Genomic DNA, 51,883 nt, shown 5'->3' with positions numbered 1-51,883 from the left:
GACATCGCGTTCAGCCACGACCAGCGGTTGTAGGCCTGAAAAACGGCCTCGCCACCTGGCTTCAGCACTCTGCGGCATTCCTCCAACATCCGCCCGGGGTTGGGCGTGTACTGGACAACCCCGTGCCCATAAATCAAGTCAAAGGCATTGTCGGCAAACGGGAGTTGCTCCGCGTCGGCGACCTCGAAATGCCCGTGAAGGCCCTGTTGGGTGAAATTGGTGCGGGCAAGCGCGACGACGGAAGCGGCGAGGTCGACGCCGGTGACGTCGGCGCCGCGGGCGGCCCACGACAAGGAGTCTTGCCCGGCGTTGCACAGCAGGTGCAGCAGGCGCTTGCCGCGCCAAGGGCGACGATGGCGAGGATGCCAGTGCCAGCTGCGCCGATCCACAGGGCGACAGAGGCCGAGGCGAGTACCCCGCGGGCTGGATCGCTCGCCGCGGATTCGACCACGGCTCCGGCTGGCAGCACCGACCGGAGCGCCAGAGCAGAGCTCGCGGCGTTCGAACTGGAGACCCAGAGCTGGCTCGGAGTCGGCGGCACGGCGTAGGAACGCAGCTGCACCGCCTGCACGATGCTCGCGTCGATGAGCAGAGCAGTGTCAGCGGCCGAGCCGGGCACTGCCGGGGCGATGGCGGCAACGACGACCTGAACCTCGTCGACCCGCGGGTCGAGCGAGATGCGGAAGCTGTCGCCGACCTCGATGCCGGTGGCACTGGCAAGGCTGGCCGACATCACGATGGGTGCCTCGAAGACGGTTGCCGCATTCGGGTCGTCGCGGTACGCCGGCACCAGGCGCACGCTGGTCGCCTCACCCACCGACCGGAAGCCGACATCACCGGAGGAGCTGATCGGGAACGGCTGCGAGGCGAGGGCGATGGCGGTCCACTCGGCTCCGAGGTCGACAGGCGCGCCGTCTGCGGTGATCTCTGTCACGGAGAGCGACTGCACCTCGGTCGTCGGGGGCAGTTTGACGTCGAGGGCGACGAGCTGCCAGCCCTGCTCCGGCGAGTAGTCGGCCGGTGGGAGGTCGCCAGAGTAGCCCGTTGCATCGGCGACGAGGGCGAGGGAGTGCAGCCCGCCCCATGGCGACGACAGCAGGGCGGTTGCTGCGGGAGGGGCGTCCAGCCCGGTGGTGGTCACGTCGATGCGGATGTCGCTGGCACCGACCGGCAGTGTCGGCCCTGGAGCGTCGATGGCGATCGCCTCGGCGAGAGCGCCCGCATCGACTGCCGTGCTCACTGCAAGCGCCTCAAGGGCAGTGGGGCTCACCGCCACGAGCTGACCGGAGAGGGCGCTGATCGACACGGGGTAGTCGATCACGGGGGCGAAGCCAGTGACCCCGTCGGCCGCGTCGATCGAGTCGAGCACTGCCGGCGAGAGCACGCGGGGCCCGGCGGTCACGCGCAGCTCGCTGCCGGACCGCAGCTGCTGGGCCGCCGTGTAGGAGTCGCTCCAGGTCTGTGCGTAGCCAGCGGCGATGACGAGCTGCCCGAAGGCGAGAGCGCACAACACGAATGGGGTGAGCGCCGCAGAGCGACGACGCGCCAGAGTGCGCGCGGCGAGCACACGGGAGTACCCGGTGGAGACCGCGGCCCGCCGCTCTGCCACGCGCGCGAGCACCGGCAGCGCGAGAGATGCAAGCAGCACGAGCGCGACGAGGGCGAGGGACGGCGCGAGAACCGCGAGGGGATCGACCTGCGGGCGACCGGATGGCGGTGTCGAGATGGGGGAGCCGTAGCGCAGCAGCTGCCACACCGCGATCACGGCGGCGAGGCAGAGCAGGGCGACGAGCCCGAGGCCGCCGATGCGCCGCGCGCGGTCGGAGTCGGTCGGCAGCTCGTTGCGGGAGAGGCCGCGGATGCCGGTGGCGGTCGTCACACCGATCGTCACGACGACGAGGCCCACGACCGCAAGCGGCGCCGCAACGACCATGGATGAGCCCCTGCCGATGGCAAGGGCCGCCACGACTCCGAGTGCCGCGCCGACGGCGGCCACCAGGCCCGCCTCGATCACGCTGACGATGACGAGCCTGCGTGAGCGGGATCCGCGCGACCAGAGCAGCAGCGTCTCGGCCGACCGCAGCCCTGCGAGCAGGCGGGCGAGCTCGACTACGGAGATGACCGCGACCGCGGCAACTGTGAGCATGGCGATCGGCTCGACCGCTCGCAGCGCGTTCGCTCGCTTCTCGAACTGCGTGGCGGTGCGAGCGAGCCCGCCAGAGGCATCGAGCGTAGCCCCGTCGAGGGTGCCCTCGGCGCGCACGGCACGGCCGAGCTGCTGCCACGCTCCGATGACCGAAGACAGGTCGGATGCCGAGATCCTCTGCGCGTCGGGCACGATCGTCCAGTGCACCCGCACGGTTCCGCCGATCGCCGCGATGGTCGGCTCGGCGACCACGATGGGGCCAGCGCGCGTCTCGTCGAAGCCCGTCGTCACGAGGGGGTTCGCGAACCACCGCGGGTCGATCGGGTCGTCGACCCGCCAGGTGCCGGTGATCGTGAGGCTCGTGCCCTCGACGTCGATCGTGTCGCCGACGCCGAGCTCGAGGATGTCCGCCGCGTCCGCCTGCACCGTCGCGTCGCCGGGTGTCGTCGGCCAGCTGCCCTCGACGAGGCTCGCGACATCCTCCAGTCCCTCTACCGTGCTGAACTGTGCGCGCTGCACGGCGCCGGCGTGCTGGGTGAACGCGACAAGCGACTCCGTCGCAGTGGTGCGGGTGACGTCGACGGCGATGGGGGATCCGTTGCTTCGCAGCAGCGAGGAGAGCACCCGCCGCATCGCGGCGTCCTGGTCGTCGGAGTCGTCAACGAGGTCGAGCGACGCGTCGAGCGCCGCCGCCGAGCCGGTGCGTGACGCCACCTCGAGTCGAGCGCCGGCATCCTCCGCCTCGGCGACATACCCGGTGAGGCCGACGGCGAGGCCGGTGACAATGGCCGAGACTCCTGCGAGGGCCGCGAACAGCGAGCCGCGCTGCAGGAGTCGCTTGGCGGCAAGCACGTAGGTACGGTCCTCACGACTCGGGGAGAATGGCTCACTATGACAGTAGCGCCCTCGTGGTGCACAGGCGATTATCGCGAGTCGCCAATGGTGGAACACTTGCAGTGTGAACGACGACCGACCCCGCCTGCCCGACTCGACCCTTCGCGTCGTCCTCAACCTCGGCGAGAAGCACGCGGCGAGGCTCCCGCTGCCCAGCGGGCTCGAGCAGCCGGAGCTCGACGCAGAGTGGGATGAGGAGACGAGCACCACCGCGGTCTCGGTCAACTACGAACGAGCGCAGCTGCACATCGACGTGACCGACGACGGCACAGAGCATCACTACCACCGGGCGAACGGCGACGTCACCGACGTGTCTCCGTTCACCCGCCACCAGACTCCCGTTCTGCTCGAGTGGGCAACGGCCTTCGCGCGCGACGTTCATGCGCTCATGCCGGGTCTCGAGCAGGACTCGGTCGAGGCGGCGGCGTGGCACGAGGCCGGCTACAGCCTCTACGTGTGCGAGACGGAGCCGGCCCAGCTCGACCTCATCGACGTCGAGATCGAGGGCGAGATCCTCATGCTGCCGTGGCTCGGTGCCGGCTCGGTCGACCAGGAGCACGCCGATGGAGAGAACCACCCCATCGAGCTGCTGTGGACAGCGCCGGGTGCCTCGCACGACAACCCGATCGCCCGGGCGTGGCTCGACCCGCACACCGACGAGCCGGCGGCGGCCGGACTGCCCGGTGTCAACTGGGTCGAGGTCGGGCTCCCGGAGGATGAGGCGCTCGCCTGGCTCACCGACGCCTACCTCAACCATCACGTCATCGAGGACCCGGCGTCGGCCGTCTTCTACGCGGCGCTGCAGCGCATCGCCGGTCTCGATTCGCCCCGCTAGCTCCACCCCAGCCGCTGGCGAACAGCCGCGGCACCGCGAGCGGGGAAGCCGGTGCCGAAGCTCGACTCCGCAATAGCGAGCAGCTCTCGCGCGGCCGACTCCGGGTCGAGCCGGATCGCCCGCTCGATGTGCTCGGCAGCCTCCGGGTGCACGAAGTCGAAGCGCCGACGGGGATCGAGGGTGTCGAGTCGCTCTGATGCGCCTCCACGGCGCTGCGCGAGGGCGATCAGCAGGTAGGCGGTGGCCTCGTCGCGGATACTGCGTCCGGCGCTCAGTACCTCGCCGCGGCGATAGCGGCCCACGCCGATGAGAAGCTGCGTCAGCACGAGGCGGATGGCGCGGTCGGCATCCGGGTCTCCTTCCGGCAGCGGCGCAGACAGGATGACGGCGACCGCCTCGGCGACCCCGCCCTTGTCGACGATCACCTCGATGCGGTTGCCTGCCCAGTTGGTGAAGTCTGCGAGGCTTGTGATGCCGAACTCGAGCACGCGGCCGTCGTCGTAGATCACCTTGACGCCGCCGTGATGCTCGACGACAGAGAGCGCGATCGTCTCTGAGCCCGGCAACCACGAGAGGTCGTGGCGATAGCCGTTCTGGGCGCCGTCGGCGGTCACCCACGCGAAGTCGTGGTCTGACCACTCGTCGACGCGCGAGCGGTCGGCTGTGGAGCCGAACGCGGCGAGGCCGACGACGTCGTCTCTGGATTCTGCGACCGCCGCGAGGTCGGCGAGGTAGCGGTCGAATGGGGAGTCGGTGAGGTGGGGGATCGGCACTGCACCATTGTGTCTGCAAGCGCTTGCGGTGTCGAGGGGCACGGCGGGCCGGCCCTAGGCTGGCGAGGTGCTTCAGCCCATCTCCGCCGGAATCGTCGCGGCGATCACCGGATTCGCCACCTCCTTCGCCATCGTGATCGCGGGTCTGCGCGCTGTTGGCGCGACGGATGCGCAAGCGGCATCCGGGCTGTTCGCCCTCTGCATCGTGGTCGGGGTGACCTGCTCTGTGCTGAGCCTGTGGCTGCGCATCCCCATCTCGTTCGCCTGGTCGACGCCCGGCGCCGTGCTGCTCGTGACCGCGGGTGCGGCCAATGGCTCCTTGTCGTTCGGTAGCGCGGTCGGGGCATTCATCGTGTGCGCGGTTCTCATCGTGCTGTGCGGCCTCTGGCCGGCGCTCGGACGACTGATCACCCGCATCCCGCGGCCGATCGCCAGCGCCATGCTCGCCGGCATCCTGTTCCAGATCTGCGTCGTGCCCGGTCAGGCTCTGTTCTCAGAGAACTGGCTGCTCGCGCTCCCCGTCATCGTCACCTGGCTCGTGCTGTTCCGCCTCGCTCCGCGCTGGGCGGTGCCCGCCGCCATGCTCGTGGCGATCATCGTCATCGTGATCGTCGCCACCCCTGGCTGGCTCGACTCGGCGAGCCTTGCGCCTCGCCTCGAGTTCGTGCCGCCGGTGTTCGACATCCCTGTGATCCTCAGCCTCGGCCTTCCCCTGTTCATCGTGACGATGGCCGGTCAGAACGTGCCGGGCATCATCGTCATGAAGACCTTCGACTACGACGTGCCGTCGAGAGCGGCGTTGGTGGGATCGGGAGTGGCGTCCGTGGGTGCCGCCCTGTTCGGCGGGCACGTCATCAACCTCGCCGCCATCACCGCCGCCCTGATGGCGAGCCCGGAGGCGCACCCCGACAAGGAGAAGCGCTGGATCGCGTCGTTCACCGCGGGAATCGTCTACCTGCTCCTCGGGCTGGCTGCCGGCCTCGCCACGGCGCTCGTCGCCGCAGCGCCGTTCATCCTCATCGTCACGGTGGCAGGCCTCGCGGTGCTCGGCGCTCTGATCGGAGGAATCACGAGTGCTCTGGAGGCGCCGGAGCACCGGGTCGCGGCCATCCTGACCTTCCTCGTGGTGGCGTCGGGTGTCAGCGTGGTTGGGGTCGGCTCCGCCTTCTGGGGTCTCATCGTCGGCGGGATCGTCATGCTCTGGCTGTCGTGGCGGGGCTCCCGTGCGGGGGAGCCCGTTCGCTAGGCTGCGGGCATGAACGTCCACACGGCACGTCGAACGGCGATCATCGCCATCATCGTCTCGTTGAGCCTCACCGCCCTCATCGGGATTATCACGCTGCTGAGCGGCTCGTGGGGTGAGATCCAGGCCAAGGTGCTCCTCACCACACTGCTGTTCGCGGTGTTCAGCATCAGCGTGCTCTGCCACCTCGCGGTGGTCGGGCGTGCGCTGCAGATTGTCGGCTTCGTCGGGGTCGCGGTCAGCGCCGTCTCCCTGACCTGCGGCCTCCTGCTCATCTGGGTCGACTGGTCGAACTGGGAGTCGACAGAGCCACTGCTGCGGGTCTTCGGGGTGACGGGGGTGCTCGCCGTGAGCTTCGCGCACGCCAACCTCCTGCTGCTGCTCGGTCAGCGCCGCAACCGCGTGGTTCGCACCCTGCTCTCCATCACCGTTGCGATCGTCGGTGTCGTGGCCCTGCTGCTCTGCCTGCCGATCGGGACGGGAGGCGACATACCGGGCGACGACGCGGACTGGTACTGGCGCCTCCTTGGCGTCGTCGCGATCCTCGACGTGCTCGGCAGCATCGTGCTGCCGGTGACCGGCCGGTTCCTCCGTGACGAGCGCCTCATCCGACTCGATCTCGAGCTCACCCCAGAGCTCGACTCGCGCCTGGCGCAGGCCGCTGAGGCAGCGGGCACGACGAAGGCGGCGCAGGCCATAGCGGTGCTCGAGCGCGGGCTCTAGGAATCCAGCGAGCGGTCTCGAGGTTGTAGACCGCGTGACCGTTCCCCTCAGTGTTCTCGACCTCGCATCCGTTGTCGACGGGATGTCGCACCGCGACGCCCTCGCCCAGACCATCGCCGCTGCCACAGAGGCAGACCGCCTCGGCTACGAGCGGTTCTGGGTCGCGGAGCACCACGGCATGCCCGCCGTGGCGAGCTCGGCGCCGGCCGTGCTGATCGGGGCGATTGCCGATGCCACAGAGCGCATCAGGGTCGGGTCTGGCGGGGTCATGCTTCCCAATCACTCGTCGCTGGTCATCGCAGAGCAGTTCGGCACCCTCGTCGCGCTGCACGGCGACCGCATCGACCTCGGGCTCGGTCGAGCGCCCGGCACCGACCAGCTCACGTCATCGGTGCTGCGCCGCAATGTCGGCGTGGAGACGGTTGACGACTTTCCCAACCAGGTGGTCGAGCTGCTCGCCTGGTTCGGCGTCATCGAGCCGCTCGAGAACGGCATCGGCTCTGCCATCGTCGCGACGCCCGGTGCAGGGGATGCGCCGCAGGCCTGGCTGCTCGGCTCGAGCACGTTCAGTGCCCGGCTCGCGGGCATGCTGAGCCTTCCGTTCGCCTTCGCCCATCACTTCGCGGGCGGTGACGACACCCCGGCCGCGTTCGATGCCTATCGCGCGGCCTTCCAGCCGGGCGTCGTGCTCGACGAGCCGCACTCGATGGTTGCCGTCAACGCCCTCGTCTCCGATGACGCCGAGCGACTGTCGCTGCCGAACGCGCTCACCATGATCCGGCTGCGCACCGGACAGCGCCCCGACCGCATCCCGACACTGGAGCAGGCGCTCGCCCACGACTGGACGGACACGGAACGCGCCTGGGTGGCAGAGCGCAACGCGCACCAGGCAATCGGCACGCTGGAGCACGTGCGGTCGCGCATCGACGCCCTCGTCGCCGCGACCGGCGCCGACGAGGTCATCATCGTTCCGCAGGGAGCCGACCTCGAGACCCGGCTCTCGACCCTGCGCGCACTGGCCTAGTCGGCCAGCCCGCGTCGCTTCAGCAGCGGCTCGATCACCGCATCGCGGCCGCGGAACTCGCGGTAGGCCTCGAGCGGGTTCTTCGAGCCGCCGACGCCGAGCAGCAGCGAGCGGAACCGATCGCCGTTCTCGCGCGTCAGCCCGCCGTTCTCCCGGAACCAGTCGCCGGTGTCGGCGTCGAGCACCTCGCTCCAGATGTAGGAGTAGTAGCCGGCGTCGTAGCCGCCGCTGAAGACGTGGGCGAAGTAGGTGCTCGCATACCGGGTCGGCACGGCGGGGTTGTCGAGGCCGACGGCGGCGAGGGCGGCCGCCTCGAACGCCTCCACGTCTCCCTGTGGCGTCGTGATCGAGTGCCAGGCCTGGTCGAGCATGGCGGCCGCGAGGTACTCGCTCGTGGCGAAGCCCTCATTGAAGGATGCCGCGGCGAGCAGCCGTTCGACGAGCGCCGTCGGCAGTGGCTCGCCGGTCTCGTGGTGGATCGCGTAGTTCTGCAGCACCTCTGGCCACAGCATCCACATCTCGTTGACCTGGGACGGGAACTCGACGAAGTCGCGGTACACCGAGGTTCCGGCGAACCTGGGGTAGGTCACGCGCGCGAACAGCCCGTGCAGAGCGTGCCCGAACTCGTGGAACAGCGTCTCGACCTCGTCGTAGGTGAGGAGCGTCGGCGAGCCGGCCGGCGGTTTGGGCACGTTGAGGTTGTTGGTGACGATGACGGGGGTCTCGAGCAGCGTTGACTGCTCGACGAGGGAGTTCATCCATGCGCCGCCGCGCTTGGAGTCGCGAGTGTAGAGGTCGTAGACGTACAGGCCGACGGCCGTGCCATCTTCGTCGGTCACCTCGAAGACGCGTGCGTCGGGGTGGTACGCGAGGAGGTCGGTGCGCTCGGTGAAGGTGACCCCGTAGAGCCGGGTAGCCGCGAAGAACACCCCGTCCGTCAGCACGCGCTCCGCCTCGAAGTACGGGCGCATGGCCGCGGTGTCGACGTCGAAGGTCGCGGTGCGCACCTTCTCGGTATAGAAGGCCCAATCGTGGGCCTCGACCGGATGCCCCGCCAGCGATTCGAGGTCGGCCTGCTCTGCGCGGGCATTGCGGGCTGCGATCGGCGCCAGGCGGCCGAGCATGGACGCGACGGCGGCGGGCGAGCCCGCCGTCTCGTCGGCGGTGACCCACGCCGCGTGGCTTTCGAAGCCGAGAAGGGCCGCCCGCTCTGCGCGGAGCGCGGAGATCTCGAGCACGAGGGCGCGGTTGTCGTTCTCTCCGCCGCGGATGCCGCGCGCCCGCGACGCCGCCATGATGCGCTCGCGTGACGCACGGTTGGTGAGGGCAGCGAGGTAGGGGTGGCCGGTGAACAGCACGAGGGTCACCAGGAACTTGCCGTCGAGGCCGCGCTCGCGGGCGGACTCCGCGCACGCGGCGATCTCTGCCGCGTCGAGGCCGGCGAGCTCCTCCGCCGTGTCGAACACGACAGCGAGGTCGTTGCTGTCGGCGAGCAGGTTCTTCTCGAACCGCGTGGTCAGGGTCGACAGCCGCGCGTTGAGGTCGCGCAGCGCTCCCTTGTCCTCCTCGGCCAGGCCGGCGCCCGCGATGGTGAACTCCATGTAGTAGCGCTCGACGAGGTACCGGCTCTCGGGGTCGAGGCCCAGGTGGTCGAGCTGGTCGTGCAGTGTCTTGATGCGCCAGTAAAGCTGCGCGTCGAGGCGGATGGCGTCGGAGTGGGCGGAGAGCATGGGTGCGAGTTCTGCCTCGAGGTCGTCGATGAAATCCGTCGTGTCGGCGGAGCTCTTGGTGAAGAACACCGTCGCGACGCGATGGAGGATGCGCCCGCTGCGCTCGAGCGGCACCATGGTGTTGTCAAATGTCGGCATGTCGCGGCGACGGGTGATATTCGAAACCTCGCGCAGTTGCTCCTCGAAACCGGCGAGGAAGGCCGGCTTGTAGTGCTCGTCGCGGATCTCGGCAAACGGCGGCAGCTGGAACGGCAGGGTGGACTCGACGAGGAAGGGATTGGTCACGCGCCAAGCCTAGGCTGGCAGATCCCTATGCTTGGCGGATGACAGAGGAGCGCTACACCCACGGCCACCACGAGAGCGTGCTGCGCTCGCACACCTGGCGCACGGTCGAGAACTCCGCCGCCTACGCGGCTCAGTATCTGGTGCCCGGCGCCAGCGTGCTCGACGTCGGCTGCGGGCCCGGCACGATCACCGTCGACATCGCCGCGCGCGTGGCCCCCGGCCGCGTGATCGGGTTGGATGCCGCCGCCGACGTGATCGCGAAGGCGGCCGCGCTGGGAGAGGGCCTCGACACCGTCGATTTCGTGGTCGGCGATGCCTACGCGCTCGACTACCCCGACGACTCCTTCGACGTCGTGCACGCCCACCAGACGCTGCAGCACCTGGCTCGACCGGTCGACGCACTGCGGGAGTTGCGGCGGGTGGTGAAGCCGGGGGGAGTCGTTGCGGTTCGCGACGTCGACTACGCGGGCACCATCATCCATCCGCGCACGGAGGGCATCGCGCTGTGGGAGTCGCTCTACCAGGGCGTTCACCGCTCCAACGGGGGTGAGCCCGACGCGGGTCGCCGACTGAAGCAGTGGGCGCTGGAGGCGGGCTTCGCGGAGGTGGCAGCCACGGCATCCATCTGGACTTTCAGCTCCGATGAAGACCGCGCGTGGTGGGGCGGAATGTGGGCCGACCGCGTGCTGCAGTCGGCCTTCGCCGGCGACGCGCTGGCAAAGGGCCTCGCCGACCAGGCCGACCTCGAGCGGATCAGCCGCGCCTGGAGTGCGTGGGCAGCCGACGGCTCCGGCTTCATGGCGATGCCCCACGGCGAGGTCATCGCGCGCGGCTGACGACCCCTCTCCAATGTCGGTGGCTCGGCCTAGATTCGACACGGAGAAGGGAAGAAACAATGACTGTCGTCACCACTGCAGTGCCGTGCCCACGCCCTTCGGCACAGGCCAGAATTCGCCCGGCGGGCGTCAACCGCCTCGCCCTCGTGGTGGGGCTCGCGCTTGTGTCGTGGGGCCGTCGCTCGTCGAATCGACCGACGCTCACGCACGACGAGCTGCGCATCCGGCGCATCGCCGAGCGCGAGGGCGAGCTGCTGCGCGCCGACCTCGGCGCGGCCCGTCACCCCTATGGCTCGATCCGCTAGCTGCCGCTAGCCGCTAGCGGCGAGCCGCCGCTACTCCTGCGTGACAACGGCCTCGTTGGCCGCGGGGTTGAACCGGATGGTCGTGCCATCGTCGAGCTGCACGATCGGCTTGTTCTCGAGGTAGGTGAGCGTCCAGCGCCAGGTTGCTGCCGACTCGTGGCCGGTGAGCTCTGCCTCGACGCTCAGGATCGCGCCGAGCACAGCCTCCGGCAGTGTCGCCGGCGGGGTGTCGCCGAGCGACCAGCGGGTTCCGAGCTGCATCATGCCCTCACTTCGTAGGTCACCCAGGTCGTGCGGGTTGCGACCCGGTCGTAGACGCGCTGGGCGCGCTCATTCGATTCTGCCGTGATCCAGCGCAGGCTGCCCGGACCCGTCTCGCTCGCGAACTGCGTCAGCCGCTCGATGAGCGCGGTTGCCGCTCCGCTGCCGCGGGCATCCGGGTCGACGTACAGGTCGTCGAGAAACCAGTCACGACCGAGGGTGAAGGTGTCGGGATGCGAGCGGTAGTGCGCGAATCCGATCACCTTTCCGTCGACCTCGGCCACGAGCGCGTCGACGCCCTCGGCGGGGTCGAGCAGTCGACGCCAGGTGTTCTCGATGACCTCAGGGCTGAAGGTGGTCTCGTAGAACTCGCCATATGCAGCGAAGAGCGGCACCCACGCGTCGTGGTCGGCGGCGCTGATCGCGCGGATGACGGCCGCGCTCATGCCTCTGGCACCTCTGCGAGCACGATGTCGCTGACAGCGACGGCGTCGCCCTCGACGAACGTCACGCTCTCGATGCGGCCGACCGCCTTGAGGTCGTCGACGCCCTGCTCCAGCTGGGCAGGACCGGTGATCGTCGCCGAGGTCACCGGCGTCTTCTGCGAGGCCTTGGCATCGGTCTTGGCCCGACGGATGCCGATGAGGGCCTCGCTCACGAGTGGGAGCAGACCGCCGGGGGTCGAGCCGCCCGTCGAGACTGGCCACTGTGCGGTGTGCACCGAGCCATCGTGCGTCCAGCTCCACACCTCCTCCGTCGCGAAGGGGATGAACGGGGCGAACAGGCGGAGCAGCGCGTCGAGTGCGCTGCGGAGGGCGAGCACGGCACTCGCCTGGCCCTCAGCGCCAGAGGCACCGTAGGCGCGCTCCTTGACGAGCTCGAGGTAGTCGTCGCAGAACACCCAGAAGAAGTGCTCTGCCTGCTCGAGGGCGCGCGCGTGGTCGTAGTCGTCGAAGGCTTTGGTCGTCACGTCGACGACCTGGTCGAGCGTCGCGAGCATGTCGAGGTCGAGGGCGTTCGTGACCGCGAACTCTCCCGCGGGAACCTCGAAGGAGTACACGAACTTCGCGGCGTTGAGCACCTTGATCGCGAGCCGTCGGCCGATCTTGATCTGCTTGGGGTTCTGCGGGTCGAAGGCCGCGTCGGTGCCGAGGCGCGACGATGCCGCCCAGTAGCGCACCGCATCCGAGCCGTGCTCCTCGAGCATGCCGGCCGGCGTCACCACGTTGCCCTTCGACTTCGACATCTTCTTGCGGTCGGGGTCGACGATGAAGCCGCTGATGCCGGCGTTCTTCCACGGCACCTTGCCGTGCTCCAGCTCTGCCCGCAGCACGGTGGAGAACAGCCAGGTGCGGATGATGTCCTGGCCCTGGCTGCGCAGCGAGTACGGGAAGACGAGGTCGAAGAGCTCGGGGTCGGAGCCCCAGCCGCCCGCGATCTGGGGGGTCAGGGATGACGTGGCCCAGGTGTCCATGATGTCGACCTCACCGACGAAGCGCGTTCCGCGATCCGCCTCGGTGTAGCCGGGGGGAATGTCGGAGGAGGGGTCGATCGGCAGGCTCTCGGCAGCCGGCACGATCACGGCGCCCTTGTCGCCGTTGGCGTCGAGCTCGTACCAGACCGGAATAGGCACCCCGAAGAAGCGCTGGCGCGAGATGAGCCAGTCACCCGTGAGGCCGCCGACCCAGTTCTCGTAGCGCACCCGCATGTGGTCAGGCACGAAGGCGATGTCCTTGCCGGCCTGCACGAGACGGGCCCGCAGCGCGTTGTCACGGGCTCCGTTGCTGATGTACCACTGGCGGGTCGAGATGATCTCGAGCGGCTTGTCGCCCTTCTCGAAGAACTTCACCTGGTGAACGATCGGCTTGGCGTCGCCGATCATCTCGCCGCTCTCCTTGAGCAGCTCGACGATGCGCGCCTTCGCGCTGAAGACGGTCTTTCCGGCGAGCTCTGCATAGATCGTCTTCGCGTTGTCAGAGAGCACCTCGGGAGCATCCGCCACGAGCCTGCCGTCTGCCCCGATGATCGTGCGGTTCGGCAGGTCGAGCTCTCGCCACCAGATGACGTCGGTCACGTCGCCGAAGGTGCAGATCATGGCGATGCCCGATCCCTTGTCCTTCTGGGCGAGGTGGTGGGCGACAATCGGAACCTCGACGCCGAAGAGCGGTGTCGTCACGGTCGTGCCGAAGAGGTCCTGGTAGCGCTCGTCGTCGGGGTGGGCCACGAGGGCGACGCACGCCGCGAGCAGCTCTGGGCGGGTGGTCTCGATATGGATGTCGGTGCCATCGGCCGCGTGGAACGCGAGGCGGTGGTAGGCGGCCGGCTGCTCCTTGTCCTCTAGCTCTGCCTGGGCGACAGCCGTGCGGAAGGTCACATCCCACAGGGTCGGAGCATCGGCCTGGTACGCCTCGCCGCGGGCGAGGTTGTTGAGGAACATCTGCTGCGCAACGCGCTGCGACTCGTCGCCGATGGTGCGGTAGGTGAGCGACCAGTCAACCGAGAGGCCGAGGTCGCGCCAGAGCGCCTCGAACTGCTTCTCGTCTTCGATGGTCAGGCGCTCGCACAGCTCGATGAAGTTGCGGCGGCTCACGGGCACCTGGTCGGCCGCCTTGCCCGACGACCCCTCTCCGCCGTCGAGCGGCGGAACGTAGCCCTCGACGTAGGGCAGCGACGGGTCGCACCGCACGCCGTAGTAGTTCTGCACCCGACGCTCGGTCGGCAGGCCGTTGTCGTCCCAGCCCATCGGGTAGAAGATGCTGCGGCCGCGCATGCGCTGGTAGCGCGCGGCGAGGTCCATGTGGGTGTAGCTGAAGACGTGGCCGATGTGCAGGCTGCCGGAGGCGGTCGGCGGGGGAGTGTCGATCGAGTAGACGTTCTCACGCGTCGCTGTGCTGCGATCGAAGGCGTGGGTCTTGTTCGACTCCCAGAATGGCGACCACTTGGCCTCAAGCCCTTCGAGGGCGGGCTTCTCTGGCATTTCGTTGGGCATGGTCGCTCCGTTTTCGATATATGCGGCACCGTGTCGGTTGGTGAGGTGCCTGAATGGGTCTGCTCCGCAATGGTAGCCGAGGGCGCTCGCCCTAGGCTGGCGGCATGAGCACGCCAACCCGCCGCCTCTCGCTCGACCTGCGGCCATGGCCGCTGCGGGTGACCTTCGGGGTGCGGCCGACGGTGGTCGTCGATGGCCGCACGGAGCCAGCACAGTGGGGCGTCGGCACGTGGCTGATTGCAGCGGACCGCCCCGTGGAGGTGACGGTGTTCCTGTTCGTCGCGGGCATCCGGTTCGGTGTGGGGTCGTACGCGGTGGCCCCGACGGACGAGCGCATCGAGTACCGGGCGCCCTGGCTGCCTTTTCTGCGGGGACGGCTGCGCGGAGCGGCCTGAGCCGCCCCGCGCAGGTCAGCTAGTCGAGCTCGTCGACCGGCTTGGTCCAGCGGGAGGCGACGATGGATGCCGCGAGCGTGATCACCGAGAGGATCGCGAGCACGACACCCGGGTGCCACCACGCCGAATCCGTCGCGATGGCGAGGGACTGCGTCGCCACCGGCACGATTCCCGACAGGGCGGCCGCGACCGCGTAGGCGATCGAGAGCGCGCTGTAGCGCACCGAGCCGCCGAAGATGTTCGCCATGAGGCCGCCGAGGCCCGCCCATGCCATGGTCGGCAGGATTCCACCGACGATCATGGTGGCCACGAGGATCTCGAAGGTCGCGAACTGCAGGAGGAAGTACATCGGGAAGGCGATGAGCAGCGTTCCCGCCGCGCCGATCGCCACGACCTTCGCCGGCCCGATGCGGTTGGCGAGAGCCCCGAAGAGCGGGATCGTCACGAGCTGCAGGAGGCTGCCGATGAGGGTGGCAAGGGCGAGGTCGGGGTAGGAGAACCCGAGAACCCCGACGCCGTAGCCGATCGTGTAGGTGTTCATCAGCGAGTACGAGCCGATGCCGAGCAGCGCTGCACCGATGGCGACGATGATGGCGACCGGGTACTTGCGGAAGGCGGAGAGCACGGGAATGCGCTCGCGGCGGTCCGTCGCGACGAGTGCCTTGAACACCGGCGTCTCGTCGATTGCGAGGCGGAGGTAGATCGACACCGCGAGCAGCGGCAGGGCGATGAGGAACGGGATGCGCCAGCCCCACGCCAGCATGTCCTCTGGCGAGATCGTCGCGCTGAGCACGAGCAGCAGCGTCGCCGTCAGCGTCGTGCCGATGGGCGACCCGAGCTGGGGCAGCGCGGAGTAGAGCCCGCGACGGCCGGGCTCGGCGTGCTCGACGGCCACGAGGATGCCGCCGCCCCACTCCCCGCCGAGTGAGAGCCCCTGGATGACGCGCAGCAGCAGGAGCAACAGCGGCGCCGCGACACCGATGGTCGCGAAGTCCGGCAGGAGTCCGATCGCGCCGGTCGCGAGTCCCATGATCGCGATCGTGACCAGCAGCGTGCGCTTGCGGCCGATGCGGTCGCCGAGGTTGCCGAAGATGATCGCGCCAAGGGGACGCACGATGAAGGCGACGGCGATGAAGGCGAACGATCCGAGCAGCGCGGCTGCTGGCTCTGCCTCTGGGAAGAACAGCGCGGGGGCGAAGATGGCGCTGAAATAGGCGAAGACGTAGAAGTCGAATGACTCGAGGGAGGAGCCGACGAGTGCTGCCCAGACGGCCTTGCGGGCCGCAGTCTGGTCGGAGGGCGGAGGTGCGGATGCAGTGGTTGGCGCTTTGCCACTTGTTGTAGTCACGAGAGACGAAAGTACCGGGTGGCCCGCACTATTCCCGATGAGCCGATTCGGGTTAACCAAGACAGGGCCGCCCGAAGCCCCTCGGACGGCCCTGCGATCAGGGAGACGGTGCGCTATTTCGCGATAGTGACCGTCTTGTGGGCGAGGTTGCCAGCGGCATCCTCGAGGGTGACCGTGTAGACCTGGCTTGCCTGGCCGCACTGGTAGTCGAGTGTGTAGGTGTCGACGGGGGGAAGGCCGCTCTCGTACGGCTCCGACTTGGCGTTGGTTGTCGCGACGCCGATATAGGCCGTCGTTGCGGAGCTGCTGCTCCAGCTGAAGGTGATCGGCTTGGCCGTGTCGCCCTCGGCGCAGCCCGCGGTCGGCTGGGCGGTGAAGCTGTCGAACGTCGGCCCGACTACGACCGGGGGCTCTGGCTCTGGCGTTGGCTCCTCTGAGGGAGTCGCACTCGGCGACGCCGAGGGGCTGGCACTCGCGCTCGGCGAGGCCGATGGGCTGCCGCTGGGAGCTGCGACGGGCTCCCCGTCGCCACGGTTGAGCAGCAGGACCGCCACCACGATGACCGCGATGAGCAAGGCGGCACCAACCCCGATGAGCGTGTAGAGCATGGCGCGCGACTGCTTCTGCTGCGACCCGACAGACGACGTCGACCCGACCGACGACGGCACACCGGGCGGCGGAGGCGCAGCAGCGGAGGCAGTGGGGGAGAACAGCACCTCGGTCGGTGCGGGCGCATCCGCCGGTACTCCGAATGGCTCGGTGGCACCCGCGGCAGAGGGGAGCGGCTCTGTGCCGGCGGGCTCCGGCGTGGGAAACCGCTCGGTGGGAGTGTCGTCAGACATTCGGGCCTCTGCTGTAGACGGACGTGACCTGTATGGGGGTCAGTATATGACCTGTCCTCGAATGCTGCCACACCACCTGACCGCGTTTCTGGGAGCTTTGTGAGAGAGCTCTCATAGTGCTCGCACCGCTGCGCTGCTGCTGCTCTACTGAAACCATGCAAACCCGCGAAGCAGGTGCGCGTCTGCCCGTCTTCTCGGTTCGCTCCCGCATCGTCGCGTCCATCCTCGTGACCGCGGCGGTGGGCATGACGGTAGCAGGGCTTACCGCGTTCCTTGTGCAGCGCGACCGCATCCTCGAGAGCGTGGACGACCGCCTTGTCTCCCGTATCGAGTCGGCCCGCGCCATCGCCACGGCGGTTCCCGCGGCCGATGCGCCCACCGACAGCGTGACCGCGGCGACCGGGGCTGGCACGTTCACGACGACGCGCGACGCCCTCGAGGGGGTGCTCGCCCAGCTGGTGCCAGACCGCAACGAGACTGCCCTCGGCATTCTCGACGGCACAGCGGCCTTCGTTCCCGGCGTCGAGGTCGACGTCCGACTCGACGACGACCCGGTGTTCGTCGAGCGCGTCGTCGCGGAATCGGCGAGCGGCGAGGTGAAGCTCGGCACAGCCGTCACGAGCGTGGGCACCCTTCGATACATCGCATCCCCGATCACGGTCGATGGCGACCCGCAGATCGGCATCTACGTCACGGCGGTGGATGTCGACGCGGCGCTCAAAGAGCTCACCGACTCCTTCACCACCTATGCGATCGCCGCAGCCATAGCCTGCGCGGCCATCGGGCTCGTCGGCTGGTTCGTCGCGAGCAGGCTGCTGCGGCCGATCACGGCGCTGCGGGCGGCCGCCTCGCGCATCACCGCCGCCGACCGCGGCGAGCGGCTCACGGTTGTCGGCAACAACGACGTATCGGCGGCCGGGCAGACCGTCAACGGCATGCTCGACCGACTCGACCTTGCCCTCACGAGCCAGCGGCAGCTCCTCGACGATGTGCGGCACGAGCTCAAGACGCCCATCACGATCGTTCGCGGCCACCTCGAGCTGCTCGACGCGCGCAGCCCCGGCGATGTCGAGTCGACGCGGTCGCTCGCCCTCGACGAGCTCGACCGCATGTCGGGGCTTGTGGATGACATCGAGGCGCTCGCCGATGCGCAGGTCGTCGTTCCCGATTCGGTGCCGGCCGACGCCGCAGAGCTCACGCGACGCGTCTTCGAGAAGGCATCGGGAATCCCGAACCACCGCTGGCTGCTCGCAGAGACGGCCGACGCCGTCGTCGACCTCGACCCGCGCCTCGTGACCCAGGCCTGGCTGCAGCTCATCGACAACGCGTCGAAGTACTCTCCGCCCTGGTCGACGGTGACGATCGGCAGCTCGGTTCGCGACGACGAGCAGCACGGCCGGTCGGTGGAGTTCTGGGTCGTCGACGAGGGGCTCGGCATTCCGGAGGGATCGGAGCAGCGCATCTTCGAGCGCTTCGGGCGGGTGGATGGCGGCCGCGGCATCCGCGGTTCTGGGCTCGGCCTTCCCATCGTCATGGCGATCGCGAACGCTCACCACGGAACGGTGAGCCTCACGACGTCGCCGCAGGGGTCGCGTTTCGGCATCGTCGTTCCGCTCGATCCGGCGCCGGTCGGGGTGTCCTCGTGACGACGATCCTCATCGCGGAGGATGAGCCGCGCATCTCGAGCTTCCTTGCCAAGGGACTTGGGGCCAACGGGTACGCCCCGATGATCGCCAGCACAGGATCGCAGGCGCTCGAGTTCGCGCAGCGCTATCCGTTCGACCTTCTTCTGCTCGATATCGGCCTGCCTGAGGTCGACGGCTTCGAGGTGCTGCGTCGGGTGCGGGAGCGTGACACGCTCACGCCGATCATCATGCTCACCGCCCGCACTGGCGTCGAGGACATCGTCGCCGGCCTCGACGGAGGAGCCAACGACTACCTGCCCAAGCCCTTCCGGGTCGATGAGCTGCTCGCTCGCATCCGGTCGAGCCTGCGCGACGCCTCCACCGTGCTGTCGCACGGCGACCTGTCACTCGACCTCCGCGCTCGCACAGCGACCGTCGGCGACACCGTCGTCGAGCTGTCGGCGCGGGAGTTCTCGCTGGCAGAGGAGTTCCTCCGCCATCCGTCTGAGCCCCTCTCGCGAGAGCACCTGCTCAGCAGGGTGTGGGGTTTCGACTTCGACCCGGGGTCGAACGTCGTCGACGTCTACGTGCGCTACCTTCGCGAGAAGCTGGGTGCACAGCGGATCGAGAGCGTGCGCGGAGTCGGATACCGGATGCCGTAGCGCCTAGCGACGCCCCTCGCCACGGCCGTCGCCCTGGCCGCTCCCGGTGTCACTGTCGCCCTTGTCGTTCTTGTCTCCGCGATCATTGCGGTCGTCCGGTGCTCCATCAGGGGAGTCGTCAGTCGGCCCATCATGCGGGCTGTCCGGGGGAGTCGCCGTCGGCTCTGGGTGCGAAGCGGTCGGGAGCGACACGTCCCTCGGCGCGGGTGGTTTCACCGCAACGACGCCGTCGGTTGCCGGGGCAGCCGGGGGAGCCGGACTCGCTGCGGCGCTCGGGGTGACCAGAAGTGGTGCGATCTGCTGCGCCTGCCCGGGGGCATCGTCGATCGAGACGGCACCGGCGACGGTGCCGACGAGGATGCTGGCGGAGGCCGCTGTGATCGTCACGATCATCGACAGCGTTCGATTCATCCACCCAGCCTGTGCCACCCGCCCCGTCCCCGACAGGTTTATGAGGCTTTTCTCATGAGGTGGCGACCGCGTTGGCCGCGATGACCGACTGGTAGAAGTCGAAGCTCGCCTTGGGGGAGCGCTCCTGCGTCTCGAAGTCGACCGCGATGATGCCCCAGCGCTGCTCGTACCCTTCCGCCCACTCGAAGTTGTCGAGCAGCGACCACACGTAGTGCGCCTCGAGCGGCACCCCCTCGGCAATGGCCCTGCTCGCCTGCACGAAGTGGTCGCGAAGGTAGGTCACGCGGTACGGGTCGTCGGTGGTGAGCTCAGGGCTCTCGTCGGGAATGCCGTTCTCTGTGATCACGATCGGGATGGCCGGGTAGTCGGCGACGAGACGGGTGAGCAGGTCGTAGAGCCCCTCGGCATGGATCTGCTGCCACGGGGCGTTCGACGTCGGGTAGATCGAGACAGACGTGCCGTCGGCGCCGGCACCGGTGACCCCGTAGTACTGGATGGCGAGCAGGTCGCACGGCGCAGAGATCGTCTCGAGGTCGCCGGGCAGCGCGAGCGCGTCGAACTCCCGCCGCCCGGTCGGAAGCATGCCGGCACCGCTTCCGACGCCGTCCTCCGGATAGCGGCCGAGCAGCACGGGGTCGAGGAACAGCCGGTTCTCTGTGCCGTCGATGGTGCGGGCAGAGGCCTCGAACTCCGGGGCAACCGGGTAGACCGGTAGCAGGTTGAGGGCGATGCCGATGCGACCGGGGGGCGCGCTGTCTCGAAACTGCTCGACGGCGAGCCCGTGGCCGAGCAGCTGGTGGTGCACAGCCGCGGCAGCCGCCGTCGGATCGGAGATGCCCGGCGCGTGCGCTCCATACCAGTGGCCGACGAAGGCGTGCGTCTTCGGCTCGTTGATGGTGAACCAGTCGGCGCCGCTGTCGCCGAGGGCGTCGAACATGATGCGCGCGTAGTCGGCGAATCGGTAGGCGGTGTCGCGCGCCGGCCATCCTCCGTCGTCCTGCAGCGCCTGCGGAAGGTCCCAGTGGAACAGCGTGATGCCCGGCTTGATGCCGCGCTCGAGCAGCCCGTCGACGAGGCGGCGGTAGAAATCGAGGCCCTTCTGGTTGGCGGTGCCACGGCCAGTCGGCTGGATGCGCGGCCAGGCGACGGAGAACCGGTACGCCCCGAGACCGAGGGTCGCCATCAGGTCGAGGTCCTCCTCGTAGCGGCGGTAGTGGTCAGCGCCGGGATCCCCGGTGGCTCCGCCGCGCACGCGGCCTCCCTCGTTGCAGAAGGTGTCCCAGATCGAGGCGCCTCGCCCGTCGGCCGTCGTCGAGCCCTCGACCTGGAAGGCAGAGGTGGCGGCGCCCCACGTGTAGCCGACGGGGAATGGCATCGGGTCGGTTGGCGGCACCCATGGCGCGGTCGTGGGGCCGGGGAGAGGCGCGGGTGGCCCTGCGCAGGCCGCGAGGGCGGCGGTGGTGCCAGCCGCAGCCGTCATTGCGAGCAGCTGGCGGCGAGTGAGAGGGTCCATCGTGACTCGTCCTCGAGGTGTGGTGGAAGGCTTGGGAGCGCTCCCATGGCTAGGCACAAGCCTAGCGGCCCCGGCGTCCACCGGCCATCCCCGGCAGGGTAGAATTGCCGAACTGGCAGTGATCCGTTATCAGCGGGGAGTCGTCGGAAGAACAGCAGCGGGTCTCATGGACCGCGGCTCACTAGACCCGAACCAGCAGTCTGAGTGGTCGGCGCAAGCCGGCAAGCGGGGTGGTACCGCGGCCAGAGAGGTCGTCCTCGTGTGAACTTCCATCACACCAGGAGCCAGATGTACCCCCGCAGCTTTGATCCCGACGCCACCGACACGGTCGCGGTCCCCGCGAGCCCGAGTTTTCCGGCGATCGAGGAGCGTGTGCTCGCGTTCTGGAAGAACGACGCCACCTTCCAGGCGTCCATCGACAAGCGCGACGGCTGCGAGGAGTGGGTCTTCTACGACGGCCCCCCGTTCGCCAATGGCCTTCCCCACTACGGTCACCTGCTGACCGGCTATGCCAAAGACGTCTTCCCGCGCTTCCAGACCATGCGCGGCAAGCAGGTGCACCGGCGCTTCGGCTGGGACACCCACGGCCTGCCCGCCGAGCTCGAGGCGATGCGCCAGCTCGGCATCACAGAGAAGCGCGAGATCGAGGAGATGGGCATCGCCGCCTTCAACGCGAAGGCTCGCGAGTCGGTGCTCAAGTACACCCAGGAGTGGGAGGACTACGTCACCCGCCAGGCCCGCTGGGTCGACTTCGAGAACGACTACAAGACCCTCAATGTCGAGTTCATGGAGTCGGTCATCTGGGCCTTCAAGCAGCTCTACGACAAGGGGCTCGCCTACGAGGGCTTCCGCGTGCTTCCGTACTGCTGGCACGACGAGACGCCGCTCTCGAACCATGAGCTGCGCATGGATGACGACGTCTACAAGATGCGCCAAGACCAGTCGGTCACGGTCACCTTTCCCCTCGACGGAGCCAAGGCGGAGGCGCTCGGCCTCACTGCGGTCAAGGCGCTCGCGTGGACCACGACCCCGTGGACACTGCCGACGAACCTCGCGCTCGCCGTCGGCCCGGCGGTGGAGTACTCGGTGCTGCCGAGCGGCCAGAACGGCGCGGCCGATGGCGCTGCAGAGGGGCAGAGCGAGTACCTGCTCGCCACCGACACCATCGGCGCCTACGCCAAGGACCTCGGCTACGAGTCGGCGGACGCAGCGCGGGCCGCCGTCAGCCGCACCATTCTCGGAGCCGACCTCGACGGCGTCACCTACGACCGCCTCTGGGACTTCTACGCCGACACCGAGGTGCACGGCACGCAGAACGCCTGGCAGATCCTCGTGGCCGACTACGTCGCCACGGGCGAGGGCACGGGCATCGTGCACCAGGCTCCGGCCTACGGTGAGGACGACCAGATCGTCACCGGCGCCGCCGGCATCCCCGTCATTATCTCGGTGGATGACGGCGCGCTGTTCCTGCCGATCATCGAGCCGGTGGCGGGCCTGCAGGTCTTCGAGGCCAACAAGCCACTCACCCAGCTGCTGCGCGCCGAGGGCCGCCTGCTGCAGGTGCGCAGCTACGAGCACAGCTATCCGCACTGCTGGCGCTGCCGCAACCCGCTCATCTACAAGGCGGTCTCGAGCTGGTTCGTGCGCGTGCCGGAGTTCCGCGATCGCATGGGCGAGCTCAACCAGGAGATCAACTGGGTGCCGGAGAACGTCAAAGACGGGCAGTTCGGCAAGTGGGTCGGCAACGCCCGTGACTGGTCGATCTCGCGCAACCGGTACTGGGGGTCGCCGATCCCGATCTGGAAGAGCGACAACCCGGAGTACCCGCGAGTCGACGTCTACGGCTCGCTGGATGAGCTCGAGGCCGACTTCGGAGTTCGCCCCACCGACCTGCACCGCCCATACATCGACGAGCTCACCCGCCCGAATCCCGACGACCCGACCGGCCAGTCGACGATGCGCCGCATCGAGGACGTGCTCGACGTCTGGTTCGACTCCGGCTCGATGCCCTTCGCCCAGGTTCACTACCCGTTCGAGAACCGCGAATGGTTCGACAGCCACAGCCCGGCCGACTTCATCGTCGAGTACATTGGGCAGACGCGCGGCTGGTTCTACACGCTGCACACGCTCTCGACGGCGCTCTTCGATCGCCCGGCGTTCACGAACGTCATCAGCCACGGCATCGTGCTCGGCTCCGACGGCCAGAAGATGTCGAAGAGCCTTCGCAACTACCCGGATGTCTCCGAGGTCTTCCACCGCGACGGCGCCGACGCGATGCGCTGGTTCCTCATGTCGTCCTCCGTCATCCGCGGCGGCAACCTCGTCGTGACGGAGGAGGGCATCCGCCAGGGCGTGCGGGAGCTGCTGCTGCCGCTGTGGAGCACCTACTACTTCTTCACGCTCTACGCCAACGCCGCTGCACCCAACGGCTACGAGGCGCAGTGGCGCACCGACTCGACCAACGTGCTCGACCGCTACCTGCTCGCCAAGACCCGTCAGCTCATCGACGACGTCACGGGTGAGCTCGAGGCGCTCGACAGCCCGATGGCCGCAGGCAAGCTGCGGGACTTCGCCGACGTTCTCACCAACTGGTACGTGCGTCGCTCGCGCGACCGCTTCTGGTCGGGGGATGACCGCGACGCGTTCGACACGCTGTACACCGTGCTCGAGACGGTCACCCGGGTTGCCGCGCCGCTCATCCCGCTGGTCGGCGAGGAGATCTGGCAGGGCCTGACCGGTGGCCGCAGCGTGCACCTCGAGGACTGGCCTGACGCAGAGCGGTTTCCGAAGGACGACGCCCTTGTAAGTGCGATGGACCGCGTTCGCGAGGTCGCGTCCGCCGGGCTCGCACTGCGCAAGGCGACCGGGCTTCGCGTGCGTCTGCCGCTCGCGAGCCTCACGGTCGTCAGCACGGGTGTCGAGCTCGCCGAGGCGGAGGCGATCCTGCGCGAGGAGCTCAACGTCAAGCACGTCGGCTTCCGCGCGCTCGACGAGGGAAGCCTCGAGAGCTTCGGCATCTCGCGCCGGCTGTCGGTCAACGCGCGGGCTCTTGGCCCCCGCCTCGGCAAGCAGGTGCAGCAGGTCATCCAGTCGGCGAAGGCCGGGGACTGGGTCGCCGATGGCGACTCGGTGACCGTCGGCGGCATCCCGCTCGAGGTGGGAGAGTACGACCTCGAACTCGACGCGGCCGGCTCCGGTGCGATCTCGTTCCTTGCCGACGGAGGGTTCGTCATCCTCGACACGGTCACGACCCCAGAGCTCGAGGCAGAGGGGCTCGCGCGCGACGTCATCCGCGTCGTGCAGGACACCCGCAAGGCCGCCGGCCTCGAGGTCAGCGACCGCATCGAGCTCACCGTGATCGGCGAGAGCGAGGCGGATGTCGCATCCGTGACCACGTGGATCGCCACGATCGCGGCAGAGACCCTGGCAACCAGCCACGCGGTTTCGCTCTCGGCGCAGCCCGGAATAGCCGCCGTGGACGGCGCGCCGGGTGCCCAGCGTGCGACCATCGAAGCGGGCCAGTACGCGAATGCCGGAACGCTCGTTATCGATGTGCGGAAGGCCGGTGGCGTCAATGTCTGACAACGACACGTCTGATGAGAACAACAGCTTCGACGATGGCGCCGACCTCCCAGAGGAGGAGTCCCCGCTCGGCATAGGCGACCTGAGCCCCTTCGCCAACCCGGAGGGCTCGAACATCGACGACGACTCCGACTGGGACTTCGACGACTCCGAGTACGCAGAGGCGGCAGCCGCGGTCTTCGACGACCTGCTCGCCCGCACGGGAGAGTCGATGCCGCAGCCGAGGCTCGAGCCGACCCGCCGGGTCGTCGAGCTGCTCGGCGATCCGCAGCGCTCGTACCCGATCATCCACATCACGGGCACGAACGGCAAGACGTCGACGAGCCGCATCATCGAGAGCATCCTTCGGGCCTACGGCCTGCGCACCGGGCTCATGACGAGCCCGCACCTCGAGCGGGTCAACGAGCGCATCGTGATCGACGGCCAGCCGATCTCGAACCGCGCGCTCGCGACCAACTGGGAGGACATCCAGCCGTATCTTGCCCTCGTCGACAGCGAGCTGGAGGCCGCTGGCGACGAGCCGATCACCTACTTCGAGGCGCTCACCGTGCTTGCCTTCGCGAGCTTCGCCGACGCGCCGATCGACGTCGGCATCATCGAGGTCGGCATGGGCGGCGAGTGGGACTCGACCAACGTCGCCGACGGCCAGGTCGCGGTCTTCACGCCCATCGCGCTCGATCACACCCAGCGGCTCGGCAGCACGGTCGCCGAGATCGCCCGCACCAAGTCGGGAATCATCAAGCCGGTCGCGAACGTCGTGTCTGCGCGGCAGCAGCCGGAGGTGCTCGCCGAGCTCGAGCGCGCGGTCGAGCTCACCGAGTCGACGATGTCGCTCGAGGGCGGCGACTTCTCGCTCGAGTCGACGACCGTCGCCGTCGGCGGGCAGCTCATCACCGTGCGAGGACGAGCGGGGCTCTATAAAGACGAGTTCCTTCCGCTGTTCGGCGACCACCAGGCGCAGAATGCGGCAGTGGCGATCGCTGCGGTCGAGTCGTTCCTCGGTGGCGGCTCCCAGGCTCTCGTCGGCGACGTGCTCACCGAGGGGCTCAGCTCTGTCACGAGCCCCGGCCGGCTGCAGCTCGTCGGCATCGAGCCGAGCGTCATCGTCGACGCGGCGCACAACCCGCACGGAGCGGCCGCGCTCGCTGCGGCGATCAAGGAGTACTTCACCTTCGACGAGATCGCGGTGGTGATCGGGGTGCTGAACGACAAGGATGCCGCTGGCATCATCCGTGCGCTCGCCCCCGTCGCGACGCTGTTCGTTGCGACCCAGTCGCAGTCGGAGCGCGCGATCCCCGCCGACGAGCTTGCCGAGCTCATCCGCGAGGTGACCGACGACGTCAGCGAGGCCGAGTCGACGGCAGAGGCTCTCGATGAGGCCCGCGCCTGGGCGGCCAAGGGCGCCAAGCGGGCCGTTCTCGTGACGGGATCGATCACCCTGGTCGGCGAGACGATCTCGCTCGCCCGCACAGAGGGATGGAAACAGTGAGCAGGCAGAGGCGCGAGCGGTCGGCGAGCGAGTCGCTGCTGTCGATCACGCTGCTGCTCGAGGGCTTCCTTGTATTCTTCGTCGCCCTCACCGCCTTCTCGCTCAAGGTCGTGACGCCGCTGCAGGCGCTCGTCGGGGGAGTCGTGCTCATCGCGCTGCTCGCCGCTGCCGGTCGCGCAGCGCGCTACCCGGCCGGCCGCTGGTTCGGCTGGGTGCTGCAGCTTGCCCTCATCGCGCTCGGCCTCATCCTTCCGCTCATGTACGTCATCGGAGCGGGATTCCTCGCGCTCTGGGCCTTCTGCTTCGTCAAGGGCCGCGCCCTCGACGCTGCGAAGGCCGCTCACATCCAATCAATGAAAGAGTCAACTCCATGACCACAATCGAAGAGACCCTGGTTCTCATCAAGCCCGACGGTGTCGCCCGCAACCTCATCGGCGAGATCATCGGCCGCATCGAGGCGAAGGGCTACCAGGTCGTCGACCTTCGCCTGCTGCAGGCCGACCGCGACCTCCTCGGAGCGCACTACGCAGAGCACGAGGGCAAGCCGTTCTACGAGCCGCTCGTGACGTTCATGGAGAGCGGACCGGTCGTCGCCATTCGCGTGGCCGGGCACCGCGTCATCGAGGGCTTCCGCTCCCTCGCGGGCACCACCGACCCGACGACCGCGGCGCCCGGCACCATTCGCGGCGACCTCGGCCGCGACTGGGGCCTCGCCGTTCAGCAGAACCTCGTGCACGGCAGCGACTCGGTCGAGTCGGCCACGCGCGAGCTCGCGCTCTGGTTCGACTAGCCCCGTCGGCGAGACCCCACAGACAGAGAAGGATGCCGGTCCCTTGGCGGGTCCGGCATCCTTCTCGCTGTTCTGGCGCTATTCGGCGTCGGTGCCGTCGGTCTCCGCCTCTGGAGCGAGCGCAAGGCCGATCTCGCTCACGAAGGCCTGGAACGCCTCGGGGTCGTCTGGGGCACCCTCGTACTTCTTGCCGTTGACGATCACAGTAGGCGTCGACGCGATCCTGTCGAGGTCGCTGTTGGGAATCGCGGAGGCGGTGCGCTTCGTGGCGTCCTCAGCCCACTGCACGTAGCGCTCGTCGTTGATGCACTCGACGACCTTGACGTCGGTCACCCCCGCCTGCGCTACGACAGAGGCGATCTCCTCGTTCGTGAGGCCGGAAGTGGCCTCGGCGGGCTGGTTGGCGAACATGGCGGCGTTTGCCAGGAAGAACGAGTCCGGCTGGTACTCGGCGATGCACGCCGCGGCGCTCGCAGCGCGCGACGAGTATCGCGTGCCCTGCGACGCGCTGTCGAGGATGGCAATGGGGTGGTACTCGACCGTGGCGAGCCCCTGCGACACCCAGGTCCTGATGGTCTCGGCGTTTGTCTGCTCGAACTGCGCACAGAACGGGCACTGGTAGTCGACGTACATGACGATGTTGACGGTGTCGGCGTAGTCGTCGGGGTTGGTCGGCGCCGGTGTGCCGTCGACCGGGATTCCGTCGTTGCGCACGGCAACGATCTCGCCCGTGCCGTCGCCGGTGAGCAGGATGCCGTCGCTCGCCATGTTCTCTGGACCCGCGATCGGCGGCTTGATCGAGCTCTGCACCACGAGGATGATCACGACGGCGACAGCCACCGCGCCGAGCACGACGCTCACCTGGGTGATGATGCGGTTGCGGCGGCGGCGCTTCTTCTCCTCCTCGCGCATGATGCGCGCGGTCTCGCGGGCGTAGTCGCGGCGCGCCTTCTTCGATTCTTCAGCCATGGGTTGTCCTTTCGGGCGGGTCAGATGGAGGCAAGCACGTCGAGTCGCAGCTGGGCGATGACGGCGACGACGAGGTAGCTGAGAACGGTGATGGCGGGAACCCACGAGGCGAGAGCACTCGCGACGGAACGCACGCGCGCGTTGCCGGTGATCGTTCCGTCGCGCAGGCTCGTGATCACCACGAGCCAGAAGGTGGGAATGACCGCGGCCCACGTGACCATGCACCACGGGCAGAGCGTGCCGAGCACGAAGATGCTCGTCGTGATCAGGAAGATCACGAGGGCGAGCGCCGCGACGACTCCAATGGTGAACAGGATGCGGAACCAGCGGTCGAAGCGCGCGCCAGCCAGCAGCGCGGCGCCAACCACGATCGGGGCGACCCATCCGGTCAGCCCGAGGATCGGGTTGGGGAAGCCGAACAGCGACCCCTGCCATGACTCGAGGTTGGCGCGGCACTGCACGAGGATGCTGAAGTCGCACGACAGCGACGCATTCGGGTCGGCGAGAAGGGCGAACTTCTCCACTGTCAGCGAGAATGCGGCGATCCAGCCGACGATGCCGGCAACGATGAGGACTATTGCATAGGCGATCGGGCGCCGATCGACGCTGGAGTCAGTCACCCACGGATTATGACACGCAGTCTGTATGCGCACGCTGACAGCCGCAGGGTGCCAGCAGACAGAGCGGCCGTGGGTCGGTCAATGCCGGGTAATCGGCAATACATGCGATAATTTGATGACGCCAGCCGAGCCGCGCTCGACCTGGCACCCAAAGAAGGCTTACCGGGCAACAAACCGGGCGGGAACCGCAGTGGTTCTCACGGATAGCAAGTTCCGTGGTTCACGTGGTGACAGCCGTGATCCAGCCGCCAGAGCAGACGGTGCGACAGCACGCACACGTGCGCAGCACATAGGCACTGAGCACGACATGCCGGCGGCAGACCTGAAGGATTAGTAGCGGACCAGCCCTGGAGGCCGGTTAGCGCACGAGAGAAGTACCCGGTGGGTGGCGCGGTTGCCCACCCGGGCCAGGAGACACCAGCAATGGTGAATGAAAACGACAACGAGATCGATGGCGCCGGTTCGGCGGAGAACAGCACTGGAGAGCCGCCGAAGAGGCGCTCGCGTCTGCTGGGCAAGGCGACCGCAGACACAGCGTCTGCCGACGAGAAGCCCAAGCGCGGACTCCGCGCCCGCAAGGCGGTCGCAGAGCCGAAGTCGGCCGCGGCCCACGTGAACGCGGAGCCAGCCGATCTGACCCCAGCCGACGAGAGCCCAGCCGACGAGGCCCCAGCCGCCGCTTCCGAGACGGCAGCGGAGCCCGTCGCCGAGGCGCCGAAGCGTCGCCCGACGACGTCCCTCATCTTCCAGGCGCCGCCGATGACCACGCCGGTCATCGACGACCTGCCGCAGCCGACGCGTGGCGGCAGAGGCCAGCAGCGCGAGCGCGTTCCGCAGGATGCCGACCAGGGTGACGACAGCGGCACCGTGCGCCGCCGCTCCCGCCGGCGTCCGGGCGAGGAGCCGCGCGACGGCGACGACGCCCCCAACACCGTCGTGCGCGTACGCCAGCCGCGACCAGAGCCGGTGCTCAGCAACGAGCCGACCCGCGTCAAGGGCTCCACCCGCCTCGAGGCCAAGAAGCAGCGACGCCGTGACGGCCGCGATGCAGGCCGCCGCCGCCCCGTCATCACCGAGAGCGAGTTCCTCGCGCGGCGTGAGAGCGTCGACCGGGTGATGGTGGTTCGCTCGCGCGACAACCGCATCCAGATCGCCGTTCTCGAAGACGGCGTGCTCGTCGAGCACTACGTCGCCAAGAGCCAGGACATGTCGCTCATCGGCAACGTCTACCTCGGTCGCGTGCAGAACGTGCTGCCGAGCATGGAGGCCGCCTTCGTCGACATCGGCCGCGGCCGCAACGCCGTGCTGTACTCGGGCGAGGTCGACTGGGATGCCGCAGCAGCAGAGGGCGACGGCAAGAACCAGGCGCGCCGCATCGAGCTCGCACTCAAGCCCGGCGACAAGGTGCTCGTGCAGGTCACGAAAGACCCGGTCGGCCACAAGGGCGCCCGCCTCACCTCGCAGGTGAGCCTGCCCGGCCGCTACCTCGTCTATGTGCCGAACGGCTCGATGAACGGAATCAGCCGCAAGCTGCCCGACACCGAGCGCGCTCGCCTCAAGAAGATCCTCAAGGAGGTTCTGCCCGACAACGTCGGCGTCATCGTGCGCACCGCCGCCGAGGGTGCGACAGAGGAGCAGCTGACGCTCGACGTGCAGCGCCTGACCAACCAGTGGGCGGAGATCAGCCACCTCGTCGAGTCGGCACAGGCTCCTGCCCTTCTGCACTCCGAGCCCGACCTGCTGGTCAAGATCATCCGCGATGTCTTCAACGAGGACTTCCACAAGCTCGTCATCTCCGGCAGCGACGCGCAGCAGACCATCGAGTCCTACCTGCGCGGCGTCGCGCCTGACCTCATCGACCGGGTGCAGACCTTCGAGGGAACCAACGACCCCTTCGACGAGTACCGCGTCAACGAGCAGATCGAGAAGGCGCTCGACCGCAAGGTCTGGCTGCCATCCGGCGGCTCTCTCGTCATCGACCGCACCGAGGCCATGACGGTTGTCGACGTCAACACCGGCAAGTTCGTCGGCTCGGGCGGCAACCTCGAGGAGACGGTCACCAAGAACAACCTCGAGGCCGCGGAGGAGATCGTGCGCCAGCTTCGGCTTCGCGACATCGGCGGCATCATCGTCGTCGACTTCATCGACATGGTGCTCGAGTCGAACCGCGACCTCGTGCTGCGCCGACTCGTCGAGTGCCTCTCCCGCGACCGCACCAAGCACCAGGTGGCTGAGGTCACCTCGCTCGGCCTCGTGCAGATGACCCGCAAGAAGCTCGGACTCGGCCTGCTCGAGACGTTCAGCGAGCCGTGCGAGGTCTGCGCCGGTCGTGGCATCGTCATCCACCACGAGCCGGTCAACCGACGCCACGTGCAGCAGCAGCCGCAGTCGGAGCCCGGCACCGGGCGTCGCAGTCGCGGCGGTCGCGGCGGCAACGGTGGCAGCGGCAGCAGCGCTGGCAGCCAGCCGTCGCAGCGCTCGACGCCGACGTCGAACGGCGGAGGCTCCAACGGCACCCACGCGATCACCGATGACGTGCGCAACGCCCTCGCGCGGGTCGCGGCGAAGACGGTGCATGCCGACCACGAGCAGCCGGCCATCACGCACGAGGACCCGACACCGGCCGACGTGCCAGTGAATGTCGCCATCGAGATTCTCGACATCCCGGTGGCGAAGAAGGAGCGTGCGCCGCGCCGTGCCCGCCCCGCGGAGACAGACGAGCTTCTCGGCTCCGTGCTCGAGGCACTGCCAGAGCCCAAGCAGCCGGGGCAGGGGCGCTCGCGCGTCTCGCGCCGTGCCGGCAGCGCGGGTGCCGTGGTCAGCGCGCCGATCAGCGAGTAGTCCGCGACATCCGGTCGAATCGAGAAGCGCGGTCTACGGGCCGCGCTTCTCGCGCTGGGTCACGCGAAGCCCGCTGTCGCGGAGGCGCGTGACCATCTCCCGAACTCCCACGGGAACGGCCCCGCGTGCAACGAGGTCGTCGTAGCGGGATGCCGGAACGTCGTAGTGGTCGTGATCGAAACCGCGGCGGGGTAGCCCCGCAGCCTCCGCGAAAGCGTGCAGCTCGTCAAGGGAGTGGTCGCTCACAAGGTGACCCCATAGAGTGTTGTGCGCAGGCCAGATGGGCTGGTCGATCAAGACCGTCATTGCCTGATCTAAGCATGAAAGGCCACTGGATTTGTCCCTCCTCGACCTGCGGGCCGACGGCGCCAGCCGCCCCGCGCTCTACATCGCCGCCCTGTCAGCGGCATACCTTGCCGCCGCCGCTCTCATCAAGGTCGTCTCCGGCTCGATCGCCGAGGTGATGACGGGGCCAGACCTCTTCGTCATCGGCATGCAGTGGGGAGACTTCGCCTCGTCGATGTTCCGCTACGTGGTCGTCTTCTCCCTCGGGGTCTTCCTTGTGCTGTGGCTGCTCGCTCCCATCTCTGCTGGCATCACCCTTCGGCTCACCATCGCGCGAGCGGCCCTTGCGGTGGTCGGGGGAGCGCTGCTGACCGTCATCGCCGGGCTCATCCTCGGGATTGCCGGCACCCTCTCGTCGAGTCTCTTCGGCGCGCGCATGCCAGAGGTCGACGGTCTCGGCTACCAGGTGGTGGGGGCCGTGCAGGGCTTCTTTGCCACGACAGTGGAGCTCGGGCCCGTCGTGCTCCTCGCGGCAGTACTGATCTGGCTACGCCTTCGAGCCCTGTCGGCCGTGCCGAATGGCTGACGGCCGCATGTCGCGCACGCTCGTCTCGCTCGCGCGGCGCCGCGGCAGGCTGCCAGCGCTCGTCGCTGCTCTCGGCATCGCGGTCGTGCTGCTGATCGGCCGAATTCTCAACGAGATACTGGTGTGGGCGGCGCGGGGAGCGGATGACAGCATCGACTGGCCCGCAGTTCTCGACTTCCTCCCACTCGCGCTTCCCTTCGCCCTCGGAGTCTTCCTCGGTCTCTGGCTGATCGCCCCGCTCGCCGACGAGCTGACGCTTCCCTTCGTATTCACCCGTGGCGCTCTCGCGACGGCGGCAGGGGCGATCCTCGTGATTGTCGCGCAGCTCGTCACAGCCGTGGTCGACTCGGTCAGCCCAGGGCCGTTCGATGGGCGGGCACTGGCTCAGGATGCCGTTCTCGGCGTGCTGACGGGCGCCGCGAGCTTCATCAACCACCTGGTGCTCGTGCTGTTCGCCTCCGTGCTGTTGTGGCTCTGGCTGCGGGCGCACCCGATGGACTACGCGGTCTCTGGACTGATCGACGAGGTCTAGGGGTGCGCACGACGATTGTGCAGGCGGCGGTGACGGCATCCGCGATTCTTCTCGCAGCCTTCGGCTCGCTCGCGGCATCGAGCGTCATCGGCGTGGTGTCATCCCAGGGTCGCTACCCGGAGTCGATGGTCGAGTATGCGCTGCCCGCCCTCGGAGCCGCAGCGGAACGCTGGATCCTGCCGGTTGCGGCCTTCGGCGTTGCGGTCTTTGCCGGGCTCGTGATGGTGGCGCGTGCGTCGCAGCGCACCGCATCCGTGGTGCTCGGCGCACTCGCCATCTCTGCGGTTGCGGGCTTCGTCGTTGCCGTCGCTCTCGCCGCGCAGCTCGCTCTCGAGCTCGATGCAGTGGAGTCGCGACGGATGCTCGCGCAGGTAGCCATGAGCGCTATCGGGGCCAGCGGAACGGTCTTCCTCACCGGTGCTCCGATGGTCGTCATCGGAGCCATGCTGCTGCGTTCATGGCGCGCCCGTCGAGGTTTGACCGAAGGGCCAGACGCCCTGTAGTCTTGACCCTTGGTGTGCGCTGGGCAAAGCCCGCGATCCACTCCACCAGTCTTCTCGAGGCGCTTGCCTCCAAAAGTTAGGTAACCAAATGGTTTACGCAGTTGTGCGCGCCGGTGGGCGTCAGGAAAAGGTTGAGGTCGGCACCATCGTCGTGCTCGACCGCATCAAGGCTGACGACAAGGGCAACGTCTCGCTCGTTCCCGTGCTGCTCGTCGACGGTGACAAGATCACCAGTGGAGCCAAGGACCTCGCGAAGGTCAAGGTAACCGCTGAGGTTCTGAACGACCTTCGCGGACCGAAGATCGTCATCCAGAAGTTCAAGAACAAGACCGGATACAAGAAGCGCCAGGGCCACCGCCAGGAGCAGACTCGTATCAAGATCACAAGCATCGCGTAGGGGCTGAACACATGGCACACAAAAAGGGCGCATCGTCCACTCGTAACGGCCGCGACTCGAACGCACAGCGCCTCGGCGTGAAGCGCTTCGGCGGCCAGGTCGTCTCCGCTGGCGAGATCATCGTGCGCCAGCGCGGTACGCACTTCCACCCCGGCGCCAACGTCGGCCGTGGCGGCGACGACACCCTCTTCGCCCTCGAGGCCGGTGCGGTGCAGTTCGCAGCAAAGGGTGGCCGTCGCGTCATCAACATCGTGGTGGCTTCCTAGTCGCACGGCAGTTTTTCACGTAAGGGCGAGCATCATGCTCGCCCTTACGCATTTCTCTTGAGAGCAGGCAGTACACATGGCTTCGTTTGTCGACCAGGTGACGTTGCACCTTCTCGCAGGGCACGGCGGCAACGGCTGCGTGTCAGTCAAGCGCGAGAAGTTCAAGCCGCTTGCCGGCCCTGACGGTGGCAACGGCGGCAACGGTGGAGACATCGTCTTGGTCAGCGATGTGCAGACCACGACCCTGCTCAACTACCACCGCTCGCCCCACCGCAAGTCAGAGCACGGTCAGCCGGGCCAGGGCGACCTCAAGGCCGGTACCTCTGGCGCGGAGATGATTCTTCCCGTTCCCGTCGGAACGGTCGTCAAGAACGCTGCGGGCGAGCAGCTCATCGACCTCGACCAGCACGGCATGCGCTTCGTCGTCGCCGCGGGCGGCCAGGGCGGACTCGGCAACGCCGCCCTCGCCAACACCAAGCGCAAGGCTCCCGGTTTCGCGCTGCTCGGCACGCCCGGCTTCGAGGGCGATGTGCAGCTGGAGCTCAAGGTAGTCGCCGACGTCGCATTCGTCGGCTACCCCTCCGCCGGCAAGTCCTCTCTCGTGGCCGCGCTCTCTGCCGCCAAGCCGAAGATCGCCGACTACCCCTTCACCACGCTCCACCCCAACCTCGGCGTCGTCGAGTCGGGCGAGACCCGTTACACCGTCGCGGATGTGCCCGGCCTCATCGAGGGAGCCAGCGAGGGCAAGGGCCTCGGGCTCGAGTTCCTCCGGCACGTCGAGCGATGCTCCGCGCTGCTCCACGTGCTGGACTGCGGCACCCTCGATCCGGGACGCGACCCGCTCAGCGACCTCGACATCATCCTCGGCGAACTCGCCGCCTATCCCGTGCCCGATGGCCAGCTGCCGCTGCTCGAGCGCCCGCAGCTCATCGCGCTCAACAAGACCGACGTACCAGAGGGCAAGGAGCTCGCGGAGTTCGTGCGCCCCGACCTCGAGGCCCGCGGCTACCGCGTCTTCGAGGTGTCTGCTGTCTCTCGTGCTGGGCTGCGCGAGCTCTCGTTTGCCCTTGCCGAGATCGTGGAGGCCGACCGGGTCGCCAAGGTCGCCGCAGAGGCGATCAAGCCGCGCATCGTCATCCGCCCGAGAGCCGTCAACGAGGCCGACTTCGTCGTGCGCGTCGAGGGCGGCTCGTACGGAAACCTCTACCGCGTCATCGGGGCCAAGCCGGAGCGCTGGGTGCAGCAGACCGACTTCGAGAACGACGAGGCCGTCGGATTCCTCGCCGACCGCCTTGCCAAACTCGGCGTCGAGGACGAGCTGTTCAAGGCAGGGGCCGTTCCCGGCTCAACCGTCATGATCGGCGAGGGCGGCGGTGTCGTCTTCGACTGGGAGCCGACCGTCTCCTCCGCAGCGGAGCTCATTGCGAGCCCCCGCGGCACCGACGCGAGACTCGACGAGGGCCGCCGACAGACAAGCAAGGCCAAGCGCGCGAGCTACCTCGAGCGCATGGACGCCAAGTCCGCCGCACGTGCAGAGCTCGAGGCCGAGCGCGCCGCCGGCATCTGGAGCGACGACGAGGGCTTCGAGATCGTCGTGAGCCGTGAGGAACGTGAACAGGCGGATCGTGACCAGTAGCATCACCTCGCGCGCGGCTATCAAGGGCGCGCGGCGCATCGTCGTGAAGGTCGGCTCCTCGTCGATCAGCGGGGCCAACGTCGGCCAGATCGAGCCCCTCGTCGACGCACTCGCGGCGGCGCATGCGAACGGATCGCAGGTGATCCTTGTGTCGTCTGGCGCTATCGCGACCGGCATCCCGTACCTGTCCCTCGACGGGCGCCCCACCGACCTCGCGACGCAGCAGGCCGCCGCCGCCGTCGGCCAGAACGTGCTCATCTACCGCTACCAGAACAGCCTCGACCGCTACAGCATCGTCGCAGGACAAGTGCTGCTGACCGCGGGCGACCTCGAGAACCCGACGCACCGCGGCAACGCCCAGCGCGCCATGGAGCGACTGCTCGACCTGCGCATCATGCCGATCGTCAACGAGAACGACACCGTCGCAACGCACGAGATCCGCTTCGGCGACAACGACCGCCTTGCTGCGCTCGTCGCCCAGCTCGTGGGGGCGGATGTTCTCGTGCTGCTGAGCGACATCGACGCCCTCTACACGCACCCTCCCGGCGAACCGGGAGCGACGAAGATCGCGACCGTGCCATTCGACGACGACCTCTCCGGTGTCACGTTCGGCGACATCGGTGCGGCCGGGGTTGGCACTGGCGGTGCCGGAACCAAGGTCGCCGCTGCGAAGCTCGCCGCGGCATCCGGCACCCCAACGCTGCTCGCCGAGACCGGCCAGGTTGCCGAGGCACTCGCCGGGGCCGACATCGGCACGTGGTTCGAGGCTGCTTCTCTCTAAACTTGTGGCCATGAGCACCCTCACCGCCACGTCGTTCACCGAGAAGCTCGAGGCCGCGCGCTCTGCCTCGACCGTGCTCGCCACCGCAACGACCGAGACGAAGAACGCCGCACTGCTCGCTATCGCCGCTGCCGTCGAGGCGGCTGCCGACCGCATCGTGCCGGCCAACGAGCTCGACCTTGCCAACGGCCGGGAGAACGGCCTCGCGGTCGGCCTGCTCGACCGGCTCACCCTCACACCGCAGCGCCTCGCCGGGCTGGCGTCTGCCGTGCGAGAGATCGTCGCCCTCGCTGACCCCGTCGGGGGAGTGGTACGCGGCAGCAGCCTTCCCAACGGCGTGCAGCTGACCCAGGTGCGTGTTCCCTTCGGTGTCATCGGGGCCATCTACGAGGCGCGGCCCAACGTGACGGTCGACATCGCCGCGCTCGCGCTCAAGAGCGGAAACGCGGTCGTGCTGCGGGGTGGCAGTGCCGCAGAGAACAGCAACCGGGTGCTCGTCGCCATCATCCAGGAGGCGCTCGACTCCGTCGGGCTGCCTGTCGAGTCGGTGCAGACGATTGACGAGTTCGGTCGGGATGGCGCCCGGCAGCTCATGCAGGCGCGCGGCTACGTCGACGTGCTGATTCCTCGAGGCAGCGCCGACCTCATCACCACGGTGGTGACAGAGTCGAAGGTTCCCGTCATCGAGACCGGTGCCGGGGTCGTGCACGTGTACCTCGATGAGAGCGCCGACGTCGAGATGGCCGTGGAGATCGTCAGCAACGCGAAGGTGCAGCGTCCGAGCGTCTGCAACGCTCTCGAGACGTTACTGGTGCACGAGTCGGCCGCTGCCAGCCTCCTTCCTCCCGTGCTTCGACGACTGCGCGAGCAGGGTGTGACGCTGCACTCCGACGAGGCGGCACTGGCGATCTTCCCGGATGCCGTGCCTGCCACAGAGCTCGACTGGCAGACCGAGTACATGACCCTCGACCTCGCTGTGCGTGTCGTGCCTGATCTCGATGCTGCCATCGACCACATCCGCCAGTACTCGACCCACCACACCGAGTCGATAGTCACCAACGACCTCGCGAGAGCAGAGCGCTTCCTTGCCGAGGTCGACTCCGCTGTCGTCATGGTCAACGCATCCACACGGTTCACCGATGGCGGGGAGTTCGGCTTTGGCGCAGAGGTGGGCATATCGACACAGAAGCTGCACGCGCGAGGCCCGATGGGCTTGCCAGAGCTCACGAGCACCAAGTGGATCGTGCGCGGCACGGGCCAGGTGCGCAAGTAGCCCAGCCAGCCTCGCTAGGATTGTCAGGCACCGACGAATGGAGATCTCATGTCGCTGAACCTCAGCACCGCGGTTGCGAGCATCGCAGCCGAGACCGCAGAGCATTCCGCTGACCCGACGGTGCCGTTCATCGCGGCAGGAATCGCCTTCGTCGTCTTCCTCTTCCTCGGCATCGTGACCTGGAGCTACCGCGACGTCGCGAACCGCACCACGCGAGGTCGAGACGCTGCCGCCCACGGTGGCGCTCACCACGACAGCCACGGCCACTAGGCCGGCTCCATGGCGGCGAGCGAGACGGTAGGCAATGAGGCCCGCCGGCAGCGCATAGGCGTCATGGGCGGCACGTTCGACCCCATTCACAACGGCCACCTCGTGGCCGCGAGTGAGGTGCAGCAGAATTTCGACCTCGACGAGGTGATCTTCGTGCCGACGGGCCAGCCGTGGATGAAGGGCGATGTCACCGACGGCGAGCACCGCTACCTGATGACCGTCATCGCAACCGCGGCCAACCCGCGCTTCACCGTCAGCCGCGTCGACATCGACAGAGCGGGACCGACCTACACCGTCGACACCCTCCGCGACATCAGGGCTGCACGCCCAGACGCCGACCTGTTCTTCATCTCCGGTGCCGACGCGGTCGCCCAGATCCTGGAGTGGAAAGACGTCGACGAGGTCTGGTCGCTCGCTCATTTCATCGCCGTCTCGCGCCCCGGGCATCCGCTGACCATTTCCGGATTGCCAGAGCAGGGCGTAAGCTCGCTTGAAGTGCCCGCGCTGGCTATCTCCTCAACGGATTGTCGCAGCAGGGTTGGCCGGGGCTTCCCGGTCTGGTATTTGGTCCCCGATGGTGTTGTTCAGTACATCTCCAAACACCACTTGTATCGGAGTAAACCATGACGACGTTCCAGGATCCGCCACCGCAGTCGCGGAGGTCGGCTCGGCAGAGCGAGCGTAGCGAAGAACCGGATGCCCCCACCGGCTTCGCCAGCGCCGACGTCGAACAGCCCACGCCGCCCAGCGAGCAGCCTCCTGTCGCCGCCGCACCTGCCGTCGCCCCCGCACCTGCCGTCACCCCCGCACCGCCGTCGCCTTTTGCTCCTGACCCTGCTGCGTCTCCGAGTGCTGCCGTGTCACCGGGCGCTGCCGGGGCCGCCGACGCTGCCGAGCAGCCTCTGACCCGCTCTGGCCGTCGCGCTCGGGAGGCCGCCCAGCAGGGGCTCTACGAGGTGCCGCCAACTGCTGGCGAGCCGCTCGAGTACATGACCCAGGGTCGCGGCGAGCCACTGTCGTATCAGGCGCCAGAGCCGCAGCTTGCCCCCGCCGCGCGGCCGGAGGCCCAGGCGCCCGCTCCTGCCTCCGCCGAGCCCGTCGACCAGGCGGCACCGCAGTTTCGCGTTCGGGACTTCAGCCCAGAGGGCAGAACGACCGGCCGGCGTGCGGCAGCCCCACCGCTGATCGAGCCCGGTTCCGCGCCAGCAGCACCGCCCATCGACCTCGAGTACCGCACAGAGGTCGGACCGACCTCCATCGACATCCCGGCCGATGCGGTCACTCCCAGTGTCGAACCGCCGCTCGTTACTCCGGCCGCTCCGGCACCCGTGGCCTCACCAACGACGGATGCTGCGCCGGTCACACCCCAGCAGACCTTGAGTCGTCGAGAGATGCGCCAGCGGCTCGCCGAGGACTCCGCGGTCAGCCTCGACGCGACCGGCCCATCGCCGATGGACCCTGCGCTTGTGACGGGAACGCAGCCGCCGTTGAACCCAAGTCTCATCACGGGAACCCAGCCTCCGCCACCCGTGAACCCGAGCCTTGTGACGGGAACGCAGCCTCCGTTGCCCCCGAATCCGAGCCTTGTGACGGGAACGCAGCCTCCGCCTCCGGTGGGTCCGAGTGTCGTCACGGGAACGCAGCCCCCGCCCCTGATCGCGCCCCCGGCAACCGTCACGGCGCCTCCGCCACCACCACCGGCACCCTCTCCGCCCGTCGCGGTCGGCGTTCCAGAGATCGACGAGCTGTCCGACTTCGAGGCGCTATCGCGCAGCGGTCAACTGGCGCCACCCTCGGCCTCGCAGCGCGTGACCGACTCGCCCGTTGCTCACGGACCGAGCTTTCTCGAGCCGATGGCAGAGCCGCAGGTCGACTCAGACCTCGAGCACACGGGTGGCTGGGTCGCCCCGGTTGGCCACTGGTCGCGCCAGGCAGACCTCGACGACGAGACGCAGCCGTGGGAGAACACCGTCACCCGCGAGGTCGGCGGCGGCAACGTCGCGACCACGACGAGTGCCCTTGTGCTTCCCGAGATGCCGCGGGCGAATCCCTTCCCGCCCGCGCTGAATGCAACGGGCGAGATCCTGCTCACCGGAAGCATCGACCTGCCCCGCAGCCTCAGCAGCGTGGGCGGCGACTCGCGCCACTTCGATGACAGCGATGTCGACCTGCTGTACGACGACCGGGAGCGCGAGACCGGTGCCGCCGACTCGGCACCAGTGAGCGCCATCCGCGCCGTCAGCACCCACACGTCGGCGCGCGGTGTCATCAGCAGTGCCAACAAGCCTCACGGCAACCGCATGCTCACCGTGCTTCTCATCACCGCCGCCGTCATGGCCGTCGGTGTCGTCGGCCTGCTTATCGCAGGCCTCGCTGGTCGAATCTTCTAGACTTGACCGCTGAACACCTCTCATCCACTTGCCCACCCTGAAGGACCCTGTGACTGCTACTGACCACGCCCGCGAGCTGCTCGCCATTGCGGCGACCGCTGCCGATGCCAAGCAGGCGGAGGATCTCGTGGCGCTCGACGTCTCTGGGCCACTTCCTCTCACCGACATCTTCTTCCTCGCGACGGGGCGCAACGAGCGCAACGTCATCGCCATCGCCGGTGAGATCGAGGACAAGATGATCGAGGCCGGCGTCAAGACCATTCGCCGGGAGGGCCGCGCGGAGGGCCGCTGGGTGCTTCTCGACTTCGGCGACCTCGTCGTGCACGTCTTCCATGAGGAGGACCGCATGTACTACTCGCTCGAGCGCCTCTGGAAGGACTGCCCTGCCATCCCGATCGAGATCGCCGCGGCGTGAGCTCGCTGCGTCCGCGGGCGGGCACTGCCATCGAGCAGTTCTCGTTCGTGGATGCGCTGGTCGCCGGCCTCTATGACGGCGCCTTCACGGCATCCAGCATTCTCGACCGCGGAACCCTCGGCGTCGGATGCGGTGACGCCCTCGACGGCGAGCTCGTGCTGCTCGACGGGCAGCTCTTCGTGTGCCGCGCGAGCGGAGTCGAGCGGGTCGCGCCCGAGGCACGGGTTCCGTTCGCCGAGGTCGCCCGGTTCGAGCCGACGTTCAGCCAGGAACTCGCCGGGCCGCTGACGGAGGCGGGGTTCGAGGCTCTCGTTGACAGCCTCGTGCCGAGTCACAACCTGTTCTACGCCATCCGTGTGGATGGGGTCTTCGAGAGCGTGACGATGCGCGAGGCCGTGCGGCAGCAGAAGCCGTTCCGCGGTCTCGCGGACGCCGTCAAGGACCAGCACGAGAGCACCATTGGTGAGACCCACGGCACGCTGCTCGGCTTCAAAGGCCCGGATGTGTTTCAGGGCCTCAGCGTCGCCGATTACCATTTGCACTTCATAGCCGACGACCGCACTGTCGGCGGTCACAGCATGGACTTCGTGCTGCGCTCCGGAACGCTCTCGATGCAGGCCTTCTCGAGTTTCACGCTGCACCTGCCCGAGGTTGACTCCTACCTCGAAGCAGAGCTCGATGACATGGATGCCGACGCCGCCATCCGCGCGGCAGAGAGCCAGTAGCCGGCTCTCGTCAGAAGGCCGGGCCCCACAGGCTAGCCGGCGCACTGCAGCTCCCGCATCGCACGGCTCTTCGTCGGCATCGCTCGCCGTGTCTGCAGCGGATCGACCCCGGGCGGCGGCACCAGCCAGTATTCGCCGCGCTCGCCGGCCCGGATCTCCCACCCATGGTTATGCGCGAGCAGGTGGTGATGCCGGCAGAGCAGGATGCCGTGGGCAACATCGGTGCGGCCGTGATCCCGCGCCCAGTGGTTGATGTGGTGGGCCTCTGCCCAACTGGGCGGTCTCTCGCAGTCTGGCCAGCGGCATCCACCGTCTCGGGCGGCCAAGGCGACTCGCTGCCGCGTGGTGAAGAGCCGCTGATCGCGGCCGACATCGAGCGGCTGCCCGCCCGCGAGAGCGATCTCGGCTGTTGTGCCACCGCAGGCGAGACGCTCGACCGTCTCGATCGAGACCGGGTCGGGCTGGCCCTCGATGAAGCCGTGGCCGCGGGTGCGGATCGACTCGGCGGTGACGAGCACCCGCACCTGCGGGGCGCCGCTGCCGAGCAGCTGCGAGGGGTCGTTGTGGGCGCCCTGCCGCAACAGCTCGAGAAACACATCGGAACCGAGCTGCTCGGTGGTGCGCTCGTCGTCGGCGATGCAGGAGGCCGCGATACTCGTGCCAGAGTCGACAAACCGCGGCCCGCCCCGACGGGGAGATGTTGCCCGATCGTAGAGCTCGCCGGCGGCGGCGGCGGTTTCTGGGTCCATGGTCCAGCTGAGGTGGGACATGCCGTCGGCGCGACGGCGAAAGGTCAGCGCTCGCCGCGACCTGCGCTCGGTCTCGCGATCCGCGATTGACGCGGAGTCGATCTCATCACGCAGCTCACGGGCCCGCCGGTGCAACCGGTCGGCATCGAGCGATACGGCCTCGGTCGCGAGCCGCTCTGCCGCTGCCGTCAGCAGTGACGCATCGATGGACACATTTGGCGCCCCAAGGCCGGTAGCGATGGAATCGGCGGCTGCCGGGGACAGCGAGCCAGTGGAGAGCGAGGCGTGCACCGCCTCGAGCCACGGGTGGGTGGTCGAGAGCCCGCCAACCCGCACCGCGCTCGACGCCTCGCGAGCCGTCGAGCCCGTGGTAACGCGAACCAGCTCGTGCGGGGTGCGGTGACCTGCGCGTTGCGCGAGGCCTGCCTGGCCGAGCTCTGGGGCTGAGCGGCGAGCGATCTCGCCCGCCAGGACGGTGGTGAGGGTAGCGGCAAGGCCCTGCAGTCGCGCGGCCTGACGCGTGAGCTCGAGTAGCTCAGTATCGGCAATCGGGGAGTAAGCGGAATCCACCAGCGGAATGCAGCGCGCCGCCTCGATGGCCGAGGCGATCGCGATGCTGGGGGACATGCATCCATTTTCGCAGGTTCGAACGTATGTTCGATAGTACCAGTTCTCCGCAGATTGCTGCCTGTGGAGGAGAGGAGCGGACGAGTTCGCGGCGTGACTAAGGTGCCTCGAGCGCGAGAGGGTCGCGCCAGAACAGAGGGGCCGCACAATGCCGTACTACTGCGTCAACAAGAACGCCCAGCCCGGATCGAACGACCACGAGGTTCACGACCTGGCCTCGCTGAAGGGATGCCTTCCGGCACCGTTCAACCGGCAAGATCTCGGATATTTCTCGTCATGCAGTGAAGCCGTGGCGGCAGCGAAGCGTCTCTACTGGAGCAACTCCGACGGCTGCGCCAAGTGCGTGCCCGCCTGCCACACCTCCTAGCTGGCCGAGCTCAGTGGCGCTGCAGCCAGGGCCGCAGCGCCCGCGTGACGAGCGGCAGGGCGACGTAGGTCATGATCGGCGTCACCACGATGACGAGCACCAGCACCCGCAGCGGCATCGCCCACTCGCTCGCGAAGCCGGAGAGCACCCAGTTGCCGGCGAGCGACAGCGGGTAGAACACCAGGAAGATCGCGACCATCTGCTTCCAGCGCGGGGGAGTGAAGGGCTTCTCGTCGACCACCTCGACCGAGGCCGGCTGGTCGAACCAGCCCTCGATGCCGGTGCGGCGCTCCTCTGGTGAGTGCTCGACCATTCCGAGCGCGGATGCGACCCACCAGGCGCGCTCTGGCGACGCCTCCCACGCGGCGAGGCTCTCGGCGTCCGCGAACCGGAAGAGCATGTGCCACTCGGGCGATTGCGGGTCGGGGCGCACCCAGCCGGAGCCGAGATAGCCGGGCGAGGCGCTCAGGAGGTCCTGCCCGGCGCGTGCCCACGCGGCGACCTCCTTTGCGCGGTGCGGATCGACGGTGCGGGTGATCGAGACGGTGATCGGTTCGGCCATACGTTCAGTCTGTAGTAACCTAGGGAAGTTGCAATTCCGGGTCACCGGAGAGGCAGCAACCGGGGTCCATGGCGCAGCCCGGTAGCGCACCTGCATGGCATGCAGGGGGTCAGGGGTTCGAATCCCCTTGGATCCACCGAAATCGGTACTTCTCCTTGCTCGGCTTTCGAGGTCAATCTGACACGCCCGAGGCGCATGGATTAGCTGGTTCACCCGGTCCGCATTTCTGCTGACACATTCGGGGGACACCCGCGTCTCGAGCTAAGCGATCATTTCTCGTCATTGCGGCGTTCTGAGCAAGACAGATCGGAGGAAATCCTGAGGACATCACCTTCACGCAAGCTATTCGTCCTCGGACCGGGGAGCAGGTCCCCGTCTGCTGGTCATGCCAAGCCAAGTACGATCAGAAGCAGCTTCCCCCTGGTGCGGAATGGAAGGCGGGTGGGCGTTGGGACGAAGAATGAGTCCAACAACTCGAGCGCTGCTGGATGCCATCGATTGGCAATCTGTTAGGACGGCTGTGGGGGACGCGCATGCCGTTCCACGGGCCTTGGCCGACTTGTTCGCGGCTGAAAATGATGAAGAGGCGAAATCGGCCTACTGGTCCCATCTGGATAACGAAGTGGTCGTTCAAGGTGAGCTGTACGAGGCCGCGGCATTGGTGATCGGTCCGACCTTGGTCGAGTTGTCCATCGGCTCGCTAAGTCACGCTGCGCGCTATCGCGCTGTCGAGCTGCTCGTTGAGATCGCTTTGGGAGCGCCGCATGCGTCCGAAGAGTCGGCGCGCGGCGCACACCTCCAGGCGTCGTGCGTCAACGGTCTCCGCGGCGGACTTTGGACCATTTATTCATTGCTGGACTGTGAGGACGAGCGTGTCATTGTTGGTGCCCTACACGTGCTCGATGCAGTGGCGGAAGATCGACGGCAGCTGATGCAAGTTGCGCGGTCACTGACAAGTGGATCGAAATCCGATGCTGTGCGAGCGCGTGCTGCCGAATTGATTGGGTGAACGAGGACCGCCCAAGGCAGAACGCTTGTAAGGACTTCTGCGCTTTGAGTCATGGTCAATCAACGCCCAATCTCAGGGTCGATGAGGGCACAGAATCTCCTGCGGGAGGCCGATGATCTCGCCCAGTCGGTCGGCGTGAATAAGCGGACCGCTCTGACGCGAGTCATGCTTGCGGATGAATAGTGCCACGCTTCCAGTCGCGTTGCGACCGATACTGGGGCTGGCGGAGCGCTATTTGGCAGGCGGGCCCGAGGACATCGTGTGAAGTACGGGTGAGAGCGTGGGACGCTCACGCCCCTCGTGAGCTGAATGTATTTCGCCGGTCGATCGACCTCAAAATGAACTACTCACACCGACAATGAACGCCACCCCCAACCGCCCAAGCCCCGCCGTCGTCACCTCGACGATCCGCGCGAACTCTCGACTCGGCGCCGACACGCAATCGAGTCGGATGCTGACGGCAGCCCCAGCAAGATGCGGAAAATCTGAAACAAGACCGCCCTCAACCACATACCCGGTGTACCGGTTGATCTTCTGCTTGAGCTGCTCCGCCTGCAGCGGATCGGAGCCCCAGTCGCGGCTCTCGACCATGACGAGCACCACGCTGCCGTCGGTCTCCTGAACGATCATGTCGACGTGATTGGTGTCTGCGATGCCAGCCATTCTCGAAGAATAGCCGCGAATACGAGCGCCCAACGGGCTAACGCACGGGGGGCCGCAGCGCGTGTGCGCTACGGCCCCCCGGCGTCGTCGGCCTACCACCAGCCGACGAGGCCTAGTTGACGGTCAGGGTGTTCGTCACCGAGATGATCGTCACGACGAGGGCGCTGATGAAGCCGCCGATGTATGGGTTGCTCGTCATCTGGTAGATCTTGCGAGAGATCACCGCGGTGACCGCGAGGATCACGATAACCGGGAACAGCCAGATGCTGAAGATGCCGCTGAATCCGTCAATCGTGTAGCCCGTGTTCGCGAAGGTCGTGTACTGCGCGACCACCAGGATGATGGGGGCGAGCGAGTTCACAAACGCCAGAATGGCGGTGTTGAGCCACTCTCTGCCACGAACGGTTACTCGGTTGAAGCTGTTGATGGCGACCGAGTTGGCTACGAAATAGAGAAGGAAGAACGGCACGTAGAGGAGGCCGATCCACAGCTTGTCCGGCGTGAACGCCTTGACCGCGATAACCCAGAGCCGGAAGTCGGTCTTGAAGAAGTAGTCAAGAACGAAGACGATCCCGTAGGCAATCGCTACGACCAGGACGGCGAGGCCGAGGCTGTGCAGCACGACCCGCCATCCGGGAAGCACGCCGCTCACCCGCAGGTCTGCGCCGTTCTTGCGACCGAACAGCAGGTACGAGAGTGTCATCACGATGAGGGCGAAGATGCCGTTGATAGCCGCCCATGACGCGATGAAGAACACTGCTCCCTGGGTGAAGATCGACGGAACCACGTTGAACGCGATTCCCTGCTCGAATGGCTGCTGGCTGAGCCAGACGTAGCTCACGCCCGAGAAGAGCGTTGAGACCGCGAGACCGCCCCAGAACCAGGCGAGCCCGCCGCGACCCTTGGCGCTCGTGGCAGGGCTCGGCGCTACCGAGAGGCGGGCGAACGACGGTCGGGTGAGCAGGTAGCGGGCGAAGGCGAGCAGGAAGATTCCGAATCCGATCAACCCGACTGTCGTGAATACCTCCTTGACCTGCCAGATCTGCGAGCCGCCCGCGATCGGCGTAGGTGCGCCGAAGGCCTGCTCGAAGAACTCGATCTGGTTGCCGACCGTGGTGCTCGAGATGGTGCCCCAGGGGTGTGTCTCGGCCGGGGTGTAGACGACACGCATGGCACCGCCATCACCGTCGGTGTAGACGGTGTCGTTCTCGCGCTTCTCGTCGCCCAGCGTGCTGGGGTCAGCTCCGTAATTGAGGAAGGACTGTGCGTTCGGCGTGCCGATGTACTCGCGCGGCGGGGTCAGGACTGCTCCCTCGGCGCTGTAGCTGCGGAAGAAGAACTCGTCGTACTGGTCGGCGACGATTCCCGTGTCGCGCGTTCCGTACATGTCGAAATACGCGTTGTCGTTGGCTGCGTCGGTGTAGACCGCGTCGTTGTCGACCAGCAGCACTGCGGAGATGAGCTGCGTCTCTGCGGCGTTGTCGATGGCGACCGAGAAGTTCGCGGCGCGGGCACCGTTCGAGTGGCCAGAGACGCCGATCTTGTCGGTGTCGACGTAGGGCAGGTCGGCGATGAGGCGAACGGCGTCGTACATTCCCGTTCCACCGGCTGCGAGGTCGTCGTTGTTGAGGTAGTCCGAGTTGCCGTGGCCGTACATGTCGATCGACAGCACCACGTAGCCGCGGCGCGCGAGCTCGACGTAGTTGGCGTCCTGCATCTCACGGTTGTTCCACCAGCCGTGACTGACGACGATCGCAGGAGCCTTGTTGTCGGCGCTCACATCGTTCGGCTTGAAGAGCAGGGCGCTCATCAGCTGGCCGTTCGGGGTCTCCCAGCGCAGGTCCTTGACCGTGACCTGGCCGACATTGGTCTGCACGACCGAGGCCCCGATCGCGGATACCAGCATCATCGCCACGGCGAGCAACAGCCAGAAGCCGTTCCTCTTCAGCAGTTTCTCTTTCATTGTGTTCCCTACTCCTTTGTGGGTTGTGGTTGGTGGTGTGTTTCGGGGCCCGCGAGCTCGCGTGCTCCAGGGTTGGGCTACGGCGACTCCACGTCGTCGTCGACCCAGCCCATGGTCTTCGTCACGGCCTTCTTCTAGTTGCGGTAGAGGCGATCGCGTTCGGCGGGTGCCATCTGCGGGGTCCATCGACGGTCCTCTGCCCAGTTGCCGACGACGTCGCTCTCGCCAGCCCAGAAGCCGACGGCGATCCCTGCGGCGTAGGCGGCACCCAGCGCCGTCGTCTCGGTTACCCGCGGGCGAATGACGTCGACGCCGAGCTGGTCCGCCTGGAATTGCATGAGCAGCTCATTGGCGACCATGCCGCCGTCGACGCGCAGTTCTGCGAGTTCGACCCCGGCATCCGCGTTCATCGCGTCCATGACCTCCCGGGTCTGGAAGGCGGTCGCCTCGAGTGCCGCGCGTGCGATGTGGTTCTTCGTCACATAGCGAGTGAGTCCGAGCAGGGCGCCACGGGCATCCGGTCGCCAGTGCGGTGCGAACAGGCCGGAGAAGGCGGGCACGAAGTAGGCGCCGCCGTTGTCGTCGACCTCGAGGGCAAGCTTCTCGATGTCGGGCGCGTCAGAGAACATGCCGAGGTTGTCGCGCAGCCACTGCACGAGTGATCCGGTCACGGCGATCGAGCCCTCGAGCGCGTACACCGCGGGGGCGTCGCCGATCTTGTAGCAGACCGTCGTCAGCAGGCCGTTTGCACTGTCGACCCGCCGGGTGCCGGTGTTGAGCAGCAGGAAGTTGCCTGTTCCGTAGGTGTTCTTCGCCATGCCTTCGGTGAAGCAGGCTTGACCGAAGGTGGCCGCTTGCTGGTCGCCGAGGATGCCGGAGATCGGCACCCCGGGCAGCATGCCGTGGGCGCGCCCCTCGCCGTACACCTCGGACGAGGAGCGGATCTCCGGCAGCATGGACAGGGGAATCTGCATGTCGGCCGCGATCCCTTCGTGCCATTGCAGGGTGTCGAGGTCCATCAGCATGGTGCGACTGGCGTTGGTCACGTCCGTCACGTGCACTCCGCCGTCGACGCCACCGGTGAGGTTCCAAAGCAACCAGGTGTCCATGGTGCCGAAGTAGAGGTCTCCCGCCTCTGCGGAAGCGCGCGCCCCGTCGACATTGTCGAGGATCCACCGGATCTTCGGGCCGGCGAAATAGGTGGCGAGGGGGAGGCCGACCACGGACTTGTAGCGGTCGGCCCCCGCGTCACCCGCCAGCTGCTCGCACAGGCGTTGTGTTCTGGTGTCCTGCCAGACGATCGCGTTGGCGACAGGGACACCGGTGTGGCGGTTCCAGACGAGCGTCGTCTCGCGCTGGTTGGTGATGCCGACAGCGGCGATATCCGTCGCGGTGAGGTTTGCGCGGGTCAGCGCGATGCCGACAGCCTCGCGCACCTTGTCCCAGATCTCGACGGCATCGTGCTCGACCCAGCCGGCCCGGGGGAAGATCTGACGGTGCTCGAGCTGCCCGCGGGCGACGACCTCTGCGGCATGGTCGAAGATGATGGCGCGCGAGCTCGTCGTTCCCTGGTCGATGGCCAGAACGTGGTTGGGCATGGTGTGGTCTCCTATGATCACGGGGGTTCCCGGCGGGGGTCGTCTAGCTGTGCGCGGTGCTGCTATCGGCCATCGGCACGATGTCGGCGACGCGGTCGCGTGCCCGGGATGCCGCGGCGTCGTCGTACAACGTGGCAGCCTCGGCATCCGCCGCGGTGCGCTCGCGGTAGTTCGAGGTCTCTGCCAGACGCTGGGCGGAGTCCCAGCCAAGTAGCGGACCCACGATGTCGACAACCTCGTCGAGCGCCGCAGCGCCCTCGTCGACGTACTCGTACACGATGCGTGTGCGCCGCATCATCACGTCGTCAAGGTGCATTGCCCCTTCATGGGTGACCGCGTAGGCCACCTCGGCGCGCAAGTACGCGGGGGCACCGGCCAGCGGAACGGCGAGGCTGGGGTCACGGTCGCACAGCGAGAGGATGTCGCCGACCGCCGATCCGAAACGGTGGACGAGGTGATCCTGCATCGCCTGCGACCAGCCGTATCGCTCACTGGCAGTGGCGAGCTGCAGACGGGCGGCGTCGAGGCCTGTTGCGCCGAGCAGGGGGATGCCCCGGGTGCGAGAGCTCTGCGTCTTGGCGGCGCGTCCGAGCGCGAAGTCAACGGCATCCTTGGCCATCACCCGATAGGTGGTGAACTTGCCGCCGGCGATCACGACGAGTCCGGGCACTGGCGAGGCGACGGTGTGCTCGCGCGAGACCTTCGCCGAGCTCGTGCCCTCCTTGGTGCCGGGCTGAAGCAGAGGGCGAAGGCCGGCCCAGGTGCCGATGACGTCGGCGGTGCTGATCGGCGAGGCAAGCACCTTGTTCGCCTCGGAGATGACGTACTCGATGTCGGCTGCCGTCGCGGTGGGGTTGGTGAGCGACTCGTGCCATGGTGTGTCTGTCGTTCCGATCACCCAGTAGCGCGACCACGGTATTACGAAGAGCACGCTCGTCGACGTCTGCACGATGAGACCGGCCGAGCCCGTGATCCGATCGCGCGGCACGACGATGTGGATTCCCTTGGACGCCAGCACGCGCAAGCCGCCAGCATCGTCGGCCAGCGCCTGCGACTTCTCGGTCCACACGCCTGTCGAGCTGATCACCGACTTGGCGCGTGCGGTGATGGTGGCGCCAGTCTCGAGGTCCTCGAGCACGGCACCAGTGACCGTTCCATCGGCATCCTTGGTGAGGCCGACGACCTGCACCCGCGACGCCGCGTGGGCGCCGTGGTCTGACGCTGTGCGCAGCAGGGTCATGACGAAGCGCGCGTCGTCGACGTTGGCGTCCCAGTACTCGATGGCACCGACGGCTGCGCGGGGAGCGAGGTCGGGGAAGACCCTGGCGATGCCGCGGCGCGAGAGGTGGCGGTGGAACGGCAGCGCTCGAGGCCCGCGCCGGAGACTGGCCAGCAGATCGTAGAGAAGGATGCCAGCGCCGACGAATGCCCGCTCGACGATCCGGCGCTTGACGGGGTACAGAAACGGCAGGGGGCGCACGAGGTGGGGCGCGACCGTGGTGAGCAGCAGGTCGCGTTCGTGCAGCGCCTCGAGCACCAGTTTGAAGTCGAGCATCTGCATGTACCGCAGTCCGCCGTGCACGAGCTTGCTCGATCGGCTCGAGGTTCCGGCAGCCCAGTCCTGCGCCTCGACGACGACGCTGTCCAGCCCACGACTGGCTGCATCCAGAGCGATGCCGGCACCGGTGACGCCGCCGCCGATGATGAGCACATCAAGCTCGCGGCCTGGCTGCGCGCTGGCGGCGAGTCGGTCGAGGGCGGCCGAGCGGCTGGCGGCGGTGAGGGTGCTTGTCATCGAGGAAACCTGTGGTTCGGGGACGGCGGGTGAGATGTCATCGGGGAGAGTGACGAGAACTCAGCGTATTACTATGAATCGACCGTCTGGCGATCTGAGCAGGCATCGTGCACATACGTGCAAAAGGAGTCGAATGAACCACGAGGAGACGCTTCTCGCCGCGTCGTCGATGTACTACCTGCAGGACATGAAGATGGACTCCATTGCGAGTCGACTGCACATGTCGCGCTCGAGCGTCTCGCGCCTTCTCAAGCAGGCGCGGGAGTCGGGGCTCGTCGAGATCACCCTCCGCCCCACGCCGACACGGGCACCCGGCACCAGTCAGGCCATACACTCGCGGTTCGGCGTTGAGGTCTATGTGGTGCCGACGAGCGACTCTGCAACGGTCGCTGAACGACTGGAACAGGTGGCGATTGCGACTGCGAAGATCGTCTCTGGCTGGTTCGACTCCGACATGGTTCTCGGGGTCGCGTGGGGTACAACCGTGGCCGCCGTCGCCCGCCATCTCAACAAGAGAACCACGAGGGGCAGCTCGATCGTGCAGCTGAACGGGGCGGCCAACAACCGCACATCGGGCGTCGACTACGTGGCCAATCTCGTGTCACTGTTCGGGGATGCCTTCGACGCGCGAGTGCAGCTGTTTCCCGTTCCCGCCTTCTTCGACTACGCCGAGACCCGACGCGCCATGTGGCGCGAGCGGTCGATCGCGCGGGTGCTCGAACTTCAGCGCCGGGCAGACATGGTGCTGTTCTCGATCGGCGCGGTGGCCGGCGAGGTGCCGAGCCACGTGTACTCGGCGGGCTACCTCGAGCGCGAGGACATCGAGACCTTGGAGGCCGAGGGAGTGGTCGGCGACGTCTGCACGGTCTTCCTGCGCGCCGACGGCACCTATGAGGACCTATCTCTGAACGAACGTGCAACCGGCCCCACCCCCGCAGAGCTCAAGAGGGTGCCGAGGCGCGTCTGTGCCGTTGCCGGCGACAGCAAGGTTGTTCCCCTGCTCGCGGCCCTGCGCGCCGGGGTGATCACCCACCTAGTGCTTGACGAGCAGACCGCGATCCGGCTGGTTCAGCTGGAGTTGGGCGGCGACGCGTCGATGCTGCCGCTGGCGGCGGCGGGATCCGCCTGAGCGATAAGAGCTCCGTGCGATCAGCGACGAGAGATCCCAATACGACGAACTATGACGCACCGTGACCCCCGCTGACACCCCGTGACGCCCCGACGTAACGTGATTTCGCGACCGGGAAGACGGCCACCTACTCTGGCAAAACGTGACCACCCCAGAGCCAGGAGCCGACGCCACCATGCGCGCCACATTCATTCCGATCGCAGCGATCGCCCTCACCACCGCACTCGCCCT

49 protein-coding genes and 1 tRNA gene are annotated in these 51,883 nt (G+C 67.7%); 31 read left to right on the top strand and 19 right to left on the bottom strand.

Annotated features, from left to right (window positions below; translation table 11 throughout):
• Positions 1 to 389 (bottom strand): class I SAM-dependent methyltransferase (locus tag AC14A7_RS11530; protein WP_484009169.1); only part of this gene is annotated, 389 nt, incomplete at its 3' end.
• 2,715 nt (positions 390 to 3,104) lie between these two features.
• Here AC14A7_RS11530 and AC14A7_RS11525 point away from each other — a divergent pair.
• On the top strand, positions 3,105 to 3,875 hold the full coding sequence (locus AC14A7_RS11525) for a hypothetical protein (RefSeq protein ID WP_484009167.1): 771 nt from the start codon (positions 3,105 to 3,107) through the stop codon (positions 3,873 to 3,875).
• On the opposite strand, the gene AC14A7_RS11520 is transcribed toward AC14A7_RS11525, so the two are convergent.
• On the bottom strand, positions 3,872 to 4,648 hold the full coding sequence (locus AC14A7_RS11520) for a hypothetical protein (protein ID WP_484009165.1): 777 nt from the start codon (positions 4,646 to 4,648) through the stop codon (positions 3,872 to 3,874). The two genes, AC14A7_RS11525 and AC14A7_RS11520, sit on opposite strands and share 4 nt — an antisense overlap.
• Before the next feature lie 67 nt (positions 4,649 to 4,715).
• Between AC14A7_RS11520 and AC14A7_RS11515 the strand changes: the two genes are divergently transcribed.
• Genes AC14A7_RS11515 through AC14A7_RS11505 form a run of 3 tightly spaced genes read left to right on the top strand, consistent with a single transcriptional unit; the run spans position 4,716 to position 7,638 of the window.
• Positions 4,716 to 5,894: a benzoate/H(+) symporter BenE family transporter gene (locus AC14A7_RS11515; protein ID WP_484009163.1), complete on the top strand. Its 1,179-nt coding sequence runs from the start codon at positions 4,716 to 4,718 to the stop codon at positions 5,892 to 5,894.
• A gap of 9 nt (positions 5,895 to 5,903) precedes the next feature.
• Complete coding sequence (locus tag AC14A7_RS11510) at positions 5,904 to 6,614, top strand: hypothetical protein (protein ID WP_484009161.1); 711 nt, start codon at positions 5,904 to 5,906, stop codon at positions 6,612 to 6,614.
• Between the two features lie 34 nt (positions 6,615 to 6,648).
• Positions 6,649 to 7,638 carry an LLM class flavin-dependent oxidoreductase gene (locus tag AC14A7_RS11505; protein ID WP_484009159.1) on the top strand — a complete coding sequence of 330 codons (990 nt, stop codon included), beginning with the start codon at positions 6,649 to 6,651 and terminating at the stop codon, positions 7,636 to 7,638.
• On the opposite strand, the gene AC14A7_RS11500 is transcribed toward AC14A7_RS11505, so the two are convergent.
• Entirely contained in the window at positions 7,635 to 9,653 is a 2,019-nt protein-coding gene (locus AC14A7_RS11500) for a M3 family metallopeptidase (protein ID WP_484009157.1), read from the bottom strand. The two genes, AC14A7_RS11505 and AC14A7_RS11500, sit on opposite strands and share 4 nt — an antisense overlap.
• 38 nt (positions 9,654 to 9,691) lie before the next feature.
• Between AC14A7_RS11500 and AC14A7_RS11495 the strand changes: the two genes are divergently transcribed.
• A complete protein-coding gene (locus AC14A7_RS11495; RefSeq protein WP_484009156.1) occupies positions 9,692 to 10,489 on the top strand; it encodes a methyltransferase domain-containing protein in 798 nt (265 codons plus the stop codon).
• A 59-nt stretch (positions 10,490 to 10,548) separates the two neighbouring features.
• Complete coding sequence (locus AC14A7_RS11490) at positions 10,549 to 10,794, top strand: hypothetical protein (RefSeq protein WP_484009154.1); 246 nt, start codon at positions 10,549 to 10,551, stop codon at positions 10,792 to 10,794.
• 30 nt (positions 10,795 to 10,824) lie between these two features.
• On the opposite strand, the gene AC14A7_RS11485 is transcribed toward AC14A7_RS11490, so the two are convergent.
• The 3 genes from AC14A7_RS11485 to valS are packed head-to-tail and all read right to left on the bottom strand — an operon-like array spanning position 10,825 to position 14,044.
• On the bottom strand, positions 10,825 to 11,058 hold the full coding sequence (locus AC14A7_RS11485) for a hypothetical protein (RefSeq protein ID WP_484009152.1): 234 nt from the start codon (positions 11,056 to 11,058) through the stop codon (positions 10,825 to 10,827).
• Positions 11,055 to 11,501: an N-acetyltransferase family protein gene (locus tag AC14A7_RS11480; protein ID WP_484009151.1), complete on the bottom strand. Its 447-nt coding sequence runs from the start codon at positions 11,499 to 11,501 to the stop codon at positions 11,055 to 11,057. The genes AC14A7_RS11485 and AC14A7_RS11480 overlap by 4 nt, the downstream gene beginning before the upstream one ends.
• Positions 11,498 to 14,044, bottom strand: a complete 2,547-nt coding sequence (gene valS / locus AC14A7_RS11475; protein ID WP_484009149.1) for a valine--tRNA ligase — start codon at positions 14,042 to 14,044, stop codon at positions 11,498 to 11,500. The genes AC14A7_RS11480 and valS overlap by 4 nt, the downstream gene beginning before the upstream one ends.
• Before the next feature lie 104 nt (positions 14,045 to 14,148).
• On the opposite strand from valS, the gene AC14A7_RS11470 reads away from it, so the two are divergent.
• Positions 14,149 to 14,439, top strand: coding sequence for a hypothetical protein (locus tag AC14A7_RS11470; protein WP_484009147.1), 291 nt, complete (start codon positions 14,149 to 14,151; stop codon positions 14,437 to 14,439).
• A 19-nt stretch (positions 14,440 to 14,458) separates the two neighbouring features.
• On the opposite strand, the gene AC14A7_RS11465 is transcribed toward AC14A7_RS11470, so the two are convergent.
• Together AC14A7_RS11465 and AC14A7_RS11460 are read right to left on the bottom strand one after the other, a co-directional pair.
• A complete protein-coding gene (locus AC14A7_RS11465; protein WP_484009145.1) occupies positions 14,459 to 15,787 on the bottom strand; it encodes an MFS transporter in 1,329 nt (442 codons plus the stop codon).
• 113 nt (positions 15,788 to 15,900) lie between these two features.
• Positions 15,901 to 16,629 carry a hypothetical protein gene (locus tag AC14A7_RS11460; RefSeq protein WP_484009144.1) on the bottom strand — a complete coding sequence of 243 codons (729 nt, stop codon included), beginning with the start codon at positions 16,627 to 16,629 and terminating at the stop codon, positions 15,901 to 15,903.
• Positions 16,630 to 16,784: 155 nt separating this feature from the next.
• Here AC14A7_RS11460 and AC14A7_RS11455 point away from each other — a divergent pair, with 155 nt between their 5' ends.
• Positions 16,785 to 18,275 (top strand): sensor histidine kinase, encoded by a 1,491-nt coding sequence (locus tag AC14A7_RS11455; protein ID WP_484009142.1) that lies wholly within the window; start codon positions 16,785 to 16,787, stop codon positions 18,273 to 18,275.
• Complete coding sequence (locus AC14A7_RS11450) at positions 18,272 to 18,916, top strand: response regulator transcription factor (RefSeq protein ID WP_484009140.1); 645 nt, start codon at positions 18,272 to 18,274, stop codon at positions 18,914 to 18,916. The genes AC14A7_RS11455 and AC14A7_RS11450 overlap by 4 nt, the downstream gene beginning before the upstream one ends.
• Before the next feature lie 3 nt (positions 18,917 to 18,919).
• On the opposite strand, the gene AC14A7_RS11445 is transcribed toward AC14A7_RS11450, so the two are convergent.
• Together AC14A7_RS11445 and AC14A7_RS11440 are read right to left on the bottom strand one after the other, a co-directional pair.
• The gene (locus AC14A7_RS11445) at positions 18,920 to 19,327 is read right to left on the bottom strand and encodes a hypothetical protein (protein WP_484009138.1); all 408 of its coding nucleotides are present in this window, start codon (positions 19,325 to 19,327) and stop codon (positions 18,920 to 18,922) included.
• A 52-nt stretch (positions 19,328 to 19,379) separates the two neighbouring features.
• Positions 19,380 to 20,840 carry a GH1 family beta-glucosidase gene (locus AC14A7_RS11440; RefSeq protein ID WP_484009136.1) on the bottom strand — a complete coding sequence of 487 codons (1,461 nt, stop codon included), beginning with the start codon at positions 20,838 to 20,840 and terminating at the stop codon, positions 19,380 to 19,382.
• 288 nt (positions 20,841 to 21,128) lie between these two features.
• Between AC14A7_RS11440 and ileS the strand changes: the two genes are divergently transcribed.
• The 4 genes from ileS to ndk are packed head-to-tail and all read left to right on the top strand — an operon-like array spanning position 21,129 to position 26,701.
• Positions 21,129 to 24,422 carry an isoleucine--tRNA ligase gene (ileS, locus tag AC14A7_RS11435; protein ID WP_484009134.1) on the top strand — a complete coding sequence of 1,098 codons (3,294 nt, stop codon included), beginning with the start codon at positions 21,129 to 21,131 and terminating at the stop codon, positions 24,420 to 24,422.
• The gene (locus tag AC14A7_RS11430; protein WP_484009133.1) at positions 24,415 to 25,911 is read left to right on the top strand and encodes a bifunctional folylpolyglutamate synthase/dihydrofolate synthase; all 1,497 of its coding nucleotides are present in this window, start codon (positions 24,415 to 24,417) and stop codon (positions 25,909 to 25,911) included. The genes ileS and AC14A7_RS11430 overlap by 8 nt, the downstream gene beginning before the upstream one ends.
• Entirely contained in the window at positions 25,908 to 26,285 is a 378-nt protein-coding gene (locus AC14A7_RS11425) for a DUF4233 domain-containing protein (protein ID WP_484009131.1), read from the top strand. The genes AC14A7_RS11430 and AC14A7_RS11425 overlap by 4 nt, the downstream gene beginning before the upstream one ends.
• Positions 26,282 to 26,701 carry a nucleoside-diphosphate kinase gene (ndk, locus tag AC14A7_RS11420; RefSeq protein ID WP_484009129.1) on the top strand — a complete coding sequence of 140 codons (420 nt, stop codon included), beginning with the start codon at positions 26,282 to 26,284 and terminating at the stop codon, positions 26,699 to 26,701. The genes AC14A7_RS11425 and ndk overlap by 4 nt, the downstream gene beginning before the upstream one ends.
• A gap of 78 nt (positions 26,702 to 26,779) precedes the next feature.
• Here ndk and AC14A7_RS11415 read toward each other — a convergent pair whose 3' ends face one another.
• Both AC14A7_RS11415 and AC14A7_RS11410 read right to left on the bottom strand, forming a co-directional pair.
• On the bottom strand, positions 26,780 to 27,670 hold the full coding sequence (locus tag AC14A7_RS11415; protein WP_484009127.1) for a thioredoxin domain-containing protein: 891 nt from the start codon (positions 27,668 to 27,670) through the stop codon (positions 26,780 to 26,782).
• A gap of 20 nt (positions 27,671 to 27,690) precedes the next feature.
• Positions 27,691 to 28,290, bottom strand: coding sequence for a vitamin K epoxide reductase family protein (locus tag AC14A7_RS11410; protein WP_484009125.1), 600 nt, complete (start codon positions 28,288 to 28,290; stop codon positions 27,691 to 27,693).
• A 423-nt stretch (positions 28,291 to 28,713) separates the two neighbouring features.
• Between AC14A7_RS11410 and AC14A7_RS11405 the strand changes: the two genes are divergently transcribed.
• Positions 28,714 to 31,131: an Rne/Rng family ribonuclease gene (locus AC14A7_RS11405; protein WP_484009123.1), complete on the top strand. Its 2,418-nt coding sequence runs from the start codon at positions 28,714 to 28,716 to the stop codon at positions 31,129 to 31,131.
• 33 nt (positions 31,132 to 31,164) lie between these two features.
• Here AC14A7_RS11405 and AC14A7_RS11400 read toward each other — a convergent pair whose 3' ends face one another.
• Positions 31,165 to 31,437, bottom strand: a complete 273-nt coding sequence (locus AC14A7_RS11400) for a DUF4031 domain-containing protein (RefSeq protein WP_484009121.1) — start codon at positions 31,435 to 31,437, stop codon at positions 31,165 to 31,167.
• A gap of 31 nt (positions 31,438 to 31,468) precedes the next feature.
• Between AC14A7_RS11400 and AC14A7_RS11395 the strand changes: the two genes are divergently transcribed.
• From AC14A7_RS11395 to budA, 13 genes are all read left to right on the top strand, one after another.
• Positions 31,469 to 32,002 (top strand): hypothetical protein, encoded by a 534-nt coding sequence (locus tag AC14A7_RS11395; RefSeq protein ID WP_484009119.1) that lies wholly within the window; start codon positions 31,469 to 31,471, stop codon positions 32,000 to 32,002.
• Positions 31,995 to 32,534 (top strand): hypothetical protein, encoded by a 540-nt coding sequence (locus AC14A7_RS11390; RefSeq protein ID WP_484009117.1) that lies wholly within the window; start codon positions 31,995 to 31,997, stop codon positions 32,532 to 32,534. The genes AC14A7_RS11395 and AC14A7_RS11390 overlap by 8 nt, the downstream gene beginning before the upstream one ends.
• A gap of 2 nt (positions 32,535 to 32,536) precedes the next feature.
• The gene (locus AC14A7_RS11385; protein ID WP_484009115.1) at positions 32,537 to 33,037 is read left to right on the top strand and encodes a hypothetical protein; all 501 of its coding nucleotides are present in this window, start codon (positions 32,537 to 32,539) and stop codon (positions 33,035 to 33,037) included.
• Positions 33,038 to 33,125: 88 nt separating this feature from the next.
• Positions 33,126 to 33,434 (top strand): 50S ribosomal protein L21, encoded by a 309-nt coding sequence (gene rplU / locus AC14A7_RS11380; protein WP_484009113.1) that lies wholly within the window; start codon positions 33,126 to 33,128, stop codon positions 33,432 to 33,434.
• A gap of 11 nt (positions 33,435 to 33,445) precedes the next feature.
• Positions 33,446 to 33,700 (top strand): 50S ribosomal protein L27, encoded by a 255-nt coding sequence (rpmA, locus tag AC14A7_RS11375; RefSeq protein ID WP_484009111.1) that lies wholly within the window; start codon positions 33,446 to 33,448, stop codon positions 33,698 to 33,700.
• 76 nt (positions 33,701 to 33,776) lie between these two features.
• Positions 33,777 to 35,336, top strand: a complete 1,560-nt coding sequence (obgE, locus tag AC14A7_RS11370; RefSeq protein WP_484009109.1) for a GTPase ObgE — start codon at positions 33,777 to 33,779, stop codon at positions 35,334 to 35,336.
• Positions 35,326 to 36,117, top strand: coding sequence for a glutamate 5-kinase (gene proB / locus AC14A7_RS11365; RefSeq protein ID WP_484009107.1), 792 nt, complete (start codon positions 35,326 to 35,328; stop codon positions 36,115 to 36,117). Before obgE ends, proB begins: the two co-directional genes overlap by 11 nt.
• A gap of 10 nt (positions 36,118 to 36,127) precedes the next feature.
• The gene (locus tag AC14A7_RS11360; protein ID WP_484009105.1) at positions 36,128 to 37,390 is read left to right on the top strand and encodes a glutamate-5-semialdehyde dehydrogenase; all 1,263 of its coding nucleotides are present in this window, start codon (positions 36,128 to 36,130) and stop codon (positions 37,388 to 37,390) included.
• Positions 37,391 to 37,438: 48 nt separating this feature from the next.
• Positions 37,439 to 37,660: a hypothetical protein gene (locus AC14A7_RS11355; protein WP_484009103.1), complete on the top strand. Its 222-nt coding sequence runs from the start codon at positions 37,439 to 37,441 to the stop codon at positions 37,658 to 37,660.
• Between the two features lie 9 nt (positions 37,661 to 37,669).
• A complete protein-coding gene (gene nadD / locus AC14A7_RS11350; RefSeq protein ID WP_484009101.1) occupies positions 37,670 to 38,287 on the top strand; it encodes a nicotinate-nucleotide adenylyltransferase in 618 nt (205 codons plus the stop codon).
• A complete protein-coding gene (locus tag AC14A7_RS11345; protein WP_484009099.1) occupies positions 38,284 to 40,050 on the top strand; it encodes a hypothetical protein in 1,767 nt (588 codons plus the stop codon). Before nadD ends, AC14A7_RS11345 begins: the two co-directional genes overlap by 4 nt.
• A 49-nt stretch (positions 40,051 to 40,099) precedes the next feature.
• Positions 40,100 to 40,465 (top strand): ribosome silencing factor, encoded by a 366-nt coding sequence (gene rsfS / locus AC14A7_RS11340; protein ID WP_484009097.1) that lies wholly within the window; start codon positions 40,100 to 40,102, stop codon positions 40,463 to 40,465.
• Positions 40,462 to 41,190, top strand: a complete 729-nt coding sequence (budA, locus tag AC14A7_RS11335) for an acetolactate decarboxylase (RefSeq protein WP_484009095.1) — start codon at positions 40,462 to 40,464, stop codon at positions 41,188 to 41,190. Before rsfS ends, budA begins: the two co-directional genes overlap by 4 nt.
• Before the next feature lie 32 nt (positions 41,191 to 41,222).
• Here the strand turns inward: budA and AC14A7_RS11330 are convergent, their stop codons facing one another.
• Positions 41,223 to 42,566 (bottom strand): HNH endonuclease signature motif containing protein, encoded by a 1,344-nt coding sequence (locus AC14A7_RS11330; protein ID WP_484009093.1) that lies wholly within the window; start codon positions 42,564 to 42,566, stop codon positions 41,223 to 41,225.
• A 148-nt stretch (positions 42,567 to 42,714) separates the two neighbouring features.
• Here AC14A7_RS11330 and AC14A7_RS11325 point away from each other — a divergent pair, with 148 nt between their 5' ends.
• On the top strand, positions 42,715 to 42,933 hold the full coding sequence (locus AC14A7_RS11325) for a hypothetical protein (protein WP_484009091.1): 219 nt from the start codon (positions 42,715 to 42,717) through the stop codon (positions 42,931 to 42,933).
• Between the two features lie 10 nt (positions 42,934 to 42,943).
• Here AC14A7_RS11325 and AC14A7_RS11320 read toward each other — a convergent pair whose 3' ends face one another.
• Complete coding sequence (locus tag AC14A7_RS11320; protein ID WP_484009089.1) at positions 42,944 to 43,495, bottom strand: antibiotic biosynthesis monooxygenase; 552 nt, start codon at positions 43,493 to 43,495, stop codon at positions 42,944 to 42,946.
• 62 nt (positions 43,496 to 43,557) lie between these two features.
• On the opposite strand from AC14A7_RS11320, the gene AC14A7_RS11315 reads away from it, so the two are divergent.
• Both AC14A7_RS11315 and AC14A7_RS11310 read left to right on the top strand, forming a co-directional pair.
• Positions 43,558 to 43,631: transfer RNA gene (locus AC14A7_RS11315), tRNA-Ala, on the top strand.
• 324 nt (positions 43,632 to 43,955) lie between these two features.
• Entirely contained in the window at positions 43,956 to 44,504 is a 549-nt protein-coding gene (locus AC14A7_RS11310) for a hypothetical protein (protein WP_484009087.1), read from the top strand.
• A gap of 333 nt (positions 44,505 to 44,837) precedes the next feature.
• Here AC14A7_RS11310 and AC14A7_RS11305 read toward each other — a convergent pair whose 3' ends face one another.
• The 4 genes from AC14A7_RS11305 to AC14A7_RS11290 all read right to left on the bottom strand — a co-directional run bounded on the left by AC14A7_RS11305 (position 44,838) and on the right by AC14A7_RS11290 (position 50,523).
• Positions 44,838 to 45,167: a DUF6572 domain-containing protein gene (locus AC14A7_RS11305; protein WP_484009085.1), complete on the bottom strand. Its 330-nt coding sequence runs from the start codon at positions 45,165 to 45,167 to the stop codon at positions 44,838 to 44,840.
• A 112-nt stretch (positions 45,168 to 45,279) separates the two neighbouring features.
• A complete protein-coding gene (locus tag AC14A7_RS11300; RefSeq protein ID WP_484009083.1) occupies positions 45,280 to 47,130 on the bottom strand; it encodes a dienelactone hydrolase family protein in 1,851 nt (616 codons plus the stop codon).
• Between the two features lie 134 nt (positions 47,131 to 47,264).
• Positions 47,265 to 48,728 (bottom strand): glycerol kinase GlpK, encoded by a 1,464-nt coding sequence (gene glpK / locus AC14A7_RS11295; protein WP_484009081.1) that lies wholly within the window; start codon positions 48,726 to 48,728, stop codon positions 47,265 to 47,267.
• 43 nt (positions 48,729 to 48,771) lie between these two features.
• Positions 48,772 to 50,523 (bottom strand): glycerol-3-phosphate dehydrogenase/oxidase, encoded by a 1,752-nt coding sequence (locus AC14A7_RS11290; protein ID WP_484009079.1) that lies wholly within the window; start codon positions 50,521 to 50,523, stop codon positions 48,772 to 48,774.
• A 133-nt stretch (positions 50,524 to 50,656) separates the two neighbouring features.
• Between AC14A7_RS11290 and AC14A7_RS11285 the strand changes: the two genes are divergently transcribed.
• Entirely contained in the window at positions 50,657 to 51,652 is a 996-nt protein-coding gene (locus AC14A7_RS11285; protein ID WP_484009077.1) for a sugar-binding transcriptional regulator, read from the top strand.
• Positions 51,653 to 51,883: the final 231 nt, after the last annotated feature.

It is taken from the genome of Conyzicola sp., assembly GCF_057073975.1.
Note: the sequence above shows the minus strand (reverse complement) of the source record. Positions and strands in the feature narration are given on the sequence as shown.

Bases quoted from the DNA above. Each gene is read 5' to 3' on its own strand.
- AC14A7_RS11430 (WP_484009133.1), top strand. From the start codon at position 24,415: ATGTCTGACAACGACACGTCTGATGAGAACAACAGCTTCGACGATGGC.
- AC14A7_RS11445 (WP_484009138.1), bottom strand. From the start codon at position 19,327: ATGAATCGAACGCTGTCGATGATCGTGACGATCACAGCGGCCTCCGCC.
- AC14A7_RS11495 (WP_484009156.1), top strand. From the start codon at position 9,692: ATGACAGAGGAGCGCTACACCCACGGCCACCACGAGAGCGTGCTGCGC.
- AC14A7_RS11470 (WP_484009147.1), top strand. From the start codon at position 14,149: ATGAGCACGCCAACCCGCCGCCTCTCGCTCGACCTGCGGCCATGGCCG.
- AC14A7_RS11490 (WP_484009154.1), top strand. From the start codon at position 10,549: ATGACTGTCGTCACCACTGCAGTGCCGTGCCCACGCCCTTCGGCACAG.
- valS (WP_484009149.1), bottom strand. From the start codon at position 14,044: ATGCCCAACGAAATGCCAGAGAAGCCCGCCCTCGAAGGGCTTGAGGCC.
- AC14A7_RS11455 (WP_484009142.1), top strand. From the start codon at position 16,785: ATGCAAACCCGCGAAGCAGGTGCGCGTCTGCCCGTCTTCTCGGTTCGC.
- AC14A7_RS11440 (WP_484009136.1), bottom strand. From the start codon at position 20,840: ATGGACCCTCTCACTCGCCGCCAGCTGCTCGCAATGACGGCTGCGGCT.
- AC14A7_RS11405 (WP_484009123.1), top strand. From the start codon at position 28,714: ATGGTGAATGAAAACGACAACGAGATCGATGGCGCCGGTTCGGCGGAG.
- AC14A7_RS11460 (WP_484009144.1), bottom strand. From the start codon at position 16,629: ATGTCTGACGACACTCCCACCGAGCGGTTTCCCACGCCGGAGCCCGCC.
- AC14A7_RS11290 (WP_484009079.1), bottom strand. From the start codon at position 50,523: ATGACAAGCACCCTCACCGCCGCCAGCCGCTCGGCCGCCCTCGACCGA.
- AC14A7_RS11305 (WP_484009085.1), bottom strand. From the start codon at position 45,167: ATGGCTGGCATCGCAGACACCAATCACGTCGACATGATCGTTCAGGAG.
- AC14A7_RS11480 (WP_484009151.1), bottom strand. From the start codon at position 11,501: ATGAGCGCGGCCGTCATCCGCGCGATCAGCGCCGCCGACCACGACGCG.
- ndk (WP_484009129.1), top strand. From the start codon at position 26,282: ATGACCACAATCGAAGAGACCCTGGTTCTCATCAAGCCCGACGGTGTC.
- AC14A7_RS11310 (WP_484009087.1), top strand. From the start codon at position 43,956: ATGAGTCCAACAACTCGAGCGCTGCTGGATGCCATCGATTGGCAATCT.
- glpK (WP_484009081.1), bottom strand. From the start codon at position 48,728: ATGCCCAACCACGTTCTGGCCATCGACCAGGGAACGACGAGCTCGCGC.
- AC14A7_RS11345 (WP_484009099.1), top strand. From the start codon at position 38,284: ATGACGACGTTCCAGGATCCGCCACCGCAGTCGCGGAGGTCGGCTCGG.
- AC14A7_RS11390 (WP_484009117.1), top strand. From the start codon at position 31,995: ATGGCTGACGGCCGCATGTCGCGCACGCTCGTCTCGCTCGCGCGGCGC.
- rpmA (WP_484009111.1), top strand. From the start codon at position 33,446: ATGGCACACAAAAAGGGCGCATCGTCCACTCGTAACGGCCGCGACTCG.
- ileS (WP_484009134.1), top strand. From the start codon at position 21,129: ATGTACCCCCGCAGCTTTGATCCCGACGCCACCGACACGGTCGCGGTC.
- AC14A7_RS11285 (WP_484009077.1), top strand. From the start codon at position 50,657: ATGAACCACGAGGAGACGCTTCTCGCCGCGTCGTCGATGTACTACCTG.
- rplU (WP_484009113.1), top strand. From the start codon at position 33,126: ATGGTTTACGCAGTTGTGCGCGCCGGTGGGCGTCAGGAAAAGGTTGAG.
- AC14A7_RS11415 (WP_484009127.1), bottom strand. From the start codon at position 27,670: ATGGCTGAAGAATCGAAGAAGGCGCGCCGCGACTACGCCCGCGAGACC.
- AC14A7_RS11360 (WP_484009105.1), top strand. From the start codon at position 36,128: ATGAGCACCCTCACCGCCACGTCGTTCACCGAGAAGCTCGAGGCCGCG.
- AC14A7_RS11325 (WP_484009091.1), top strand. From the start codon at position 42,715: ATGCCGTACTACTGCGTCAACAAGAACGCCCAGCCCGGATCGAACGAC.
- AC14A7_RS11485 (WP_484009152.1), bottom strand. From the start codon at position 11,058: ATGATGCAGCTCGGAACCCGCTGGTCGCTCGGCGACACCCCGCCGGCG.
- nadD (WP_484009101.1), top strand. From the start codon at position 37,670: ATGGCGGCGAGCGAGACGGTAGGCAATGAGGCCCGCCGGCAGCGCATA.
- obgE (WP_484009109.1), top strand. From the start codon at position 33,777: ATGGCTTCGTTTGTCGACCAGGTGACGTTGCACCTTCTCGCAGGGCAC.
- AC14A7_RS11300 (WP_484009083.1), bottom strand. From the start codon at position 47,130: ATGAAAGAGAAACTGCTGAAGAGGAACGGCTTCTGGCTGTTGCTCGCC.
- AC14A7_RS11330 (WP_484009093.1), bottom strand. From the start codon at position 42,566: ATGTCCCCCAGCATCGCGATCGCCTCGGCCATCGAGGCGGCGCGCTGC.
- AC14A7_RS11320 (WP_484009089.1), bottom strand. From the start codon at position 43,495: ATGGCCGAACCGATCACCGTCTCGATCACCCGCACCGTCGATCCGCAC.
- AC14A7_RS11510 (WP_484009161.1), top strand. From the start codon at position 5,904: ATGAACGTCCACACGGCACGTCGAACGGCGATCATCGCCATCATCGTC.
- AC14A7_RS11355 (WP_484009103.1), top strand. From the start codon at position 37,439: ATGTCGCTGAACCTCAGCACCGCGGTTGCGAGCATCGCAGCCGAGACC.
- AC14A7_RS11400 (WP_484009121.1), bottom strand. From the start codon at position 31,437: ATGACGGTCTTGATCGACCAGCCCATCTGGCCTGCGCACAACACTCTA.